The organism is Algoriphagus machipongonensis (assembly GCF_000166275.1).
In the GTDB taxonomy this organism is placed as follows: Bacteria; Bacteroidota; Bacteroidia; order Cytophagales; family Cyclobacteriaceae; genus Algoriphagus; species Algoriphagus machipongonensis.
On the sequence record NZ_CM001023.1, the window covers coordinates 4,553,186 to 4,610,856 of the forward strand.

54 protein-coding genes and 1 tRNA gene (2 of these 55 running past the window's edge) are annotated in these 57,671 nt (G+C 39.2%); 23 read left to right on the forward strand and 32 right to left on the reverse strand.

What is annotated here, in order from left to right; translation table 11 throughout:
* From ALPR1_RS19265 to bshA, 3 genes are all read right to left on the reverse strand, one after another.
* A protein-coding gene (locus tag ALPR1_RS19265) for an NAD(P)-binding domain-containing protein (RefSeq protein ID WP_008203194.1) crosses the window boundary here: on the reverse strand, window positions 1-208 show its beginning. It extends 617 nt beyond the left edge of the window; 208 of the gene's 825 nt are visible here — the first part of the coding sequence; its start codon is at window positions 206-208; the stop codon falls past the left edge of the window.
* 47 nt (window positions 209-255) lie between these two features.
* Window positions 256-879, reverse strand: coding sequence for a sterol desaturase family protein (locus ALPR1_RS19270; protein WP_008203195.1), 624 nt, complete (start codon window positions 877-879; stop codon window positions 256-258).
* Between the two features lie 120 nt (window positions 880-999).
* Window positions 1,000-2,136 (reverse strand): N-acetyl-alpha-D-glucosaminyl L-malate synthase BshA, encoded by a 1,137-nt coding sequence (gene bshA / locus ALPR1_RS19275; protein WP_008203198.1) that lies wholly within the window; start codon window positions 2,134-2,136, stop codon window positions 1,000-1,002.
* A 282-nt stretch (window positions 2,137-2,418) separates the two neighbouring features.
* Between bshA and ALPR1_RS19280 the strand changes: the two genes are divergently transcribed.
* Window positions 2,419-3,726 carry an APC family permease gene (locus ALPR1_RS19280; RefSeq protein ID WP_008203200.1) on the forward strand — a complete coding sequence of 436 codons (1,308 nt, stop codon included), beginning with the start codon at window positions 2,419-2,421 and terminating at the stop codon, window positions 3,724-3,726.
* A 2-nt stretch (window positions 3,727-3,728) separates the two neighbouring features.
* Here ALPR1_RS19280 and ALPR1_RS19285 read toward each other — a convergent pair whose 3' ends face one another.
* The gene (locus tag ALPR1_RS19285) at window positions 3,729-6,683 is read right to left on the reverse strand and encodes a glycoside hydrolase family 3 N-terminal domain-containing protein (protein ID WP_008203203.1); all 2,955 of its coding nucleotides are present in this window, start codon (window positions 6,681-6,683) and stop codon (window positions 3,729-3,731) included.
* A 277-nt stretch (window positions 6,684-6,960) separates the two neighbouring features.
* On the opposite strand from ALPR1_RS19285, the gene ALPR1_RS19290 reads away from it, so the two are divergent.
* The 4 genes from ALPR1_RS19290 to ALPR1_RS19305 are packed head-to-tail and all read left to right on the forward strand — an operon-like array spanning window position 6,961 to window position 10,936.
* A complete protein-coding gene (locus tag ALPR1_RS19290) occupies window positions 6,961-7,365 on the forward strand; it encodes a hypothetical protein (RefSeq protein ID WP_040303035.1) in 405 nt (134 codons plus the stop codon).
* Window positions 7,358-9,208, forward strand: a complete 1,851-nt coding sequence (gene mutL / locus ALPR1_RS19295) for a DNA mismatch repair endonuclease MutL (RefSeq protein WP_008203205.1) — start codon at window positions 7,358-7,360, stop codon at window positions 9,206-9,208. The genes ALPR1_RS19290 and mutL overlap by 8 nt, the downstream gene beginning before the upstream one ends.
* A 1-nt stretch (window position 9,209) precedes the next feature.
* Window positions 9,210-10,001 carry a rhomboid family intramembrane serine protease gene (locus ALPR1_RS19300; protein WP_008203206.1) on the forward strand — a complete coding sequence of 264 codons (792 nt, stop codon included), beginning with the start codon at window positions 9,210-9,212 and terminating at the stop codon, window positions 9,999-10,001.
* 2 nt (window positions 10,002-10,003) lie between these two features.
* Window positions 10,004-10,936, forward strand: a complete 933-nt coding sequence (locus ALPR1_RS19305; protein WP_008203207.1) for a rhomboid family protein — start codon at window positions 10,004-10,006, stop codon at window positions 10,934-10,936.
* Window position 10,937: 1 nt separating this feature from the next.
* On the opposite strand, the gene ALPR1_RS19310 is transcribed toward ALPR1_RS19305, so the two are convergent.
* Complete coding sequence (locus tag ALPR1_RS19310; protein WP_008203208.1) at window positions 10,938-11,408, reverse strand: outer membrane beta-barrel protein; 471 nt, start codon at window positions 11,406-11,408, stop codon at window positions 10,938-10,940.
* Window positions 11,409-11,471: 63 nt separating this feature from the next.
* Complete coding sequence (rlmN, locus tag ALPR1_RS19315) at window positions 11,472-12,530, reverse strand: 23S rRNA (adenine(2503)-C(2))-methyltransferase RlmN (RefSeq protein WP_008203210.1); 1,059 nt, start codon at window positions 12,528-12,530, stop codon at window positions 11,472-11,474.
* A 129-nt stretch (window positions 12,531-12,659) separates the two neighbouring features.
* Here rlmN and ALPR1_RS19320 point away from each other — a divergent pair, with 129 nt between their 5' ends.
* The 3 genes from ALPR1_RS19320 to ALPR1_RS19330 all read left to right on the forward strand — a co-directional run bounded on the left by ALPR1_RS19320 (window position 12,660) and on the right by ALPR1_RS19330 (window position 15,412).
* Complete coding sequence (locus ALPR1_RS19320; protein ID WP_008203212.1) at window positions 12,660-13,577, forward strand: carbon-nitrogen hydrolase family protein; 918 nt, start codon at window positions 12,660-12,662, stop codon at window positions 13,575-13,577.
* A gap of 29 nt (window positions 13,578-13,606) precedes the next feature.
* Window positions 13,607-14,053 (forward strand): SRPBCC family protein, encoded by a 447-nt coding sequence (locus ALPR1_RS19325; protein ID WP_008203213.1) that lies wholly within the window; start codon window positions 13,607-13,609, stop codon window positions 14,051-14,053.
* A gap of 135 nt (window positions 14,054-14,188) precedes the next feature.
* The gene (locus tag ALPR1_RS19330; RefSeq protein WP_008203215.1) at window positions 14,189-15,412 is read left to right on the forward strand and encodes a permease; all 1,224 of its coding nucleotides are present in this window, start codon (window positions 14,189-14,191) and stop codon (window positions 15,410-15,412) included.
* A 2-nt stretch (window positions 15,413-15,414) separates the two neighbouring features.
* Here ALPR1_RS19330 and ALPR1_RS19335 read toward each other — a convergent pair whose 3' ends face one another.
* The 6 genes from ALPR1_RS19335 to ALPR1_RS19360 all read right to left on the reverse strand — a co-directional run bounded on the left by ALPR1_RS19335 (window position 15,415) and on the right by ALPR1_RS19360 (window position 19,931).
* Window positions 15,415-16,992 carry a M1 family metallopeptidase gene (locus tag ALPR1_RS19335; protein WP_008203217.1) on the reverse strand — a complete coding sequence of 526 codons (1,578 nt, stop codon included), beginning with the start codon at window positions 16,990-16,992 and terminating at the stop codon, window positions 15,415-15,417.
* A gap of 74 nt (window positions 16,993-17,066) precedes the next feature.
* A complete protein-coding gene (locus tag ALPR1_RS19340) occupies window positions 17,067-17,663 on the reverse strand; it encodes an HdeD family acid-resistance protein (protein WP_008203219.1) in 597 nt (198 codons plus the stop codon).
* 66 nt (window positions 17,664-17,729) lie between these two features.
* Complete coding sequence (locus ALPR1_RS19345; protein ID WP_008203221.1) at window positions 17,730-18,224, reverse strand: GNAT family N-acetyltransferase; 495 nt, start codon at window positions 18,222-18,224, stop codon at window positions 17,730-17,732.
* 44 nt (window positions 18,225-18,268) lie between these two features.
* A complete protein-coding gene (locus ALPR1_RS19350) occupies window positions 18,269-18,706 on the reverse strand; it encodes a UPF0158 family protein (RefSeq protein ID WP_008203222.1) in 438 nt (145 codons plus the stop codon).
* A gap of 100 nt (window positions 18,707-18,806) precedes the next feature.
* Window positions 18,807-19,445 (reverse strand): alpha/beta hydrolase, encoded by a 639-nt coding sequence (locus ALPR1_RS19355; protein ID WP_008203223.1) that lies wholly within the window; start codon window positions 19,443-19,445, stop codon window positions 18,807-18,809.
* Between the two features lie 3 nt (window positions 19,446-19,448).
* Complete coding sequence (locus ALPR1_RS19360; protein ID WP_008203225.1) at window positions 19,449-19,931, reverse strand: cytidine deaminase; 483 nt, start codon at window positions 19,929-19,931, stop codon at window positions 19,449-19,451.
* A gap of 114 nt (window positions 19,932-20,045) precedes the next feature.
* Here ALPR1_RS19360 and ALPR1_RS19365 point away from each other — a divergent pair, with 114 nt between their 5' ends.
* Entirely contained in the window at window positions 20,046-21,383 is a 1,338-nt protein-coding gene (locus tag ALPR1_RS19365; RefSeq protein WP_008203226.1) for a saccharopine dehydrogenase C-terminal domain-containing protein, read from the forward strand.
* Here ALPR1_RS19365 and ALPR1_RS19370 read toward each other — a convergent pair.
* The 7 genes from ALPR1_RS19370 to ALPR1_RS19400 form a co-directional block, all read right to left on the reverse strand.
* On the reverse strand, window positions 21,380-22,444 hold the full coding sequence (locus ALPR1_RS19370) for a DUF4249 domain-containing protein (RefSeq protein WP_008203227.1): 1,065 nt from the start codon (window positions 22,442-22,444) through the stop codon (window positions 21,380-21,382). The genes ALPR1_RS19365 and ALPR1_RS19370 overlap by 4 nt on opposite strands.
* Before the next feature lie 264 nt (window positions 22,445-22,708).
* Window positions 22,709-23,419, reverse strand: coding sequence for a tRNA1(Val) (adenine(37)-N6)-methyltransferase (locus ALPR1_RS19375; RefSeq protein WP_008203228.1), 711 nt, complete (start codon window positions 23,417-23,419; stop codon window positions 22,709-22,711).
* Window positions 23,419-24,021 (reverse strand): DUF2179 domain-containing protein, encoded by a 603-nt coding sequence (locus tag ALPR1_RS19380; RefSeq protein ID WP_008203229.1) that lies wholly within the window; start codon window positions 24,019-24,021, stop codon window positions 23,419-23,421. The genes ALPR1_RS19375 and ALPR1_RS19380 overlap by 1 nt, the downstream gene beginning before the upstream one ends.
* Window positions 24,022-24,097: 76 nt before the next feature.
* Complete coding sequence (locus ALPR1_RS19385; protein ID WP_008203230.1) at window positions 24,098-25,264, reverse strand: CynX/NimT family MFS transporter; 1,167 nt, start codon at window positions 25,262-25,264, stop codon at window positions 24,098-24,100.
* Window positions 25,265-25,357: 93 nt separating this feature from the next.
* Window positions 25,358-26,386: a ferrochelatase gene (gene hemH, locus ALPR1_RS19390; protein ID WP_008203231.1), complete on the reverse strand. Its 1,029-nt coding sequence runs from the start codon at window positions 26,384-26,386 to the stop codon at window positions 25,358-25,360.
* Between the two features lie 99 nt (window positions 26,387-26,485).
* Window positions 26,486-27,721 carry a cation:proton antiporter gene (locus ALPR1_RS19395; RefSeq protein WP_008203232.1) on the reverse strand — a complete coding sequence of 412 codons (1,236 nt, stop codon included), beginning with the start codon at window positions 27,719-27,721 and terminating at the stop codon, window positions 26,486-26,488.
* Between the two features lie 6 nt (window positions 27,722-27,727).
* A complete protein-coding gene (locus ALPR1_RS19400) occupies window positions 27,728-28,558 on the reverse strand; it encodes a universal stress protein (RefSeq protein WP_008203235.1) in 831 nt (276 codons plus the stop codon).
* 212 nt (window positions 28,559-28,770) lie between these two features.
* On the opposite strand from ALPR1_RS19400, the gene ALPR1_RS19405 reads away from it, so the two are divergent.
* Window positions 28,771-30,363, forward strand: a complete 1,593-nt coding sequence (locus ALPR1_RS19405; protein ID WP_008203237.1) for a M14 family metallopeptidase — start codon at window positions 28,771-28,773, stop codon at window positions 30,361-30,363.
* A gap of 12 nt (window positions 30,364-30,375) precedes the next feature.
* Window positions 30,376-32,112, forward strand: a complete 1,737-nt coding sequence (locus tag ALPR1_RS19410; RefSeq protein ID WP_008203239.1) for a M14 family metallopeptidase — start codon at window positions 30,376-30,378, stop codon at window positions 32,110-32,112.
* A gap of 340 nt (window positions 32,113-32,452) precedes the next feature.
* Here the strand turns inward: ALPR1_RS19410 and ALPR1_RS19415 are convergent, their stop codons facing one another.
* The 6 genes from ALPR1_RS19415 to ALPR1_RS19440 form a co-directional block, all read right to left on the reverse strand.
* Window positions 32,453-33,016 (reverse strand): hypothetical protein, encoded by a 564-nt coding sequence (locus tag ALPR1_RS19415; RefSeq protein ID WP_008203241.1) that lies wholly within the window; start codon window positions 33,014-33,016, stop codon window positions 32,453-32,455.
* A gap of 532 nt (window positions 33,017-33,548) precedes the next feature.
* On the reverse strand, window positions 33,549-34,031 hold the full coding sequence (locus ALPR1_RS19420; RefSeq protein WP_008203242.1) for a DUF4252 domain-containing protein: 483 nt from the start codon (window positions 34,029-34,031) through the stop codon (window positions 33,549-33,551).
* A 22-nt stretch (window positions 34,032-34,053) separates the two neighbouring features.
* Window positions 34,054-34,593: a DUF4252 domain-containing protein gene (locus ALPR1_RS19425; RefSeq protein ID WP_008203243.1), complete on the reverse strand. Its 540-nt coding sequence runs from the start codon at window positions 34,591-34,593 to the stop codon at window positions 34,054-34,056.
* Window positions 34,594-34,597: 4 nt separating this feature from the next.
* A complete protein-coding gene (locus tag ALPR1_RS19430; protein ID WP_008203244.1) occupies window positions 34,598-35,023 on the reverse strand; it encodes a hypothetical protein in 426 nt (141 codons plus the stop codon).
* Window positions 35,020-35,511: an RNA polymerase sigma factor gene (locus tag ALPR1_RS19435; RefSeq protein ID WP_008203245.1), complete on the reverse strand. Its 492-nt coding sequence runs from the start codon at window positions 35,509-35,511 to the stop codon at window positions 35,020-35,022. The genes ALPR1_RS19430 and ALPR1_RS19435 overlap by 4 nt, the downstream gene beginning before the upstream one ends.
* Window positions 35,512-35,789: 278 nt before the next feature.
* Window positions 35,790-35,862 (reverse strand) — tRNA-Phe (locus ALPR1_RS19440).
* Between the two features lie 103 nt (window positions 35,863-35,965).
* Here ALPR1_RS19440 and ALPR1_RS19445 point away from each other — a divergent pair.
* The 8 genes from ALPR1_RS19445 to ALPR1_RS19480 all read left to right on the forward strand — a co-directional run bounded on the left by ALPR1_RS19445 (window position 35,966) and on the right by ALPR1_RS19480 (window position 44,746).
* Window positions 35,966-37,300 (forward strand): 4Fe-4S dicluster domain-containing protein, encoded by a 1,335-nt coding sequence (locus ALPR1_RS19445; RefSeq protein WP_008203247.1) that lies wholly within the window; start codon window positions 35,966-35,968, stop codon window positions 37,298-37,300.
* Window positions 37,301-37,371: 71 nt separating this feature from the next.
* Window positions 37,372-38,163, forward strand: a complete 792-nt coding sequence (locus ALPR1_RS19450) for a (Fe-S)-binding protein (RefSeq protein WP_008203248.1) — start codon at window positions 37,372-37,374, stop codon at window positions 38,161-38,163.
* A 78-nt stretch (window positions 38,164-38,241) separates the two neighbouring features.
* Window positions 38,242-38,727 (forward strand): hypothetical protein, encoded by a 486-nt coding sequence (locus ALPR1_RS19455; protein ID WP_008203249.1) that lies wholly within the window; start codon window positions 38,242-38,244, stop codon window positions 38,725-38,727.
* Between the two features lie 43 nt (window positions 38,728-38,770).
* A complete protein-coding gene (locus ALPR1_RS19460; RefSeq protein WP_008203251.1) occupies window positions 38,771-40,702 on the forward strand; it encodes an OmpA family protein in 1,932 nt (643 codons plus the stop codon).
* A gap of 120 nt (window positions 40,703-40,822) precedes the next feature.
* Complete coding sequence (locus ALPR1_RS19465; RefSeq protein ID WP_008203253.1) at window positions 40,823-41,986, forward strand: AIR synthase related protein; 1,164 nt, start codon at window positions 40,823-40,825, stop codon at window positions 41,984-41,986.
* A gap of 3 nt (window positions 41,987-41,989) precedes the next feature.
* Window positions 41,990-43,342 carry a neutral/alkaline non-lysosomal ceramidase N-terminal domain-containing protein gene (locus ALPR1_RS19470; protein ID WP_008203254.1) on the forward strand — a complete coding sequence of 451 codons (1,353 nt, stop codon included), beginning with the start codon at window positions 41,990-41,992 and terminating at the stop codon, window positions 43,340-43,342.
* Between the two features lie 171 nt (window positions 43,343-43,513).
* Window positions 43,514-43,819, forward strand: a complete 306-nt coding sequence (locus ALPR1_RS19475; RefSeq protein ID WP_237701601.1) for a DUF983 domain-containing protein — start codon at window positions 43,514-43,516, stop codon at window positions 43,817-43,819.
* 45 nt (window positions 43,820-43,864) lie between these two features.
* Entirely contained in the window at window positions 43,865-44,746 is an 882-nt protein-coding gene (locus tag ALPR1_RS19480) for an AraC family transcriptional regulator (RefSeq protein ID WP_008203258.1), read from the forward strand.
* Here the strand turns inward: ALPR1_RS19480 and ALPR1_RS19485 are convergent.
* Window positions 44,743-45,345 (reverse strand): methyltransferase domain-containing protein, encoded by a 603-nt coding sequence (locus ALPR1_RS19485; protein ID WP_008203259.1) that lies wholly within the window; start codon window positions 45,343-45,345, stop codon window positions 44,743-44,745. The genes ALPR1_RS19480 and ALPR1_RS19485 overlap by 4 nt on opposite strands.
* 39 nt (window positions 45,346-45,384) lie before the next feature.
* On the opposite strand from ALPR1_RS19485, the gene ALPR1_RS19490 reads away from it, so the two are divergent.
* The gene (locus tag ALPR1_RS19490) at window positions 45,385-46,743 is read left to right on the forward strand and encodes an acyl-CoA dehydrogenase family protein (protein WP_008203261.1); all 1,359 of its coding nucleotides are present in this window, start codon (window positions 45,385-45,387) and stop codon (window positions 46,741-46,743) included.
* Here the strand turns inward: ALPR1_RS19490 and ALPR1_RS19495 are convergent, their stop codons facing one another.
* Window positions 46,744-47,574, reverse strand: coding sequence for a UbiA prenyltransferase family protein (locus ALPR1_RS19495; protein ID WP_008203263.1), 831 nt, complete (start codon window positions 47,572-47,574; stop codon window positions 46,744-46,746). It lies immediately after the preceding gene.
* Window positions 47,575-47,653: 79 nt separating this feature from the next.
* On the opposite strand from ALPR1_RS19495, the gene ALPR1_RS19500 reads away from it, so the two are divergent.
* A complete protein-coding gene (locus ALPR1_RS19500; protein ID WP_008203265.1) occupies window positions 47,654-48,289 on the forward strand; it encodes a GDSL-type esterase/lipase family protein in 636 nt (211 codons plus the stop codon).
* Window positions 48,290-48,566: 277 nt separating this feature from the next.
* Window positions 48,567-49,106 carry a hypothetical protein gene (locus ALPR1_RS19505; protein WP_008203266.1) on the forward strand — a complete coding sequence of 180 codons (540 nt, stop codon included), beginning with the start codon at window positions 48,567-48,569 and terminating at the stop codon, window positions 49,104-49,106.
* A gap of 277 nt (window positions 49,107-49,383) precedes the next feature.
* On the opposite strand, the gene ALPR1_RS19510 is transcribed toward ALPR1_RS19505, so the two are convergent.
* Both ALPR1_RS19510 and ALPR1_RS19515 read right to left on the reverse strand, forming a co-directional pair.
* The gene (locus tag ALPR1_RS19510; protein ID WP_008203268.1) at window positions 49,384-49,758 is read right to left on the reverse strand and encodes a group I truncated hemoglobin; all 375 of its coding nucleotides are present in this window, start codon (window positions 49,756-49,758) and stop codon (window positions 49,384-49,386) included.
* Between the two features lie 126 nt (window positions 49,759-49,884).
* On the reverse strand, window positions 49,885-50,976 hold the full coding sequence (locus ALPR1_RS19515) for a nickel-binding protein (RefSeq protein WP_008203270.1): 1,092 nt from the start codon (window positions 50,974-50,976) through the stop codon (window positions 49,885-49,887).
* 1,778 nt (window positions 50,977-52,754) lie between these two features.
* Here ALPR1_RS19515 and ALPR1_RS20455 point away from each other — a divergent pair.
* On the forward strand, window positions 52,755-53,654 hold the full coding sequence (locus tag ALPR1_RS20455) for a DsrE family protein (RefSeq protein ID WP_008203272.1): 900 nt from the start codon (window positions 52,755-52,757) through the stop codon (window positions 53,652-53,654).
* 86 nt (window positions 53,655-53,740) lie between these two features.
* Here the strand turns inward: ALPR1_RS20455 and ALPR1_RS19530 are convergent, their stop codons facing one another.
* From ALPR1_RS19530 to atpG, 3 genes are all read right to left on the reverse strand, one after another.
* Window positions 53,741-55,303: a sulfatase family protein gene (locus ALPR1_RS19530; protein WP_008203273.1), complete on the reverse strand. Its 1,563-nt coding sequence runs from the start codon at window positions 55,301-55,303 to the stop codon at window positions 53,741-53,743.
* 58 nt (window positions 55,304-55,361) lie between these two features.
* Window positions 55,362-56,789, reverse strand: a complete 1,428-nt coding sequence (locus ALPR1_RS19535; RefSeq protein WP_008203274.1) for a glycoside hydrolase family 76 protein — start codon at window positions 56,787-56,789, stop codon at window positions 55,362-55,364.
* 333 nt (window positions 56,790-57,122) lie between these two features.
* Window positions 57,123-57,671: the 3' portion of an ATP synthase F1 subunit gamma gene (gene atpG / locus ALPR1_RS19540; RefSeq protein WP_008203275.1), read on the reverse strand. It continues 321 nt past the right edge of the window; the window shows 549 of its 870 coding nt (coding positions 322-870); the start codon falls outside the window, past its right edge; its stop codon occupies window positions 57,123-57,125.

Sequence of the window (57,671 nt, forward strand, 5' to 3'; positions counted from 1 at the left end):
TATATTCAGCTTCAAAAAGCTTTTGAAACCCTTCGCCTTTGGGAAAAGGATCCAATTGAAATTGAATAGCTGATATCCCTGCCTCTTGTAAAGAAGCACACTTCGCCTTGCTTGTGGTACTCCCACAAACTTCCCAATTTCTATCTTGTAAAAAATTAGCCAGGGGAAGTCCAATCCATCCTAGGCCTATAACTGCAACTTTCTTCATTTGTTTCGAATAAAAAAAACCTCCTTTTATGGGAGGTTTTTCAATGTTTATTTTTTTGGCATGGTCCCGAGAAGAATATCCCAAAGTGGAGTGCTTACCCCAAAGGCCACATCAGGATCTTTATAATGGTGAATAGCATGATTCACCCATAGAACCTTCATAAAGTTTTTTGGTGGAGCTAGTGCATGAACCAAATAATGGAACCCAAGGTAACTAGCATATCCAAATAAGAATCCTGGAAGAAAATACAAAGCATAATCTCCCATGATCAAGGTAAATACAAGATAAAATATAGCGGCATAGGCAGCCGATACAAAAGGAGGCATTGCTAATCTGTACTTATCTTTTGGATAATCGTGATGTACTCCATGAACCGTATACTGAAGTTTATCTTTCACAGGATTGCTTGGCTCCATATGGAAAAAATGCTTGTGCATCATATATTCCACAAAGGTGAAAGCGATATATCCGATGACAGTAATTATCAAGCCAATGCCCAAGCCAATACTTGTGGTGGTTAAGGCATAGTAAAATGAAACTCCGGCAAATACCAAGAACATGGAAATGGGAACCAAAATATTCGTTCTTGTCAACCATTCCAGAAATGGATTGGTAAACATTCTTGCAGTACCAAAATTGTCAGGTTTATCTAGTCTTCCAATCTTTTTCATGCGATGTTGTATAATATCTATTTTAAAGTACTCCAGGTAAAAATCTCCCTGTCGAGTTACAAAGTTAACCTATTTGAATTATTTGGAAGATTATTTAGTCCCCAATAATTCAAGAAATTATCAAATCTGTGCTAAAGTGCTCTCTATTGTCTTCTGATAATAAGACACATATAAAGGTAAAATTGCGGAAATATCAAATTCCTTGGCTCTTGCTAAGGCTTTTCTCTTAAATATTGGGAGATTATTATCGTCCAAAATAAACAATGCTTTTTCTTTCATATCCTGAACATCCCCGATTTGGCAAACAAATCCCGTTTCTCCGCTGATGTTTAGCTCAGGAATCCCACCGGCATCTGAGGATAAAATAGGCACCTCGCATGCCATGGCTTCTAATGCCGCAAGCCCAAAACTTTCTTTCTCAGAAGGCATCATAAACAAATCTGCTACGGAAAGCACTTCCTCCACAGCTTCTAATTTACCTAGAAACCTCACATCATCGCAGGTACCAAGTTCACGACAAAGACGCTCCATCTTATCTCTTTCAGGGCCATCACCTACAAGTAGTAATTTAACTGGAATTTCCTTCCTAACCTCATAGAAAACCCGAATAACATCTTCTACTCGCTTGACTTTCCTGAAATTAGATGTGTGAACTAACAGCTTTTCTCCCTGTGGGCAAATAGCTAGTTTAAAATGTTCCTTCTTTTGCTTTTTGAAGCGCTCTAAATCAATAAAATTGGGAATGACATGAATGTCTCTTTTGATATCGAAATGCTGAAAAGTCTCTTTTCTTAAATCCTCAGAAACTGCAGTAACACCATCCGATTGATTGATACTGAAAGTCACTACTGGCTCATAGCTAGGATCTTTCCCTACTAAGGTGATATCTGTACCATGAAGGGTAGTCACGACGGGAATTTGAATCCCTTCCTCTTTTAATATTTGTTTGGCCATATAGGCTGCAGAGGCATGTGGAATAGCATAATGCACATGCAGTAGATCTAATTCCTCATATTTCACCACTGAAACCATCTTACTAGCTAATGCCAATTCGTATGGGGCATGCTCAAATAAGGGATAACTTTTTATGTCTACCTCATGGTAAAATAGATTCTCGCTAAAGAAATCTAATCTAGTGGGTTGCCTGTACGTGATGAAATGTACCTCATGCCCAATTTTTGCGAGACCTTTTCCCAGTTCTGTCGCTACTACTCCGCTACCCCCAAATGTAGGGTAACAAACAATGCCTATTTTCATATTTCAGATGGTGTCGGTGTTTAAACCTGATTTTAAACACGTTTTGGGTTTACTTTTGTTCAAATTATGAATTTTAAATATAAAAAATGTCCTAATTAGAAAACCCCACCCGCTTTTTGGCTCTGATTTTCATATAGATACACCCTAGATCCGGGGTAAATAAAAATTAAAAAAAATCAGATTTTTATACTCTCATGATATCAAAACAGGGGATTAGTAGCAATTTTTATAATAATATGCTTAATTATAATTTTTTAGGTCATTAATCAAATCCACCTTTCATTGAATCAAAAACCGAAAATAAAACTGCTGGAAGCCATGTCCATAGGAATAGGCGGTATGGTGGGTGGAGGAATCTTTGCGGTTTTGGGCTTAGCAGTCTCTCTATCAAAAGGAGCCACCCCTATTGCTTTTTTAGTGGCAGGGATAATAGCATTGATTACCTCCTACAGCTATGTACATTTATCTCTTACTTTTCCGGATAGAGGAGGAACTGTCAAGTTTATTAATGAAGGCTTTGGGAAAACGGTCTTTAGCGGCGGAGTAAACAATCTTTTATGGGTGAGTTACATCATTATGCTTTCCTTATATGCATCAGCATTTGGCTCATATGCACCTAATTTATTTTCGATTACAGGAGATCAAAATTTAGACTCCCATATCTATTCAAGCGCAGTGATTATCCTCGCCACTATTATCAATTACTATAGCGTTAAGGTGGTGGGTGAAATTGAATCTTTTGCAGTATTTGTCAAATTACTGATACTTATTGGCTTTGTTGGAATTGGCTTTTATGGCCTTTTTGGAAACGAAAACCTATCCCAACTTTCACCTGATCAATGGGAAAACACTTTTCAAATTCTCGGTGGGGGAATGGTGATTTTCGTTGCTTATGAGGGCTTTGAATTGATAGCAAATGCCGCCCCTGACATCGATTCACCTAAAAAGAATATTCCCAGAGCTTTTTATTATTCAATTGGCTTCGTCATCCTTTTATATGTCACCATTGCAATAGTTACTGTAGGGTCATTGCCTTTTTCTGAAATTGCGAAAGCCGAAGATTACGTTTTAGCTGAGGCTGCTAAACCCATGTTAGGTAAAATAGGCTTCACCATCATAACCATTGCAGCTTTGATTTCCACTTTTTCTGCCATAAATGCCTCCCTTTACGGGGGAAGCCGAGTGAGTTATGAGATTGCAGAAGATGATGAACTTCCACATGCTTTGACTTTCCAGTTATGGAATCAACCGGTGGGATTATTAATCACCGCAATACTGACTCTCCTTATGTGTAATACGGTGGAATTGGAAAGCATTTCCATATCAGGCAGCATAGGATTCCTCATGATATTTGCTTTCGTCAATTTCTCAGGCTTTAAACTATCTGATCAAACATCCGGAAATAAAATCATCCCATTGATCGGTTTTATCCTTTGTTCCTTAGCCACGATTACATTGATTTACCAACAGCTTCAATCGAATAAAACAGGGATAATTATCGCTGGCTCCATTGTATTCACATGTTTTATAATCGAGGGAGTCTACAAAAAATCAAAGTCCTATCGAAGGAAATATCCTGAAGGAAAGTAGTCTTACTTTTTACCCATTGCTTGGTAGATAATATCGTGAATGTCTGTTCGGATTCCTTCTCTTAATAACTTGGTATTAGTGGCATCTGGGTAAACGCGATTGGAAAGAAAAACATAGATGAGATCATTTTCAGGGTCTGCCCAAACACAGGTTCCAGTAAATCCAGTATGGCCAAAAGTGCTTTTTGGAGCTAAATCTCCTGCAGAGCCACCTTTCCCCATATCGACTTCAGGCTTATCCCAACCCCAGCCACGTCTACTCACTTTAGATTGCCTTTTTGTAAATGCCTCCACTGTCTCTGGCTTGATTAAAGCTACATCCCCATAACTCCCTTTGTTGAGCATCATTTGCATCATGACCGCCAGATCATTCGCCGTTCCAAACAAACCAGCATGCCCAGCTACGCCACCAAACATGGCTGCTCCCGGGTCATGAACATAGCCTCGAACCAATCTTTTTCTAAATGCCACATCATCTTCCGTAGGAGCAATGTTATCTAAAGGCATTTTTTCATAAGGTAGGAATGTCAAGGTATTTAAGCCTAAAGGAGCATAGAAGTTTTGATCCAAAAATTCATTTAATGGCTGATTTACTATGTTTTCTACCACCGCCTGCATCAGATACATGGTAAGGTCTGAATAAACATATTTATATCGACTTCCACTTTTTCTCTGCAACTTTGATTTCACAGTCCAGTGCCAAATGCTGTCTCTTAAATCATCTCTGGCAAACATATCATTAGAAACTGGTCTAGTAAAGCCAGCCTCACCTTTAGGCTTGTAATAATCACCTCTCCACATGCCGTTTTGAACAGTCTTGACATAATGTGGAATATAAGCAACTAAGCCTGCCTCATGAGTCATTACATCTTTTAAAACCAAATTGGCTTTATTGGTACCCTTTAATTCTGGGACGTAATCACCCAGCGTTTTATTCATGTCCAATTCCCCTCGACTTTCCAAAAACATGACTGCTTGGGTAGTCGCTAGGACCTTGGTGATAGAGGCTAAATCATAAACGGTTTCTGAATTTACCTTGGGACTATTTTTATACTCTAAAGTTCCATACGAACGTTCAAAAACAACTTTACCATTTTTGACAACTAGCACATTGGCTCCAGGGGTAGCCTGCATTTGGATTGCTTTTTCTGCCACCTCATCTATTTGGTCAAGGATTTTACTGTCTAGGCCCTCACTTTCCGGACTCCCATAAGACAACCTATTCGATCCCTGCAAATAGCCTCCTACTCCTTGAGAGAATTGATCACTTACAGTTACCGGCAAAATCCCCTGAGCAGGTCTGCCTCCGAATAAAACCTGAGGAACAAGCTCTTGGGTCATATCATTATTTTCATAAGCAAAGACCAAATGATCCAGCCCTTCTAAATATTGGGCCCCATAAGCATTGCCAAATAAGGAAACGACTACATTTTGCCTCTTACTTAAATCTCTTAGCAAGTCCACATCTGCGGGAGCAATTCCGAATTTCCTCCTTGGACTATTGGAAATACCCATTAAGCCTACCACCACTACATCATAGTCTTCCAACTTTTTCATGATGTTGTAATGTGTGCTTTGGTCTGCAGCCTTCTTGATAGAAAAATGCTCAAACTCCGTGTATTTTGATAGGTACTTTTGGAATTCCTCTCCATCATCCCCAATAGTCAAGCTGGCGAATTTCTTCATGTCAAGCTGTCTGAAAGGAATTAAATCATCCTTATTGACAGCCACAGTCATAGCATCAGCATAAAGCTCTTCTATAATTTCACCCGTTTCTGGAGTATTCAATCTTTTGACAAGATCCTTGGTATTGATGGGGTGATAATCATTTAACCCAGCCCAATATTTAGCTTTCAATACCTTTTTGACTCTTCTGTCAATTTCGGATTCAGAGATGACACCGTCTTCTACTGCGCTTTTGATCATTGCCTTGGCTTTCGGCACATCTTGTGAATAGAGAAGGATATCATTTCCCGCAAGCAATGCTTTTAGATCCACCTCACCTGGGGAATTGGTATTAGCTACTCCTCGCATATTCAAAGCATCGGTAAAAATCAAGCCTTGGAAATTCATCCTATTTTGAAGTAAATCTGTCACCACTTTCTTGGAAAGACTTGTGGCCATGTCGGCACGGGAATCCAGACTGGGGATATTGAGATGCGCTACCATCACAGACATCAGGTTTTCTCTGAAAAGTTCTTGGTAAGGATAAAGATCCACATCCCAAATTCTCTGTTCAGGATTTTTAATGACCGGTAAAGAATAGTGGCTATCCACCTCAGTATCTCCATGACCAGGGAAATGCTTGGCATTGGCAATTACCCCATGGTCTTGAAGCCCTTTCATATAAGAAACAGCTCTCTGTGCCACCAATTTTTTGTTTTCTCCAAAAGCTCTGTACCCAATCACTGGATTATCTGGATTAGAATTGACATCTACCACAGGAGCGAAATTGATATGCATGCCCAGTTCTTTAAATTGCCTGGCCATTTCGGTCCCCATCTGATAGATCAAATCTGTATCCTGAACTGCCCCCAAAGTCATTGCTTTTGGAAAATCAGGTATAGAATCGAGACGCATGCTGATACCCCATTCGGCATCCATCGCTATGAAAAGAGGTGTTTTTGATTGTGCTTGATAATAATTGGTTAGACGAGCTTGTCGATCTGGCCCTCCTTGGAAAAAAATTAAGCCTCCCAGATTTTCATTCTTTACCAACTCAGAAATTTCATTGACATGCCGCTGGTCTTTATTGGAGTAGGCAGCCACCATAAAAAGTTGTCCCAGTCGCTCGTCAAATGTAAGATTTTGAAAAACAGAATCTACCCAACTAATTTGTCTATTTACATCCTCACTAAGTAATGGATCCTCAACGGCCACCATCCTATCTGACCTTCCAGAAGAAAATAAAATTGCTATAAATCCAACGGTCAAAACCCTCCAAAGCTTCATGCCCATTACCGAGTAAAATTTTTAATCCTTAACTTTTAAAATAAATTTGTGAAAACGGCCAGCTGATAATTTCGTTTTAAAGATTTCAGCACCTTTGTTCCTGGGCCGTTATCTGGTCATTATGTGGAACAAAAGGAAAATTAAAGATAGAAAAGATCAGGCAACATTGATCAGCAAATTCGTTGAAATAACGAAGAAATTTGATAGCTGGTTCTGATTCTTGAACTTAATCCTCAATTATAGCTTTACCATAACGTAAAGCCTACAGAAAACATATAAAGTCATGAAATTTCCATCCATATTCCGTACGGCCAGCCCAATGCGCTTCGATATTAAGCCCAGGTACTATGATCCAGTCAAGGAGGAAATAGACCAAAGAACTTCTCGTATTAAGCAAGAACTAAAAGCTGAAGGAGTACTTTCTGATGAGGATTCTGAAAACAAAATTTCCTACCAATCAGGAATTCGTGGAGCATTCGCTCAGCACAAGGGGATGAAAGAAAGATCAAGCAACCCCTTTACCTCCACAGGAATGATCCGATCATTTATCTTTTTCCTGCTGCTTGGTAGTTTAGGAGGGTATATTTACATAGGCCCCGTAATTTTTGAATACTTACTTTACCTTACTGCGATAGTCGCAGGGATTTATTTTTTCTTTAGGCTAAAACCAAAAAGAAAAAATGAGTGATGTCATTCAGTTACTTCCTGATGCCATTGCCAACCAGATCGCCGCAGGGGAGGTAGTACAAAGACCCGCCTCTGCTCTTAAAGAGCTTTTAGAGAACTCTATTGATTCCGGAGCTACCAAAATCCAAGTGGTGGTAAAAGATGCTGGCAAACAATTGATTCAAGTTATTGATAATGGGAAAGGTATGTCTCCAACAGATGCGAGAATGAGCTTTGAGAGACATGCCACCTCAAAAATCCGTTCGAGTAAAGATCTTTTTTCTATCCGAACTTTCGGATTTCGAGGAGAAGCTTTAGCCTCTATTGCTGCCGTAGCCCAAGTGGAGTTAAAAACAAAGCCTGCAAATGCTGACCTTGGAACATTAATTCAAATTGAAGGTTCCGAAATCAAAAATCAGGAACCCATTGCAGCTACCGAAGGAACTTCAGTATGTATGAAAAATTTATTTTTCAACGTACCTGCCAGACGTAATTTTCTAAAATCGAATCCAGTAGAAATGCGTCATTTGGTGGATGAATTCCAACGAGTGGCTCTATCCTACCCTGAAATCTCTTTTTCCTTATATCAACAGGATCTGGAGATGTTTAATTTACTTCCAGGCAAACTTAGCCAGCGGATAGTAGGGTTATTTGGCAAAAACTACCAGGGTCAGTTAGTTCCATGCGAAGAATTAACCCCCCATATCAATATCAAGGGTTACATTGGAAAGCCGGAAAATGCCAAAAAGACCCGTGGGGAACAGTTTTTTTTCGTCAACAACCGGTACATAAAAAGTAGCTATTTAAACCATGCGGTTTCGAATGCTTTTGAAGGTTTAATTCAATCCGACCAACATCCTTTTTATGTGCTATTCCTAGAGATTGACCCTTCTCACATCGATATCAATGTCCACCCGACTAAGACGGAGATAAAGTTTGATGATGAGCGCACAGTATATGCTGTCATCAGATCTGCAGTAAAACAGGCTTTGGGAGCTCATCATGTAGTCCCTTCTTTAGACTTTTCCTTTGACGTGAATTATACAGAAAACTGGGATAAAAATCCTGAGAAAAAGGAACAGGTAGACCGCGAGTATAGCTACAAAAGCTATAATACTCCCGAGTTTAAAAAGTCAAGTGCTTCGGGATGGGAAAAGCTATTTGAAGGAAATACTCCCCAAAAAACCCAAGAGCAGCCAAGAGACGAGAATGAAGAAGAGCCTGAAGTATTGACTTTCCCAAGCCGAGTAAATCCGGAAGAGAGTCAGGATTTTTTCCCGAAAATTTCGGTTGAAGAATCTACCGGCACTACTTTCCAAGTAGAGCTTTCTTACATCGTCGCCCAACTATCCACGGGAATGTTGATCCTTGACCAGCAAATAGCACATGAGCGCATACTTTATGAACGCTATACCAAGCAATTAAACTCTGCCCAAGGCCCATCTCAGCAATGTCTCTTTCCTCCAACCGTAGTATTAAGCGCCTCAGATTTTGCCTTAGTCATGGATATTTTACCAGAGCTGCATAGCCTTGGCTTTATGGTTTCTGAGTTTGGGAAAGATACTATTATCATACAAGGTGTCCCTGCTGACATTCAACCTAAAAGTGAAAAAGACCTTTTTGAAAGCCTTTTGGAACAATTTAAAAACTTCAAAAACGAGCTTTCTATAGATAAAAGAGAAAATCTTGCACGGTCTTTGGCACGCAAATCATCCTTAAAAAGAGGACAAAAATTAACTCCACAAGAGATGGAAACCCTCGTTGGGCAACTTTTTGCCTGTCAAAATCCAAATTATGGACTTTCGGGGAACAAAACTTTCGTAAAATTGGATTTATCCAGCATCCACTCCTTCTTCGGAAAATAGCATGTTTAGAAATATCACTCCTGTAGTACAAAATCTTCTATTGATCAATGTGGTCATGTATTTGGTTTCAGCCTTCTTGTTCCCTCAGCTTGGGGACTTGTTTGCTCTTTACTACATCAATAGCCCCTACTTTCAGCCATTTCAGTTTTTGACCTATATGTTTATGCATGCCGGATTTTGGCATCTATTCAGCAATATGTTTGGTCTCTTAATATTTGGCCCTTTACTGGAACAATTTCTTGGGCCTAAAAAGCTATTGATCCTATGGATGGTTTGTGGTGTAGGCTCAGGAGTATTGTATTCGGGCTATACTTCCTATAGAATGGTAAACCTTCAGGATAAAGTAGCCACGTTCCAAGCCGATCCAGACCCAGAAACTTTCAATAAGATTGTTGTCGAAAACAGAGGTTACTTTGATCGGGCTATTTTTGATTTTATTGATGATTATAGCCGAAACCCAAATGATCAAGTGAAAATTCAAAGAGCTAGTCAAACGCTGGATGCTATTTTGGAAATTCAGGGGAATGTCCCCATGGTAGGAGCTTCTGGAGCGCTATTTGGTATTTTGATTGCCTTCGCCATGCTCTTTCCCAACACACAATTATTTCTGCTTTTCCCTCCAATGCCGGTAAAAGCTAAATATCTGGTACTTTTCTATGGACTTTACACCGTTTATAACGTATTGGTAAATAACCCTACTGACAATGTCGCTCATTTTGCACACTTGGGAGGTTTGATCATCGGAGGAATATTGGTTTATTTCTGGAAAAAAGACAGAAACAGTTTCTATTAATTATGTACGGAAATTTTTGGGAAAATCTTAGGAACGCCTTTCGGCATAATAACAATAGCCTTTACAAGCTGATTGCTATCAATCTCATCGTCTTTATGGTGATTCTTGTGGCGCGTGTGATGCTCACAATCACGGGATATGGAGATCTCTATTCGGCAGGCCTTTCACACCTAATGATGCCTGCTTCTTTAGGTAAATTGGCTACCCAACCCTGGTCCATTTTCACCTATATGTTTTTGCATGAGGGTATTTTCCATATCCTCTTCAATATGCTTTTCCTATTTTGGTTTGGCCAGTTGGTACATCAGTTTTTGGGAAGTCGAAAATTAGCCAACCTATATGTATTGGGAGGTCTGGCAGGTGCTTTATTTTACCTGTTGATTTACAACTTGGCTCCCTATTTCAGAGGAGCTATTGACAGTTCCATGATGCTTGGAGCCAGTGCTGGGGTTTTCGCTATCGTCGTAGGAGCAGCAACGCTAAGTCCAAATACTACCTTCTTTTTGATACTTTTAGGCCCTGTAAAAATAAAATACATCGCCATATTTTATGTAATCTTGTCTTTTGCAAACTCTGCAGGAGCAAATGCCGGAGGAGAACTTGCACACTTGGGAGGAGCCTTATTAGGCTATTTCTATATCGTGGAATTGAGGAGGGGAATAGACCTTGGCGTGCCCGTTCAAAAAGTGGGGATTTTCTTTGAAAATCTATTTAATAAAAGGCAAAAGGTAAATGTCACTTATCGTAGAAAGCCAAAAACTTCCAGCAGCTTTAAGCCATTTTCTAAACCAAGCACATCGAAGCCAGTGACCAAGTCCTCTGATGAAGCTTCACAAGAAGAAATTGATGTGATTTTGGACAAAATAGCTGAAAAAGGCTACGAGGCTTTAACTAAAGATGAGAAACGGAAGCTTTTCGAATTCAGCAAAAAATAAGTCACAGAGGAAAGGCAAATCCAAACCGAAAACCTGGCTCTCGGGGATGTTGACTTTGTACTTTAAACTCGGTACTTAACCCTACCCAATCAGTCAAAGAAATGTAGGCTCCAACCCCTACATTAGCACCTTTGACCGTTCGTCTCGTTCCGGCCCCATCAGGATTAGTATTCTCCCAGTTTTGGCTGTATCCTGCCATAAAATAAAGCTGAGAGCTTCCTGTAGAAACATAATAGCGTAAATCGGCACTGAAATTACTTTCCTTACCAACATTCGGAAAAATCTTGGTATAGCTTGGCATGATAGCAAATTGGTCGATGAAAAAATATTCGACCCCTCCTCCAACGCCAAAGTATTTATACCTCAAGCCATAAGAGCCTAAAACATGCACCCTACTATCACCTTGGGTTTGAGCGGAAGCAAAAGTTGAAAAAGCCATACAGGCTATCAGCAAAAGGATTACTTTTTTCATGAGCTGAAATCTATTAATTCAAAAAAGATACTGGGCATTATCCATTAATCAAAATGCCAATGGTTAAAGGGCCCCAACTTCATTCTTATTCGCTAACTGGCCACAAGCCGCATCGATGTCCTGACCTCGTGATTTACGCACTTTGGCGATTACCCCTTGGCTTTCCAATACCCTAATATACATATCCACCGCTTCTTGTTTGGCCTGCCTAAACTCGCCTTCATCTATTGGGTTATACTGAATGATATTAACTTTTGAAGGAATCAACTTACAAAATTTAGCCAGTGCCCGAGCATGTCTCTCATCATCATTTACCCCATCCCAGATCACATACTCATAGGTTACTTTTCTTCCCGTCTTTTTGTACCAATATTTTAGAGATTCCCCTAATTCTTCGACTGGATTGGAATCATTGATTGGCATCAATCGAGAGCGGGTTTCATTTATCGCTGAATGTAGGGAAACAGCAAGGTTAAACTTCACTTCATCATCTGCCATTTTACGGATCATTTTGGTCACGCCTACGGTAGAAAGTGTAATCCTTCGAGCTGCCATGCCCAAGCCTTCTGGAGAAGTAATTTTATCGATCGCAGCCAAGACATTGGCATAGTTCAACAAGGGTTCGCCCATCCCCATAAATACAATATTAGTCAGAGGCCTCTCAAAATACTTTTCCGCTTCTTCCTTAATTGCAACGACTTGATCATAGATTTCATCAGGATTTAGATTCCGCATGCGCTTTAACCTTGCAGTAGCACAAAAGTTACAATCCAAACTACAACCAACCTGCGACGAAACGCAGGCAGTTATCCGTTTGGAAGTCGGAATCAAGACCGATTCTACTATTTTGTCATCATATAATTTGACTGCATTTTTAATCGTGCCATCCGAAGAGTGCTGCATTAAATCAACCAGTATATGATTTATTTTAAAGTACTTCTTAAGCAACTCTCTGGTTTCCAATGATATATTACTCATGTCATCGAAGTTTTTCAGAGATTTATTCCAAAGCCAATCGTAAACCTGCTTGGCTCGAAACTTCTTTTCCCCATGGGCTAAAAAAAACTCTTCTAGCTCCTCGAGGGAAAGTTTTCTGACGTCACTTTTCTGAATTTCTTCCATGTTGCAATTTAAGAATTAAAGGTTGGAATTTGTTGGTAACCAAATTCTCAGCTTTGAGTTCGCAAATTAACAAGAACTTAGGTTGCCTTTGTTCCTGACTTTGTAAATTGATGTCAAATACCCATAAAAATGAAGGTAAAAGTCTGCTTAGTCCAAGAGAGCCCCGTGTTTTTTGACAAAGAGAAAACACTCCAAAAGTTAGAGCGGCTCTGTGAAAAATATGCTAAAGAAGGGAATCAACTGATCGTTTTCCCTGAATCCTTTATCCCAGGATACCCTCGTGGATTTTCTTTTGGTGCCAAAATCGGGAGTAGAACCCCCGAGGGGCGGGATCTTTATGAGGAGTATTACCAAAATAGCTTCGACTTAGATTCTGAAGATCTCACCAGACTTGAAAAGCTCTGCCATCAATTGAATATCTATTTGGTCTGTGGGGTTACCGAGCGCATGAAGCAGCATGGTAGTTTGTATTGCTCCATGATCTACATAAGCCCCAAAGGCTTGCTGGGAGTTCATAGAAAAATCAAACCTACAGGAATTGAGAGGTTGGTTTGGGCAGAAGCTTCCGGGGATTCTCTGGTCACTTTTGATACAAAAATCGGAAAGCTAGGAGGCCTAATTTGCTGGGAAAACTATATGCCTTTAGCCAGAATGGCAATGTATTCTCAAGGAGTGGAAATTTACATCGCTCCTACCGCCGACGCCCGAGAATCATGGGTGGACACCATGAGGCATATTGCCATTGAAGGGAGATGTTTTGTTCTAGCATGTAATCAATATTTCACAAAATCTATGTATCCGCATAGGCTTCAAAAGGACATGGAAGAAGTAGAGGAAGATTTTTGTAAAGGTGGAACAGTTATTTTCTCTCCTTTAGGTGAGCTTATTGCTGGGCCTTTGTATGGAGAGGCAGGTGCACTCTCAATGGAGATTGATTTGAACCTCATTACTAAAAGTAAACTCGATTTTGACCCCATCGGCCACTATGCTCGAGATGATATCTTTGAATTCAAGGTCAAAGGTCAACCGCCGATAAAAAAAGAATAAATCTAATGGTCAATTTTTAATTCAATAACATGGAAACTACTGACAAACAAACTTTTGGGATCTATCATACCTTTTGGATAAGAAGCACCATTTCAAAAGTTTTCTCGGCCATCTCAAGCCCCGAACAACTCATCCTTTGGTGGCCACAAAAGTGCTCTGGTAAGCCTGAAATAGGAGAAAGCTACAACTTCTACTTCACTCCTGAGTACGATTGGTTTGGTACCGTTTCAAAGGTGGAAGAAAATAAAGCTTTCCATATCAAAATGGTAGATTCAGATAAAGATTGGGATCCTACTTCTTTTGGTTTTGAACTGGAGGAAGACGGAACAATGGTCAAAGTCTCATTTTGGCATAAGGGATGGGAAAACCAAAATGAACATTTCAAAATCTCTTCCTATTGCTGGGCGATTCTACTACAGGGACTTAAAAACTACCTCGAAAAAGGTGAAGTTCTACCTTTTGAGGAACGATCATAATAATTGTTGCCTTACTCATAGTGGGAAAAAGTTGCAACAGTTGAAGATCAGGCTAACTACTTTATCGTGCTACAAACCTTATAATCTGATAATTGCATTATTATTGAGCTCCTATTGAAAATAAAATAAAGTTCAATGAATTTATTTTTAGAAAAATGGGCTGAAGCGGCCAATACAAGTCTTGGTCTTTTCTGGATGGCTTTTTGGGCATTTTCTTTAGGCTATCTGGTCAGTAGTATGATTCAGATTTTTGTGACAGAAGAGAAAATGCAAAAACTAATGGGTGATCAAGAGGGTAAAGGGGTTTTATTGGGTACAATTTTTGGGTTTATAAGTAGTTCCTGTAGCTTTTCAGCATTAGCAAGCACTAAAACACTTTTTAAAAAAGGAGCAAGCTTTATCTCTTCCATCGCTTTTTTATTAGCTTCTACCAATTTAGTCATAGAACTTGGGATCATAATTTCTATTTTTTTAGGTTGGCAGTTTGTAGTTGGTGAGTATGTTGGAGGTATTATTTTGATTTTGGTAAGCTGGTTATTAATCAGAATCATTAAGCCAAATTCTTTAATAAAAAGTGCAAGAAAAAATCTTCCTGACAGTGAAATGGCCATGGAGCAAATGGATAACTCAAAACCTGATGTCATTAGTTCAAATAAAAGTTGGGCTAAAACAGGTCGTCAATATGGCATGGAATGGAAAATGGTATGGAAAGATGTAACAGTCGGATTTACAATTGCAGGTATAATCGCCGCTATGGTTCCAGATTCATTTTTTCAGACCCTATTTATCAATAGCGGTCAAGGAAAAATCGATTATTCATTTTTGGAGATTCTCCAACATGTGGTAATAGGACCTATCGCAGCTTTTCTGACGTTCATTGGATCAATGGGGAATATACCATTAGCTGCATTACTTTTTGGAAAAGGAGTAAGTTTTGCTGGTGTAATGGCCTTTATTTTCAGCGATTTAGTCGTTTTTCCTGTTTTAAGAATCAACTCTAAATATTATGGTTGGAAAATGGCTTTTTTTATCCTTTTTCTGCTTTTGGGAGCCTTACTAATTTCCTCTATAACCTTACATTATTCGTTTGATTGGTTAGGAATCTTGCCAGAACCAAAACAAGTCACTATTCAAGACCAAGAATTTTTCAAATTGGATTATACTTTTTATTTAAATATGGGATTTGCCTTAGTGAGTATAGTGTTGCTTTGGATTGGATACATTAAGTGGAAGGATTTGAATTATATGAAAGAAATGGCTCCTAAAAGTAAATCATTAGAGCGCATTCTAAAATATATGGCATACACCTGCTTCCTCTGGTTGGCCGGAGGAATGTTTATAAAACTTTTTCTGGTTTAATCTTATTTACGAATCATGAACCATTTATTTGGATCCACCTGAATCTCCGTATTACTTGAAATTAATACTGGTTTGGGACCCAATTCAATCTTTTTTATTCCCTCAGATGTTTGAACTTCCACTGGCATAGAAAACTTGATTCCTCTTAAGGACACCTCGTAACCATCACTCCCCTTTTTCTTGATTTTGAGCTCAGGCAAATTGGTGGTCTTCAAATAGAAATTCAGGTATTCACTCAAATCATTCCCTGTGTAGGTATGTACAAATTCAATAAAGTCACTGCTTTTTACCTGATTTTGATAAGTAAATTGATCATCAGAAATAAATGCCTTGAGCATGGGGAAAAACACTTCATCTCCTAGTATTCCTCTTAATCCATGGACGATTGAAGCACCTTTGGAGTATATTTCTCCATGATAAGCTTCCTCTTCCGTGCTATTTACCGGACTTAATACTGGCCTGGCATGAGGTAGGGTTTGGATGACTGAAGCTGCATGCTTTAAATAGGCTTCATGCCCACCATGTTCCTCATAAAAAAGCCAATCCCCATAAGCTGTAAATCCTTCGTGAATCCACATATCTGCCCAATCTCCAACAGACATTTTGTTCCCAAACCATTCATGCCCTAACTCATGATGTAATAAATTATCATACAGGACATCACCCATTGGAATAAACCGGAAGTTATTTCCATAGGCATTGATGGTTTGATGCTCCATCCCCAAATAGGGCGTTTCCACAACCGCTATTTTATCTTCAGGAAATGGGAAGGCTCCAAAAAATTTCTCTTGGGTAGCAGTGCTAACTTCCAATACTTCTAGCAAAGTTTCAGCTTGTGCACTATCCTCTTTCAGGACATAGACATGCATCGGGATTTTTTTGCCAGATACGGAAGTATAAGTGGTGCTAGCTTCCGTAAAAACTCCCAAAGTAAAATTGATCCCATAGTTATTAATCGAGTAATTGGTGGACCAATGATAGGTAGTTTTATCTCCCCTTTCTTTGGTCTCCAATAAGTTGCCATTCGAGGCGACAAAATAAGGCTTCTCTACAGTAAAATATAGATCTACCCCATTACTTGGCTCACTAGAAGGATGGTCCAAAGCAGGCATAAACACCTTTGCCCCCTCTCCTTGTGAGGATAATCCCATCCAATGATACCCCAGTTGATCTACCTCCCAAGTAAAACCTCCTGTCCAGGGCGGGTTGATAGCAATAGGAGTTACACCTCCATAATACACCGTTACTTCATTGCAGGTACAATCGATCGGAGTGATATCCAAAATATCATTTTCATGCGAAAACTCGACCTCCTCTCCATTCATGGTTACCTTAGATACCTGGTATTCATCAATTAAATTGAGTCGAAGCGTTGCTAGTTTTTCCGCTGCCTCAAATGTCACGGTGTTTTTGCCCTGAATAGATTTACTTTCTGGAAGAATTTCTAGTTCTAGTTGGTAATGCAAGACTTTGAATTTTTCCTGAAGTGGATCCATAGGACCTCCCCAGTCCCAATTTTGACCAAATGCCGATGCTGTGAAAAAGAAAAAAAGGGGTAAATACAGTAATAACTTTCGCATGATCGAAGGTAGGTCAATGGAATGAAAAACGGGTCAAAAATATCACCAGAGGCAGTAAATATGTTCTTTTGGTTTCAAGAATCACCCTTGATCTTTTCCTTCAACTTATTTGGCAGGTCATGAAGCTTCTTCAGCTTTAAGGAAAATAAAATTGCTACTACGCCTAACAAAACAAAAATCAACGCAGTCAAAGTCACTAAAGTCATCCCAATAATGGAAGGATTCCAAATTAAAATAAAGGACAAAATCATTCCTCCGATTGCCAGGTAAAGTAAGGTCTGATATTCGTCTCCGTGATCTTTTAAACTAAGTGCAAAGCTGATTCCAGCAATGGATTTAAACATTACTCCAAAGCCAACATATAGCGGTAAGGTGGCCATAGAAAGAGCAGGATTCGTTAATAATAAGGCCCCAATCAAGGTACTTATCAAGCCTGAGGCAAGAAACCAACCCCAATGGTCCAAGGTTTTTCTATTGCCAAAGGCAAAGGTGAGTTCACTCAAGCCTGAGGCTAAAAATGAAAGACTGAATAATGTAGCTAAAACTAAATAGGAAGCCATGGGAGTTTGAAAAACATACACTCCCAATAGGATAAATAAGACGCCTATTACTGTAAGTAAATACCAATGTTTTAAGGCTTTTTGGATCGTTTTGAATGGTTTTGCAGACATGGCTATTTTGGTTAGTGTAATTAAAAATAAGATTTTCTAAATGAATCTTCTGCCAACTTCAAAAAATTACGACAAATCCAAACGATAGTAAACTTCCAGCATGGGGAATCCAAAATTCTCTGTCATCTTCTCGGAAACTTTCCTAAAGCCATGTCTCTCATATAAACTAACCGCTGGATCAAGCCCTTTAGTAGTAAAAAGATAAGCAGACTGGTATTGTCTTTCCTGAAAAAAATCCATCCACTCGCCCATTAGTTTCTTCCCAAGTCCTATACCTCTAAAAGTTTTATCTAAAATAAAATAACGCAGTTGTGCCTGATTATTCGGTCTATGCATGAGCAATAAAAACCCGACCATCCTCTCATCAGATTCCACGATCCAAACACGGTCTTTTTCAGTATCGAACTGTTCAAAAAACTCGACCACACTTTGCATCACATAAACTTCAAAACCAATAGGAAAGCCATGTTCTTCCCCATAAATCTTCCCATGCAAAGCTGCAATTTGACTAAGATCTCCAGGTTTTAACTGGTGACGAATTGTATACTTGGGGATATCCATATTGGAACTGAAACAAGAAAACCGTCTTTGTGGACGGTCTTCAATTAATCTTCAGAATAGTTGAAACTATCTACCTGCTCCTTAACCCAATCATGGTATTTGGAAAGTCTATATTCTTTCCACTCGGAACTATATTTTGATTCTTCTATCAAGTATTTAAACCCTGTGGATGCTTTTGGTTTACTCAAGGCATTCACCAAATCCTCAGCAAGATTTTTCTCTTTAATTTTACGGTCTACAAAATCCTGCATCATTTGATGCTCTTGAGCAGGCTCCATTTTAGTAAACTCGGCAAAATTATCAGGATTTTCCTCTATCTCATCTAGGATATCCTCTTCTTCTTCAGTGAGGTCATAGTTAAAATAGTCTTCATCATCGGGCATATGATGGATCTTCTTTTTGTCAATTTGAAAGAAGCAAACATTGCCTTTAAGCAGTTGGGCAGAAATTAATCCTACCTCTTTTTCAGTAAGCGAAAACATGAATTGGTTACAAAATTTTTGGAAAAATAGTGAATGTCAAATTTGCATCAAATTGTTTTTGATGATGCATGTATGAAGTCTACTCATTTTTATTGACATTTTATAAAAAAACTTGCTTTAGAACCTCAGAATCAATCACATGACCGCCAGAAAAAGTTATTTTTTTAATTGGTTTCCCTAAATCTTTTATCAAAATATTCTGCTTTTCAAGACTTTCGGGTTTAATAAACTCATCTTCGTCTCCCAAGACGAGCGTAAAATCAGTTTCCGAAAACTTCTTTTTACTATCCTCAATAAGCAAATCATGAGCAAATCCTCCTGCCCACAAAACCAACTGATCAACTTTTCCAGTCCACCTACTCGCCCAGCGAGTTGCAGTGGCTCCACCTTGAGAAAATCCTAATACGTTGATTTTGGGGGTTGATTTATACCCCTCCAAAATAGAACCTATTAATTCATCTAAAAACCTGTGATTGTTCTCTATAGCCAACTCACGTTCATGGCTCGTCATCCAATTTGCTCCAACCCTCCCTTTAAAATCTTTCAAGTATCCATAATTGGTCCCTTCGGGAGCAATGAATAGTCTTTTATCTCCATCAAAAGGAATGAATTTTCGAATAAAAAATTCAGCTAATTGTCCATACCCATGGAAAAGAATCCAGATTTCAGATTCCTTTAAATTAGGTTCATGTGAAATGGAATAGGATGCTTCGTACTTAAATTGGAATCGTTTTTTCAAATCTTAACTATTCAAATCATCAAACTTAAAGGGTAGCAATGCTTGGATCCCTTGCACTTTCAAAATCTTATGATCAGCCTTTAAAATCAGAATTTCCATCAGCTTATTAAACCTCAACTCAGTTTCATTTATTGCTTGTCTACACATTCCGCAGGGTGAAACTGATGCCCAGGAATCTTCTCCCTTTCTTTTGGCAACAATAGCAATTTTCATCACTGGATCAAGAGGGTAATTGGCCCCTGCATACCCCAGTACCAATCGTTCTGCACAAACCCCAACCGGAAAACTTACATTCTCCTGATTGCTCGATTGAAGGATCAGCCCTGACTTAAGCCGAACAGCAGCGCCAACTTGGAAGTCAGAATACGGTGCATAAGCATTCTTGCTGATCTCTTGTGCCTGAACCATCAATTCTTGATCCTCTTGTAGCAACTCTTCCCAATCTAATTCCTCCACTTCTGAAGAAATGATATATTTCTTACTCATATTTTATTCGAGTTTACTTAAATACCAAAGTACGGATTTGTTCCAATTTAAACGGATGGTTTCTTTTAGCTGAATAATTTATTGGCCATTTTAGATTCAGAATTCATATACCTTATGCAGACAATTTTGATCCTAGGGGGCGGAAAATCTTCTAGTTATTTGATAGAGTACCTAGCAGCTTCCTGTGCAGATAAAACAAGAAACTTAATCCTTGCTGATCTAGATTTAAACCAAGCCAAAGCAAAGCTTAAGGGCCTTCCCGGCACCAGTGCAAGGTCGCTTGATATCCAGAACGAACAAGAAAGAAAAACCCTGATTCAGGAAGCAGATTTAGTTGTATCCATGTTGCCTGCATTTATGCATCCTATCGTAGCTAAGGATTGTCTAGAACTTGGGAAACACTTTTTTTCGGCTTCCTATGAGTCTGCTGAAATGAAGAAAATGAAAGCTGAGATAGAATCTAAAGGTCTTTTCTTTTTAAATGAGTGTGGGCTTGATCCTGGGATAGACCATATGTCCGCCATGAAAATTATAGATGAAGCACGCTCGAAAGGAGAAGAAATTCTTTCTTTTAAATCTTACTGCGGTGGTTTACTAGCTCCCATGAGTGAAGACAACCCTTGGAAATATAAATTTACTTGGAACCCCAGAAATGTGGTTTTGGCTGGACAGGGCACTGCTGTGTATCAGGAAAAAGGAGACTTAAAAATCGTCCCATATCACCAAGTTTTCAAACGGATTGAACCCGTTTCTTTTGATGGTATTGGGGATTTTGAAGGATACCCCAACAGGGATTCTTTAAGCTATAAAAAGGTATATGGGCTTGATTCTATTTCTACTCTTTTAAGGGGGACACTTCGTCGTGCCGGCTTCTCAAAAGCATGGGATGTTTTTGTTCAGCTCGGAATGACAGATGACACAATTAACATGGAGTTACCCGAAAACTCAAGCCTCAGACAATTCCTAAATTCATTTCTTCCCTACCATGAAAGCCTATCTATTGAAGAGAAATTGGCAGATTTTATTCCCGATTTAGACTTTCCCACCTTTGAAAAAATTCAGTGGTTGGGATTTTTTGGAACCCGTAAACTCCCTAAATCAAGCGGGACAGCAGCATCTATTCTTCAAAGCATTTTAGAAGAAGATTGGGCATTGGATTCAAACGACAAGGATATGATTGTAATGAAACACTTTTTTGAAATCAAAGGAGTCAATCATACCAAAAGTATTTCCTCTAGCTTGGTGTGTTTTGGAGAAGACTCTTTGCATACTGCCATGGCAAAAACAGTAGGACTACCGTTAGCTATAGCGGTTGATTTATTTTTGAAAAAAGAAATAGAATTAAAAGGTTTGCATATTCCGGTGATCCCTGAAATTTATGTTCCAATTTTGACAAAATTAGAAGAACAGGGAATCCACTTTAAAGAAACGGAAAAGCTCTCAGCAAATTAAGGATTCCAATCGGCTGGCGGATCAATATTGGCCCCTTCTACTTCCCTGCAGTCATCTGGAATTATGGTAACGGGTTGTCGGAAATCTAGCTCCTCCCCATCGATGTAGATCCTCTTGCTTGTTTCTCCTGCAGCAATAAAAAACCCCAGTACAACTTCTTCTGGATCATCAAGACTCAACATATTTCCTCTGATGTTTGCTGGCGGCGGGTCAAAAACAGAGCCTGATACCTCAACTTGCTGTTTTACCAATCGCAAATAGCGATAGGCATCCTGACTTATACTTAGCTGCTTTACATCTGTCCTATAAGTATCAACAAATCTCAAACCATCATCTTCAATAAAGGCAACAGGCACTTGGGTATTTAGGCCATTGAAATTGTCATCATTTTCAATATAAATCCCTCCTACTCCCAATAATTCTGTCCTGAAGCAAACGATACAGCAATCCTTTGGCTGTGGTTCTCTACTGGTATTGGTATCAGAAGGTCGAGGGGTATATAAGTCTGGGCGAGTTTTTAATACATAAGTAGATTCAGAATTTTTCCAGAAATAGAAATTATTCTGGTCTGAAGGATCATCAACTTCTGCAATCAATTGAACTCCTGACCTGACATTCTCTTCCCCTTCAACAGCGATTTTCAAAACCTTGGTTATAAGGTTCTTTAATTCTGGCGCAGATTCAACACGCTCAGGTAAGGAAGAATATACTTTCCCATCTTGAAGCTGTATTTGTAAAGAATAACTCCTACCTATTTTGGCCGAAAAATCCTCGGAAGAATAATAAACACCTCGATCTTCAGGATCTTCGGAAAAGAAGGTGACTACACCTTGATCATCTCTAACAATCACAGTGGCACTGGCTACCGGTCTTACCAAACCTTCGAAAACACTTCCATAGGTATCACTCCGAGTCAATCGGATGGCATGAGGGCCCGGACCATTTGTAATCATTCCATCAACTGTCAATAGTTGCGCTCCTTCCTCAACCTCTACAGAATAAGGATCGATACAGGCAGTTAATGAAAAAAGAAAAATGATGTAAAAATATTTTTTTATCATTTGGTGATATCTCTCAGAACCTTGTATTCACTACATTTTTTTTGGGAAGGTTATTTTTATTAACAGGGCTCCTCTAATGAGGAAATGGGTTCAAGTTGTTCAAAAATATAGAAAAGGAAGTCTAAAACAACATCAACAAAGAATCAAAAAGTTTAAATCTTGACTTTAACGGTCAAAAACCCAACTTATCTGTGAGGGCCAATCCAATTGAATGATTAAGAAAAAATCATTTGCTCTGAAACAATTACTTTGAAATCATCCCTTTTAATTGAATTCCAATAAAAAGCCTGCAACCGCCTTTTGGTAGGACATATGAGGGGAGCCATCTTCATTTTTAATGAAGACTTGTTTTTCCAGAAGGTCTCTTAATATCTTTGAAAAACAGACAATCTCACGTAACACCTTTTTACCAGGTTTATCCTGAACCGTTAATTTTTCAATGATATGAAAGCCTACTTCTTCCGTGATTTGAATAAAATCCTGCATCTGCCGAGGGGGCAAAATCACCCAAAAATTTCCATCTTCAGTGATTAATGAAGAGGCTTTTGAAACAAGGTCCTTAAAAGATAAAGCGTCTGTATGAAGCGCCTGATTTCGTTGAGAATCTTTGGCTTTTAAATGGTCTGGAAAATAGGGAGGATTGCTCACAATCATATCAAACTTTTCATCGCTTTGATAACTTTGAAACTCCCCTTTCCAAAGTTTCATACGATTAGAAAAGGGACTTTCCTTAAAGTTTGATTTTGCCTGTTCAGCCGCTTTTTCGTCCAACTCCACTGCAGTCAAAAAAGACTCCCTATATCGCTGAGCCAACATTAAAGCAATCACTCCTGTGCCAGTTCCAACATCCAATATCCTGTGCGGATTTTCTCCATGAACCAATCCTCCCATTAATACCGCATCGGTACTAATTTTCATCGCACATTGATCTTGGTGCACTTTAAATTGTTGAAACTGAAACCAAGTTTGCCCCATCAAGTTCTGGCTTTACTGAAAAATCGCACATTAAAGCGTGGTTTATCATCCATCACATTTAGATCATCTTCGGATACGCGCTTAACGCTTTCAATCGTATAAAATGCTTTCTCATCCAAACTTTTTACCTTTTCGATAAACTTAGTCAGAGATTCTCTTTTCATTACTGTGAAAGTCAATTGAACCTTGCCAAACCTTCCTTCAGCACCTACATTGGTAAATCTGAAATCCTGTTCTTTCATGTATTCCATGAGTTCAGGATTTGGTTTGGGAGTAATAATTCTAACTAACACCCTACCTAATGCCAATTTTTCCTCAAAATACATCCCTACGTAAGTTCCCATCCCAAAACCACCGGCATAGGCAATGTAAGACATTGGGTTATTGATATTCTGAAAGATCTGCCCGATGGCCAGCAGCCATATCAATGCTTCGAAAAAGCCGAGAATAGGAGCAACTTTTCTTTTCCCATTCATCATAAACATGATGCGCAGGGTATTGATTGAAACATCACCAACTCTGGCAATGAAAATCATTAACGGCATGATCAGGTAATTAAATAAATTCTCTGATATACCTAGAGACAGCATGTATTCTTGCATCAAAATGTCGTTTAAAACGGGGCGCAAAAGTACAGGTATTCATCTGATATTTAATAACATATTTTGAAAAATATAGCTAGATTTTCCGGTCTCTTCCTGCAGCCATTCCAAAGCCAATAAATAACAGGGAAAAGAAAATAAGAAACCATATCAGAATATCCCAGTCCCCAAATATGTCTAAGGAAAACCCAAATAAAAATGGCCCTAAAGCGGCCAAATAATAACCCGAAGATTGGACCATACCTGATAGTTTTGCTGTGGTTTTGTCTTCTGCAGTCCTTAAGGAAATCAGGGTATACGCAATACTCAAACTTGCCCCCATTCCTAAACCAATGATGGTTAAAGAGAAATAAACGATCCACTCAGAATCAAAGAATAAACCCGCAAAGCCCACAATATAGCCTAACCCTACCGCCAAAATCACTCCAGACTGCTGCTTTAAACGAATCAGAATGGTAGGTGCAAAATAAGACCCTATCAAAGAAATAAGCTGCATGACGGATGACATTGCCCCGGCTTCAACTGGAGACCAACCTCTTGAGACTAACATATCCGGAAGCCAAGCCGTCAAAGTAAAGTACATTACCGATTGGCAACCCATGAAAATGGTAACCTGCCAAGCGAGTTTTGATTTCCATACATTTTTTGCTGGACTTGAATTGGTATGCATTTCTGCTTTTGGCCTGCTTAATTGGGGAATCCAAAACAACAAAGCCACCATCATAAATACTGCCCAAGAGGCTAAAGATCCACGCCAGCCCCAATTTAAATCGACTGCCAAAGGAACCGAGACTCCAGCCGCTACCGCAGCAAAAAGCGACATCATGGTCGCCAACAGGGCTGTCATCAAACCTAATTTCTGAGGCAACCGGACCTTAATTAATGGTATCAAAAGCACGTTGGCTATCACTATACCGATTCCTGTCAGAGCTGTTCCAAAAAGCAGCAACTCAATCCCTCCAAGCACTCTCAAAATGACTCCAACAGTGAGGATTGCTATTCCTAAAAAAACTGCTCGCCCCATACCCAGTTTATTCCCTATGCTTGGAGCAAAAAGTGAAAAAGTCGCAAAAGTCAGTAAGGGCAGAGTGGTTAAAAACCCAGCCAAACCATTGCTAAGCCCCAAATCCTCACGAATAAAAGGAATCAATGGTCCCACAGAAGCAATGGATGTCCTGAGATTTAAGGATATCAATATGATACCCGTGACTAATAAAGCTTGCGGAGATGGGGATTTAGTCAAAACTCAGTTTATGTTTAAGGTCTCCAAGTTCAATATTCTGACAGAAAATCCCACTCGAAACATAGATTTCCTACTACCAATCAATCGCTAATTTTAGGATTTTGAATGCACCATGTCCACCAAACAATCAACCCAAGTATCCTTGGAATTAAGACTTGGCACTAAATCCCAATGCTCACCACCTTGTTCTTCAAACTGCTCTTTGTACTCCTGCCCTACTTCCACGGTGGTTTCCAAGCAATCCGCAACGAAGGCCGGAGAAAATACCAGTACTTTTTTGATCCCGTCTGAAGAAAGTTTTTTGATCATATCCTCTGTATAAGGCTGCACCCAAGGATCTTTTCCTAAGCGAGATTGAAAACAGGTGGTCACTTTTTCTTTTGGCAGGCCAAGCTGCTCAGATATCAAGCGTGTGGTCTGAAAACATTGGGCCCGATAGCAAAACTGATTGGAAGGGCCGTATTTATTACAACAAGCCCCAAGTTTGCAGTAGTTATCTACTGACCCCTTTTTAATTTGACGCTCAGGCAAGCCATGGTAAGAAAATAAATAGTGATCATATTCCTTATCCTTCATCATGTCTTCTCCTAATTCCTTCCACGCTTTGAGAAACAAGGGATGATCAATGAAATTATTTACAAAAGTAATTTCCGGGATTATTTGCCAACCTCTTGCAATCTCCATCACTTTATCTATCACTGAGCCATTGGTAGCAGAAGCGTATTGTGGAAAAAGTGGCACCACAATAATCTTTTTCACTTTAGCCTTCATCAACTCTTCAAGAGCGGATTCTATTGAAGGGCTTTGGTACCGCATTCCCATGCTCACCACATATTCTGATGAATCAAGTTTAGATTTCAATTTCTCGGTCACATCCACCGTATGAAAAAGCAGTGGAGATCCTCGACCTTCCCAGAGTTTTCTATACTCTGCTGCTGATTTAGGTGCTCTAAATGGTGCAATAATCAGGTTTACCAACATCCACCTAGAAACAGCAGGGATGTCTATCACCCTACCATCCATTAAAAATTCACGCAAATATTTCCTGACATCTCCAGTTGCAGTGCTATCTGGAGTTCCCAAATTCACTAGCAAAACGCCAGTTTTTCCGGTTTTGACCATTTTATATTGATTATGGGTGATTCAAACGACAACCCAAAATTACTTCGGAATGTTTACTTAAGCCAATTGAACTTAAACATGTGCTATTGATAGAACCTCTTAGATCTTCAGCTTCTGTGCCCAATTGATCAAAGGACCAGATCCAATACTGGAAATTAGTGCCAAAATTACGAGTCCTATAAATAAGGATTCGGAGACCAATCCAGTTTCTAAGGCTATCAATCCCAGGATAATATCCATACTTCCTCTCGTACTCAATCCAAAACCCACTATTATGGACTCCTTTCGATTGATTCCTGCATACCTTCCTCCCAAATAAGCTCCAAAATATTTTGCCAATAAACCCACAATCACAACTACTCCTGTTACTCCTGGGTCAAAAGCCTCCACAAAATTCACTTTCAAACCTATTGAGACAAAGAAAATCGGAGCAAAAATATTGTTAATAAACTGATGCAATATCTCTTTTGCTTTTTCTGTTAAGTACTCAGAATCTCCAAGGGCTACACCAATAATAAATGCTCCAAAAATAGCATGAATTCCAATGAACTCAGTAAATGAAGCAGCAATAAAACATATAGCAAGTGACAGGGATAATAAGCCCCCGGGCCAAGCTAGATTTTTATTGATCCAAGGTAAAACACGATTGATCATCCCTTTCCCCAAGGTTAGCATAAAGAAAGTAAAGAAGAGCGTAAGCCCAATCGTTGGCCAAACTCCGAGTCCATCACTTCCAGATTCTGAAAGAGACAAAATCACCGAAAACACGATCCATCCAAGGATATCAACTATCATGGCTGCAGCAATTATCAATAGCCCTGTCTGGGTCTTGAAAATGCCCAAATCCATCAAAATCCTCGCGACCACGGCCAAAGCCGTTATGGAAATAGCTAATCCAAAAAAGGTGGATGCAACTATCCGGTCATTAATGTTCACTCCAAGAAATTCAGGGAAGGCATAGGCAAGGACAAAGCCTGCTATAATCGGTAATACCATGGAGGCCACAGCGATTTTTAAGGCGTTTTTACCTTGATTCCATACCACTTGCAGCTCTACCTCTAAACCTGCTATAAATAATAAGAGTACTACTGAAATCTGCACAAAGCCATCCAAAGCAATATTGGACATTTCATGAGAAGAAAATAAATACTCATGTGCTACGGGCATTAGGGTTCCCAAAATGGTAGGTCCCAAAATAATTCCGGCTAAAATCTCCCCTACCACTGCTGGGAGTTTGAATTTTCTGGCTAACTCAGCAAATACTCTTGCTAAGATCAGCATGGCTGCTAGTTGGAGGAGTAAATTAATAACCTCCTTATGGTTTAACGTTTCCATGGGAGCTTATTTTTTTACAATAAGAAGATTACAAGGTAAAGTACTCAAAAGGTCCTCTAAATCATGAGGAAAAATCCTATCAAAGAAATTCAACTTATGTTCATCCCCAACAACCAATAAATCAGCTCCTATTTTTTCACTGAATCGCGCCAGTTCTATGGCCCATCTGCCCCCTGTAACTTTTATGTTTATTTTCAAATCTCCTTGATCAAGTTTTCCCAAAATCCCTTCTACATATTTGATTTCATCCTGAACCAATTGACGTCTTGTATGGGCTACCTCCTGCTCAGAGTCTTCTGCAGCAGTCCCCATTTGCAATCCGTACATTTTGATTTCGTTTAAAATGAAAATCTGGTCCGCATCTACCTTTTTTGCAAAATCGATCCCTTGTTTAATTAGGAAAGGGGTGATTTGTGCCTGTGTACCATTAAAAACTATTTGAGAAAAACCTGTTGTCTCCAATTTAGGTTCAATTAAAGTCAAAACTGAACAGGGTGCTTTTCTAATTATTTTTCTCCCTACAGAGCCTAAGTAGTAAGTGAAAATGCTTTCATTTTTTAATGCACCTGCTACCAACAAGTCAATTTCCTCCTCATGACAGGCTTCGATGATCATTTTCACCGGTTTGCCTTCTTTCCAGATAACTTTCGTTTTCTCGGCACTTAGATTTGCTTTTTCAATGAGCCCCTGAAGCTTTGCTTCTCTTTCATCGGATCTTTTACCCACGTGTATGAGCACTAATTGGGAATCAAATAGGTTCACCAACCTGTTTGTTTCAGATAACAAAGCCTCTATTCTAGGGGAAAAGGCTATGGCAAGGGCTATTTTATGATACATAATTAAAAAGCTATTTGCCTGAAATAAGCGAATTTTCCCTTTCCGTCCAACATCCACAATAATCTTCCCCGTTTATCCTGAGCTATTCCCACTTAAGCTGATATTATACTTTCATAAAAAGTACTCTCTGGCATTTGAAAAAAATTTGATCATTTTTATAAGCAACATGGGTATTTTGCCTTTGAAAACAGAATTTATTAACCCTAATATTTATGAGAAAATCATTACTAACCAGCCTTCTGGTGGGAAGTTTAGGCTTGTCGATGAGCGCCTTTGCGCAATCAGACTATCCTTCACTTTCGCAAATTGACCAGAGACTTAAACAAATCAGCTCAAATAGCGCCGCTACATTAACCTCACTTACCAAAACAGAAGGAGGCAAGGATATCTGGGCTCTGAAGATCGGTACTGGAGAAATGGATGAAAAACCTGCCATTGCAGTGGTCGGCGGTGTAGAAGGATATCAGTTGATCAGTGTGGAATTGGCACTTCAATTTGCTGAGAAATTAACAGCAGAGCATGGAGATGCATTGGAAAAAACCACATTTTATGTTTTCCCAAACATGTCTCCTGATGCCTATGAGCAATATTTTTCTTCCGTAAAATACGAGCGCAGAGGAAATGCTGCTACCGTAGATCATGATCGGGATGGAGTAGCATCAGAAAATGGATATACCGATCTTGATGGAAACGGCATGATCACATGGATGAGAGTAGAAGATCCTATGGGAGACTACGTTATCTCAAAAGAAGATGATCGGGTTTTAGAAAAAGCCAACAAGTCTAAAGGTGAATCAGGACAGTATTCCTTGTACAAAGAATCCAAAGACGATGACCAAGACGGTGAGTTTGCAGAAGATTTAGAAGAAGGAATTGCCTTCAACAAATCCCTGACTTACAAATTCCCGGTTTTTGAACCCTTGGCTGGTGACATGCCAGTAACTCAAGTAGAAACCCGTGCGCTGCTAGACTATTTATACAATCAATGGAATATTTTTGCGATTGTTACATTTTCTCCTGCCAACAACCTTTCTTCTCCGCTTAAATACAATGCAGGAGGCGCAAATAAAAGAGTTGTCACTTCGATTCTAGAAAAAGATCAGGCGATAAATGCAATGGTTTCGGACCTTTATAATGAGACGATTTCACAAAAAGCATTTAAGCAAAATAACCAGGGTACAGATGGGGATTTCTTCCAATGGGCTTACTTCCATTTTGGTAGACTTAGCTTCAGTACCCCGGGCTATTGGACTCCAGAATTCAAGGAAAAGACGAATGCTGAAGCTAACTTATTAGCCTGGGCAGACTCGCTGGGATGGGAAAACACTTTCACTCCATGGAAAGAAATCTCACACCCAGACTTCCCAAACCAAAAAGTTGAAGTTGGGGGTGTCAATCCATTTATGATGGACAACCCTCCTTATGAGAAAGCAGCTGAAATAGCAGAAGAACATACAGACTTCTTATTACAGCTTGCTTCCAAGCAACCAAATCTTGAGCTGCATAACCTAAAAACAGAAGATTTGGGTAAAGGACTAACCAGAGTAACGGTAGATTTATTTAATAACTCTCCAATCCCAACCCACTCACAAATGGGAGAAAGATCCAGATGGTTAAGGAAAATCAGAGTGGATATTGAAACTCCTGCTGAGGATTTAATTTCAGGAGATAAAATCAAATTGATCGATTCCATTGGCGCTTATGAAAAAGTAGAGCTTAGCTGGATCGTGAAAGGAAATGGAAACTTATCCATCAAAGCGGGTGCAGCCCATACAGGCATTGCAACAAAAAACATTAAACTCTAATCTCTAAAAATCATGAAAACAACAAAAATAATCGTTGGGCTGGCTTTTAGTGCTATGAGTCTGACAAGTATCGAAACGAATGCTCAAGAAAATTTCTTCCAGGCAGTAGGAACTCCTTACAACCCAAAAGTAGAAATCGCATTCAACCGCTATTATTCTTATGAAGGGTTAGTAGACAAAATGGAAAAAATTGCTGCTGCCCATCCAGATATTGCAAAAATTGAATCCATAGGTAAATCATATGAAGGTCAAGATATGATGACCTTGACTATTACTGATTTTTCCACTGGGAAGGATACTGACAAACCTGCCATGTGGATCGATGGAAACATTCACTCCAATGAAGTTCAGGGGGGAGAATTTTCTTTGTATGCAGCCTGGTATTTGACAGAGATGCATGCTGACAACGAATTCATAAAGCAACTCCTGAGAGATAAAACATTTTACATCACTCCATCTATTAACCCAGATGCGAGAAACAACTTTTTCCGTGAACCAAATACTGCTAACTCACCAAGATCAGGTATGATGGTGTTGGATAATGATGGAGATGGTCAAAATGGTGAAGATGGAATGGATGATCTAGATGGCGACGGACATATTACGATGATGATCCGGAAATCTCCAACGGGAAGATATATCAAAGATCCTCAAGACCCTCGCAAACTGATCATGGTTGGCGCTGACAAAGTGGGTGAGTATGAGATTCTAGGTCAAGAAGGTACTGACGGTGATGGTGATGGACGTGTCAATGACGACGGCGTAGGTTATTATGACCCAAATAGAGACTGGGGTTGGAACTGGCAGCCAGATTATATCCAGCGAGGCGCTTTAAGATATCCATTTAGCCTTCCAGAAAACCGAAATGTCATGGAGTTTGTGATGGAGCACCCAAATATTGCAGGGGCGCAAAGTTTCCACAACTCTGGAGGTATGATCTTAAGAGGCCCTGGTGCGGAAGAAGATTTGGGAACCTACAATCGGGATGACATCAGGATTTATGATGCCATTGCTTCAAAAGGAGAAGAAATGATTCCAGGCTATAGATACCTAACAGTCTATAAAGATTTGTATTCAGTCTTTGGAGGTGAATTAGATTGGTTTTATGGAACCAGAGGCGTTTTCACATACTCCAATGAGTTAATGACCTCCTATCTTTATTTCCATAAAAATGGCCAAGGCGGAAGAAATCAAGATGAGATGTATGAAGTTGATGAGCTTCTAACCATGGGCGATGCATTTGTTATGTGGCATGAATTTGAGCATCCGCAATTTGGAGAGGTAGAAATCGGTGGTTTCAAAAAGACCTTTGGAAGAGCACATCCAGGCTTTTTATTAGAGCAAGATGCGCATAGAAATGCTGCATTCACTATCTATCACGCATATCATACTCCAAAACTTTCTGTATTAGATGTTAAGGAGGAAGACCTAGGAGGCGGATTAAAAGCAATCACTGCTACAATATTTAATGAGCGCTTGATGCCAACTCACGCTAGCCAAGATCTTAAATACAAGATCGAGAGACCTGACTATGTCACGATTGAGGGAGTTAACGTAGTAGCAGGCTTTATTGTAGAGGATGAAGATTTCAACAAGTTTACTGAGCAAAAGAACAATCCAACCAGAATAGAGGTTGCCAATATCCCTGGAATGACCGGAGTAAAAGTGAAGTGGATCGTTTCTTCTGGTTCCAATTATTCCATCAATGTGGACTCTGCTAAAGGCGGAAAAGCAAGTTGGAAGAAATAAAAGTATAACCGCGTGGATCCTTATTCAGCGATCATACGGTTCAATTAAAAAAATACGGAGCATAACTGCTCCGTATTTTTTTTTACCTATTGGTGTTACTTTTAATTAGCTTTTGACTAATAGTATTCTGGAGCTAAGCTATTCTTTGAATCTAAGGTCAAATCCATTCTGAAGCATATTTCCAGCTAGAACTAAATAATGTCTAAGCTCTCTTCTACAAGTTGATCAAGTAGCTGAGCATTGAATTGGGCATAAAAGCTATATGTTTATAAAAGCCCTAAAAAAGAAAAACCCTGCATCCTTTACAGGAGCAGGGTTTGTCAAATAATAGCTGGTTGAATTATAAGCTTGTAACGTAAGATTCAAAACCACCCGCTGTAGAAACTTTGAAAGAAATGTTTCCATCAGGCTTAGCGATTGAATAAATCTTGTGAAGACCTTGTGGGTTTTCGATAACTTCAGAGTGGATTAAGTGCTCTCCATCATAGATAGAAACCATTACTTCCTTAGCCTCCAAGTTACTTACCAAAAGTCTGTACTTGTCAGATCCCATTTTAGATACTCTTGAGAATACTGCTGGAGCTTCAGCGACAAACGTGTCGAAAGTTGCTGTTCTACGAGTACCAGACTCATCTAGTACCTCTACAGAATATACTCCTTCTGGAAGTGCGTTAAGGTCATATCTTTTCGCAAATGCAGCTTCCTTGTTGATTCGATCTCTCATCACTAATCTGTCATTACCGTCAGTGATCTTTACGATTACAGTACCTTGAGGAACAGCAGTATATGTAACTGCTACCTTTTTAGCTTCGGTTTGTCTAATGTTGACAACCTTGTCTTCATCTGTTGCGAACGCTCCTGTTGCAAGTCCTGCAGCAAAAAGCAAAGTGAATAATTTTTTCATTTTAATAATTGGTTTAATAGGTTGTTTCAATTTTTGATGTAACCGCTAAATGGCTATTCCACTTAGGGGGCTATTTGGGGTTACAGGGTCTCCGAGTTCTTGTCCGGACATTGTTTACTCTACAAAGGTAACTAACGGAAATGGTTTTGCAAATGTTTCAACAAAAAATACTTTTTATTAATGATTCCTTAACAATTCAGTGTAATTATTAACGATAATACATTTTTTTTCCGATAACGATTGCGAAAACCCTTTCATTTCGACTTTGAGGTCAACTGGAAAATAAAATTCTGTTTTTTTGATATTTACAAAATCAGATAAACGGAATGATTCAAAAAATCGGCGAAAAATAAATTGATATTTGGCAAAAATTTTTTCAAAAAAAATTTCATTTCAAGCTAAAATCATCAAAATCCGCAAAAAAACACCTCAATTACCAAGAGATTTTAAACCACAATTCACAAAAAATGCCGACTATCTCTAGTCGGCACCAAAAATTAGAACCGGTATTGTCCAATTTTACATTTTGTTATCAGTGAATTCCTTTGCTTGTAGCTTTTGCCAAAGTTTCGGAGTCAAATTCACCTTTTAGCTCTACCACCATTAAGTCCCCATCATCTCCACCTACGAGCACAACCAAATCTGAAATAGTTCTATTTCCTTTGGAATACACCAAAACTCCCCCACTTCCTTCAGATGCTTCCATTAATAAGTCATATCGCTCTTTCTCCAGTCCCTTCTGCAAAGATTTAAATTCAATTCTGCTCGCATCTATTCTATCTGGTAGAGTAAAGAAATTTAGCTTCTCAATAGACCTTGCTACAGTAGCCATATCATCTTCGTCAAGATCAATTTTAAATCCCTCAGCAAAATTCATAAAATTGCCTCCTAGCTCCATGTGGAAAAAATCATCCTCTCCTTTATATTTTTCATAGAGAGCTTTTACGCTTTTACTTTGCGCTTGAACTGCCATCACTGAGACAATCAGCGTCAATGTTAAAATCAACTTTTTCATCGTGTATATTGGTTTAGTGTGTTTAATTTTTTGATTTGCTCCCCTTGGAATATGAATCCATTCCCGGTATATCCGTTTTCTCTGCTAGCATATTGAGATCTTCATAGGTAAACGCCCCCAACATGGAGAGCAAAGTAAACTCTCCATCCTTATCCCCTGAAAGCATCAAAAGCTCTCGAACCAGACCTCCTTCTTCTCTTACCATAAACTTCAGGCTGGAACCTTTATCCTGTACATCCATCAGTTCCTCATATTTATTCTTAGTAAGTGTGGACATTGCCTCCTTATATAAGGAGGTACCATCGACCTCTTCTGAACTCAAGATTCGTATGCCTTTTACTTTTTGAATAAGAGTCCCTAAATCTTCAGCATCCTGATCTGAATCAGAATTACTTTTTAAAAAGCCTCCTGCCATTTGCATCATCTTCGGTGAGATATAGACTCTCGAAAATCGATCGTCTTCCATATACTTAGAGAAAAACTTCTGTATGGCATCATCTTGGGCCTGAACTTTCATTACAAAAGCCATCAAAATGAAGGGTAGTATGATTAACTTTTTCATATGCTTACTTTTTATCTGCACCAAACAAATGGTTGGTTGTGTTTAAATATTTCATATCATTCATTATTTCCATCTGATCCTGGCCTTTGGCCAAATTATTTTGGATCATGGCAAACGCCTCCATCACATCTTCATAGGCTTGCCGCTCCTGCTCCTGCTGATAAATCCTCCAGCCGAAGAATGAACTGACAACAATGGCAATTGAAGCCGCCCAATTCAACCATGCTGATGGCATCTTTCTAACCTTGGTAGCAGGGATTTGCAAATTCTTGGGCTCCTCTTCTTTATAATCTTCCAGCAAGCCAAACAAACTGCGCTCTTCCACGAAATCCTCTTGAGTTTTCAGCAATCGCTTTAACTCTCTCTCCTCCTCAAGACTTGATTCGCCTTCCCAATACTTTTCAAGCAATTCTTCTATTCTATCTTTCATCCTCTTTCGTTTAATGCTATCATCCTTTTTCGAATTTTTGTTCTGGCACGATGCAAATTGACTTTCACCTGCTCCATGCTCACATCTAGATACCCGGAAATCTCTTCATAACTCATTCCTTCAACTTCCCTCAACTGAAAGATCTCCTGCTGTTTTAGCGGTAGCTCCTTCAGTAAAATCATCACTTTTCGTACTGATTCTGATACTTCTTCCTGAACAGGCTCATTTGCCTGAAGCTCCTCCACTCCATCCAGAGAATCTAACTTCTTCACGGATCTAAAGTGCATCAATGCTTCATTCTTAAGACTTTTCACTAACCAGCCTCCTAAATTGGGATGCTGAGCCAATTCCTTTTCCTTTTGAAAAGATTTTTCAAAGACATTTTGAACAAGGTCTTCAGCCAGCGACTTATCCCTAACCCAGAGAAACACCAAGCGGTATAGCTTGGAGCGGCTTGGCCAAATATGTGTTTCAAAAAATGACTTCATTTTGTTAGGTGATGCATGAAAAAGGCAAATGTTACAGTTTGATTGAAAAAAAATTAAATTAATCAGAAATTCAGGAAATTATGGCGACAAGAAAGACATACTCTTGCCCTCTTAAGCCGTAGCAAGTATTTATATCAATAGAGCCAGAAATTAATTTCGTAAAATAATTTAGTATGCATGCAGAGTATTTATTACTTTGCAGGAAGCATTAAAGAAAAAATGAGCAGCAACTATTCAAAAAATCCCATAAAAAAAGCCCCGTCATTTGACAGGGCTTGTGGTGATGAGTGGATTCGAACCACCGACTCACGGATTTTCAGTCCGATGCTCTACCAACTGAGCTACATCACCTTCTTGTAAAGTGATGCAAAGGTAAATATTTGAGTTTTTGATGCAAATCATTTGAAGAAAAAAAAATAGGTTAATCTCTAAGAAAAAAGCTAATCTCATCAATATGAGCTTCTTACCACAAATAGTATTTTTGATAATTTTTGGCCTTGCTGCCTGGATCCTGGCAAAAAGGGTGAAATTCTTAAATAGAAACATACACCTGGGCAAAGGAACTACCAGAAACGATCAAACGGATGCCCGATGGAAAACCATGATGCTTGTTGCTTTTGGTCAGCAAAAGATGTTTAAAAGAATTATCCCTGCTGTGCTGCACCTGTTCGTCTACGTTGGATTCATTATTATCAACTTGGAAGTGCTGGAGTTTGTATTGGATGGGATATTGGGAACTCACAGATTATTCGCTCCTTTCTTAGGAGGTGTTTATGTAGCGGCCATGAATTTCTTCGAATTTCTAGCTATCGCGGTTCTGCTTTCTTGTGTTATATTTTTGATCAGAAGGAATATTGTCAAGGTGCCAAGATTTACCAAACCTGAAATGAAAGGTTGGCCTTCAATGGATGGTAATTTGATTCTGATTATTGAAATCGTTTTGATGCTAGCTATCCTTACGATGAATGCAACGGATCAGATATTGGCTGAAAGAGGCGTTGAACATTACCTAGCTTTAGGTGGATTAGCTTTTAGCGGTTTGATACAACCCTTATTCGAAGGGCTTTCCGACATGCAGCTAATTATCGTTGAAAGAGCTGCTTGGTGGTTCCATATTGTAGGCATTTTAGGATTTGCTATATACGTAACCTATTCCAAGCATTTACATATCTTCTTGGCCTTCCCAAACACTTGGTATTCCAACTTGAAGCCCAAAGGCGAAATGGAAAATATGCCTGAGGTAACCAATGAAGTCAACATGATGCTGGGCATTCCTACAGATAATCCCAATGAGCCACCGGCAGAAATCGCCCGCTTTGGAGCAAAAGATGTCAACGACTTGACTTGGGTTAATGTCCTAAACGCATATTCTTGCACAGAGTGCGGCCGATGTACTTCGGAGTGCCCTGCCAACATCACTGGAAAAACTCTTTCCCCAAGAAAAATAATGATGGACGTGCGAGACCGAGCAGAGGAAGTCGGAAAAAGTATGGACGCTGGAGGAAAAGGCCTGGAGGATGGCAAATCACTTTTAGGAGATTACATCACTAAAGAGGAAATCAATGCCTGTACTAGTTGTAATGCCTGTGTGGAAGCTTGCCCCGTCAATATTGATCCTCTTTCCATCATTTTGCAAATGCGCAGATATGTAGCGATGGAAGAATCGGGAAGTCCTGCCCAGTGGAACTCCATGTTCCAAAATATGGAAACAAGCTTTTCTCCCTGGAAATTTAGTCCAGCAGACCGATTCAATTGGGCAGAAAAAGTAAAAGAAGAAGAAATAAAATGATTTCAGATTTCAATTAAGGAAACTTGATTCGATTCTTCAGATTTCATTTTTAGAAAGAAAAATTAATACATATGTCTAATTATAAAGTACCTACCATGGCCGAAATGGCCGCCAAAGGAGAAAGTCCAGAAGTTCTATTTTGGGTAGGATGTGCCGGGTCATTTGATGAACGATACAAAGCGGTAACCCAAGCGTTTGTGAAGATATTAAACAAAGTGGGCGTGAGTTTCGCTGTATTGGGACCAGAAGAAACCTGTACCGGAGACCCTGCCAGAAGAGCAGGAAATGAGTTCTTATTCCAAATGCAGGCGGTAGCCAATATTCAAGTATTAAATGGCTACAATGTAAAAAAAGTAGTCACGGCTTGCCCCCACTGCTTCAATACCATCAAAAATGAATACCCCGAACTAGGCGGGAATTATGAAGTGATTCACCATTCCCAATTCCTACAGCAATTGATTAATGAAGGTAAAGTGGCGCTTCAAGGTGGTGGAGAGTTTAAAGGTAGAAAAATCACTTTCCATGATTCCTGTTATCTAGGTCGCGCAAATAATGTGTACGAAGCTCCAAGAGAAGTCATCAAAGCTTTGGATGTGGAATTAGTGGAGATGAAGCGATGCAAGACAAAAGGCCTTTGCTGTGGAGCTGGAGGAGCTCAAATGTTTAAGGAACCCGAAAATGGAAAGAAAGACATCAACGTGGAAAGAACTGAGGAAGCGCTAGCTACCGGAGCTAACACGATTGCCGTAGGCTGCCCATTTTGCCTTACCATGATGAGTGATGGCGTGAAGAATAAAAACAAAGAATCTGAAGTGAAAGTCTATGATCTAGCAGAAATGATCGCCAAAGACATGGGAATTTGACAAAATTAAAATGAATCAATTTGACCCTTTTTGCCGTTAGGTAGAAAGGGTTTTTCTTTGCTTAATTAAATTTCAGACATGTACGTAGATTTTAAAGACTTACCTGCCAGTTCCAGAGTTTGGGTTTACCAAGCCGAGAGAGCTTTGACAGATCAAGAAACTATTCTCTTCAAAAATAAAATGAGGTCCTTTTGCGAGGGGTGGAATACACATGGCAATATGATGCCCACCTCTTTTGAATTGGTGGACAACCAAATCATCATTCTTGCAGTAGATGAAAGCCGCCTATCTACGAGCGGATGCTCTATTGATAGCTCGGTCAGAACACTTCGTGAACTGGAGGGAGAACTTGGTCTGGATTTAACCAATCAGGGAAAAGTAAGTTATAAAAAAGAAGATAAAATCAAGGTTTCACCGGCTTTAGGAATAAAAACAAAAGTCCTTACGGGAGAAATTTCCGTAGATACTAAAGTGATAAACCCTATGATTAAGGAAAAATCGGAACTAGACCAGCTATGGATTCCTGCGAAGTCTACCTGGGTTAATAAGTTTTTTCCAAATTAATTAGTAATATTCAGTATAGTTTGATCATCAACATCCCTTTCAGATGAAATACCAATTTTTTTGGATCACCGTTCTTCTCATCTTTTCGCTGTCTGCTTGTAAAAGCATTCAGGAAAAGGCTAATGATCAGTTCCTATCAGGGCAGTATCAGTATGCCATCAATTCCTATTCTCAAATCCTAGAGAATGAGCCAGATAACCTTGAAGCAAATCAAGCTGTTGCTGAAAGCTATAGGCTTTCCAATAGAGTAGAGCAGGCTGGTCCATATTACGAAAAGCTTGTGGAAGAGGAACCCACTTTTGAGAATGTCTACCGTCTGGGGTTGAGTTTAAAAGCGCAGCAAAAACCAGCCGAAGCGAAAGCAGCATTTGAAAAAGCAAAAGGTTATACCCAAAACGAAACCTACCTCGCTGAAACTCAAAGACAGATAGAGGCAATTAATTTATCGGAAGGAATTGAAGATTATTTTCCCAACTACGAATTAGTAAACTACACAGAACTCAATACGGCAGGAGCAGACTATGCACCTGTGATAAGTGAAAACTTCATGTATTTCACTAGTGGCAGAAGGGCATCAGGCATCTACCCAGCTGATGGTTCCCCATATACAAAATTGTTTAGAACCAGAGCCGAAGGATTAAGAGTGGATGTAGGAAATATTCAGACTTTACCTGAATTTCAAAATGAAGAAGGTCTGAATCAGGCAGCTATTGCCATTAGCCCTGATGGAAATACGATCATTTATGCGCGTGGTAATTCCACCTCGCCTAAGGACCTACCGGAAACTGCGCTTTTCGCTTCCTATTTTAGAGGAGCTGGTTTTACGCAACCTATTTGGTTACCTGTAAACGAAGACGAAACCTGGTGGAACTCCACTCCTGCTTTCAGCCCTGATGGAGAGGAGCTATACTTCGCTTCCAATAGACCTGGCGGTTTTGGGGGAATAGACTTGTATAAAGCCACTAAGCTTGCCAATGGTGATTTCGGAAACGCTGTTAATTTAGGCCCCAATGTAAATACTCCGGGAAATGAGCTTTTCCCAAGAATGACAGCTGATGGAAAGTTCTTCTTTTCATCTGATGGCCACCCAGGCTATGGAAAGCTCGATCTTTTTGTGGCAGAAAAAGGGGCTGACGGAAATCAAGTCATTAAAAACTTAGGAGAAAACTTTAATTCCCCTAGCGATGATTTTGGTATTTTCTTCTCCAATTACCCAAAAGAAGGATTCATTTCTTCCAACCGTGAAGGTGGAGCTGGAGACGATGATATTTATTTCTTCGAGGATAAAACTCCAAAACCGAAAATTGTTAACGTCCTTTTAAATGTATTTACCAAGCAACGAGTGGCGGGTGAACCCGATGCCGTTTTAGAGCAGGCAAGAGTGGTTCTCTATGATAGCTCAAACGATCAGGAAGGAGGAGATTTCTCCAATTCAAATGGTCGGGTAAGATTCACACTGGAGCCCAATGCAGATTTCACCATTATTGCATCAAAAGGAGGATATTTCTCTAAATCTATCCCTTACACGACGCGAGGAAAAACCCCTAACCCAGAAGATTTAATCCAAGAAGTTACCAATATCACATTGGACACTACGATTGTCCTTGATCAATTGATTTTAGATAAATCAATCGTTTTGGAAAACATCTATTATGATTTGGATAAAGCGGATATCAGACCAGATGCTGCCGTGGAATTGGATAAATTGGTTCAGATACTGAAAGATAATCCTTCGATTAAAATCGAGTTGAGCTCGCATACAGATGATAGATCTTCCGATGAGTATAATCAGGATCTCTCCCAGCGTAGAGCACAATCTGCCGTTGATTATATTGTTTCTCAAGGCATAAGTGCCGATCGATTAGTCGCTAAAGGCTATGGTGAAAGTCAACTGATCATAGAAAATGCGACAACTGAAGAGGAGCACCAAACGAATAGAAGAACCGAATTCAAGGTGATCGAGATCCAAGAATAAACCAGAAATTTAAAATTATGAATGAGGCCTGCTTAGAACTTTCTTTTCAGGCCTTTTTTATGCGTTTATCTTTTTCCAAACATTCTCCTGTTTTAGAAGGGAATACTTAACTTTGCATCCATGAACGAGCGATACATGAAGCGCGGTGTTTCCGCCTCCAAAGAAGATGTACATCAGGCCATTTCTAATTTAGATAAAGGTCTTTACCCAAAAGCGTTTTGCAAAATTGTGGAAGACACTCTTGGAAACGATCCTGAGTTTTGCAATATCATGCATGCTGATGGAGCGGGAACGAAATCCTCCCTAGCCTATTCATATTGGAAAGAAACTGGTGACCTGAGTGTTTGGAAAGGTATCGCCCAGGATGCAATCATCATGAATACGGATGATTTACTTTGTGTAGGAGCAATCAATAATATCCTGGTTTCCTCCACGATTGGTAGAAACAAAAATCTCATTCCCGGAGAAGTCATTTCTGCCATCATAGAAGGGACAGAAGAGGTACTTCAAATGCTTCGTGACAATGGGGTAAATGCCATCCTCACTGGAGGAGAAACTGCGGATGTAGGAGATTTGGTTAGAACCATCATCGTAGATAGTACTGTCACTTGTCGTATGAGAAGAGACGAGGTCATTTCCAACGATAATATTCAAGGTGGAGACGTGATCGTAGGACTGGCTTCTTTTGGTAAAGCAAACTATGAGACCGAGTATAATGGTGGAATGGGAAGTAATGGACTTACCTCTGCTCGCCATGATGTGTTCAATAAAGTCTTAAAAACAAAATACCCTGAAAGCTTCGATGCAGCCGTACCAGAAGACTTGGTCTATTCAGGAAAATATAACTTAACGGACCCTGCTCCAGGAGCTCCAGTTAATGTAGGAAAGTTGGTTCTATCTCCTACGCGTACTTATGCACCAATCATGGTGGATGCCCTTAATTATATGAGGTCAAGAATTCACGGCTTGGTACATTGTAGCGGTGGCGCCCAGACCAAGGTTCTTCACTTTGTGGACAATGTACATGTCATCAAAGACAACCTTTTTGAAACACCTCCACTTTTCAACATTATTCAGGAAGAAAGTGGAACGGATTGGAAAGAAATGTATAAAGTATTCAATATGGGACATCGAATGGAAGTTTACCTAGATGAACGATATGCTGAAGAAATCATTGATATCGCAGAATCCTATGGAGTTGAAGCACAAATCATTGGTAGAGTCGAGCCACATGAAGGCAAAAAAGTTACTATCAACAGTCCATATGGCACTTTTGAATATTAAAAAATGACTGCTAAAAAGCTGTTAAAAATTTCCGGGAAAATCCTTTTGGGGGTTTTCCTTTTTATTTTTCTACTGGGCATCATTCTATTCACCTGGGTAGATAGATCTCCTATTCAAGAGCAAGAGTTTTACAAAAACACCTTTGCTGATCTTGAGCGGATGGAGTTCCAAAGCAGCACTAACAATTTTTGGCTTTCTGGATGGGGAAAAGCCAATATGACCCCTGAAACACCAGCAGAACTCGTAGGATATGCTCCTAGAGGGAAGTATGAGTTTGTTCAGGATAGTAGTTTTGTCAAGGCATTAACCATTAGTAATGGAAAGTCTAGCGTTGCCTGGCTTAGCTATGAATTATTAATTGTTCATCCACATTTAGCTGCAGCGATAGATTCGGCTATTCAACAACAAAACCTACCCTTGGATCAGGTTATTTTTACTGCCACTCATACGCATGCAGGATTGGGAGGATACATGCCTGGCCCAGTGGGAGATTTGGCTTTCGGCGGATACGATGATCAAATTGTCCAACTGATCGTTGACAAATCCATCTCAGCCTTGAATCAGGCAATTTCCTCTCAAGACACGGCTTCGATTCAATACAAGAAAATCAATGCTGAAGAATATGTTGCCAATCGCTTTATCAAAGAAGACCCCATCGAACCTTCTATTCGCCAATTGATTTTCACCAAAAAGAATGGAGAAACAGCGACTTTTTTCACTTATTCAGCCCATGCTACCATTTTGAGTTCCAAGTTTATGGGCCTATCTGGTGACTATCCTTTTTATCTGACAGAAGATTTGGAAGAGAATTCTTATGATTTTGCCATGTTTGCCGCAGGAACTGTAGGAAGCCACCGCCCTGTGACCGGTGGAAAATCGATCGAGGAAGTTCAGCGATATGCCCAGAAGTTGGATTCGGTCATGCGAATCAAAATGACATATTACTCTACCGTCAAAAAACATCAAATCAAAACTGGATTTCTCCCAATCGCTCTTAGGGACCCTCATCTTCGGATATCGGATGATTTAAGGCTTCGACCTTGGCTATTTAATTATTTACTCGGAGATACCAACGTCCATTTTGATGTAACACAAATTGGAAATATCCTGATGATTGCTTCCAGCGGAGAAATCTCTGGAGTTTTCATGGCAAAATGGGAAGCCCATGCCAAAACTTTGGGGCTAAACCTGATCATCACCACCTTTAACGGGGGATACATGGGATACATTACCCCAGATGAATATTATGACAAGCATTTTCATGAGGTTCGGGAAATGAATTGGTACGGGCCTGGAAATGGTAAATACTACGATGAATTAATTACAAAAATCATCGATCGAGCGGGTAAGCGCTAATTGGATTATTTGTCCTGCAAAAGGTAAATATTGTCCTATCAGAATTTTTCTAATAGAACTAGCTTTGTCCCAAAATAACAGCCTATGAAGCTCTGGAGTAAAGATTCTTATTTCAAAAGCATTAGTACCTGCACCTGTCCTAAATGCCACCAAGGAAGAATATTTCAAAAAATGGACTTAAAAAAGCCCGCAACACTATTTGAAATGAATCCTAAATGTGACTATTGCCAGCAATCCTTCGAACCAGAACCTGGATATTATTTTGGCGCCATGTTTATCAGTTATGCTTTGAATACTGCTTTGTTCATTTCGGTTTGGCTTGGATTAGAGATTTTTTACCCAGAATACTCACTCGGCCTTTTGTTAACCTTAATCGTGATTTCTGCCATCATCCTGCTACCCTTTTTCTTCCGGGTCAGTAGATCAGCTTGGATAGCCATTTTCGTCCCATACGAAGCAAGCAAAGAACTTGGGTAAGTTACCTTTGTCAGGTTTTCCAAGGGAAATTTATGAAATTCACCTATGGCTGAGGAAACCTTACCGATTTATCAGATTCCGGATTTTGAAACAGAAAAAATAAATCCATCTGATTTTTATTATTCTGAACTGGAAGTTCATCTGAAAACCCATCTATTCATTCAGAAACCTCATAAACACGATTTTTACATCGTCTTAATAATCACTGAAGGCACAGGAATTCACACCATCGATTTCAGAAATTACCCGGTAAAACCTAGGACAGCATTTTTCTTATCACCCGGACAAGTACATTCTTGGGAGCTTTCTCCTGATACAAAAGGCCATATCCTCTTTTTTAGTAGCTCATTTTATAGCGCTTTCTTCACTCAAAAGAAATTAATGAGCTTTACTTTTTTTCGTTCCAACATTTCCATGCATTCCTTGGAATTAGCAATGAATGAAAGAGATGAATTACTCTTTTATTTTGAGCGGATCAATAAAGAAATTCAAAACCCGGGCTGGTCCAGCCATACCCAACTGGCGTCTTATACGGATTTGTTGCTCACCAATGCACATCGGTATTTTCTGGCCAAAAATCAGAACTCTATAACCCCTGCAAAACAGCATGATCTTTTCCAGAAACTTGAAATTTTGATTGAATCAGAGTTTATGGATCATCGTGAAGTAGGATACTATGCCCAAGAAATGAACATCAGCTTGAAACAATTAAATGCCATCACAAAAAACGCTGTTGGCAGGACTGTTTCCAATATGATTTTGGAGCGTGTCATTTTAGAATCAAAAAGACTTTTGACCAATTCAAGCTTGACTGTGGCAGAAATTGCCGTGAAATTTAAGTTTGACGACCCTTCCTATTTTAGTAGGTTATTCAAAAGAAAAACTTCATTCACTCCAGAGCAATTTCGAAAGGAAATCCATTCCTAAAGGACAGGCTTCCAGATTTGGGAACGGATCCATCCTTTCATAAAGCTTTTCCCATCTGATTTTTTCCAGGAGTTTTGAAGGAAAATTTTCTCATAATCAGGAATGTTTTTCCTTTTGTGTCCTGCAAAAACTCTAAAAAATTGAATCATTAGCAGGTGCATCCCCTTCTGATAAATACTGATTGGTTTAAAAAAATCAGCGAAATAGATGCTTCCACTTTTCTGTATCACTTTACTCAACCCATTAATGAGACTCGAAATTTCCTGATCATCCATGGTATCGAGCACAAAATGAAGCCAAATTTCATCGAACAGAACCTTCTCATTTGAGGTGAATTCCCCTAAATGGAAGCTCAATTCACTTTCTGAAAGATTTTCCTTTGCCAAATCCAGCATCCTCTGAGATTTATCCCAATACTGCCCCGATAGATTTTTGGAAACTTCCTTATAGTCAAACCCGTCTCCTCCTCCGATAATTAATATTTTCTTATCTTCTACTTCCGATACAAAGCAGTTTTTTGCTTCCCAAAGCTTCTTTCCAAAAAGCATTTTGGCCAACCGATTGTAATAAGGAGCAATAAAACCGTAATCGTCTTTCATCAGTTTAATCCAAAGAAATAATAACCCAAAGTACTTTTTATGAAAAATATACTAAAATCACTTTCAGGTCTTCGTCAAATTTTGTCAAATGTGGATCTGGATCAGATATCCAAGCTATCCCAAAAAGTTGATTTACCCAAAATGGTCAACCTTGTCTCCAAAATGAGTGAGGAAGATTTATCGAAAATGATGGGTATGCTAAAAGGAGGCAGCAAACCCAAAGTCATACCTCCTGTCAATGGCGATTTTTACGAATTAGGAAAAAGCCTTCCCCCTCATGAAAGAGAAATTCAGCTTCGAGTGAGAGAATTTATGGAGCGAGAGATAAAACCAATTGCGAATCATTATTGGAATAAAGCTGAGTTCCCTATGCAGATTATTCCAAAAATGGCAGAATTGGATATCGCTGGTTTAACCTACCAAGGTTATGGATGCCCTGGCCATTCAGCATTATTGGAAGGGTTTATTGCCATGGAAATGGCAAGAATTGACACTTCGATTTCTACATTTTTCGGAGTGCAAAGTGGCCTTGCCATGGGCTCCATTTATATCTGCGGGTCTGAAGAGCAGAAAAAAGAATGGCTACCTGCTATGCAAAAACTAGAGAAGATAGGAGCTTTTGGCTTGACAGAACCAGAAGTAGGTTCGGGCGTAGCCGGAGGCTTAACTACGACTTGCAAAAGAGAAGGCGATACCTGGATATTGAATGGTCAGAAGAAATGGATAGGTAATGCCACTTTCTCGGATCTCACTATCATTTGGGCAAGAGATTTAGATGATCAACAAGTAAAGGGCTTTATTGTCAGAAAAGATAATCCTGGGTTCAAGGCAGAAAAGCTTGAGGATAAAATGGCTTTGCGAACTGTTCAAAATGCCTTAATCACTTTGACAAAATGTGAAGTTCCTGAAAGCGATCGTCTACAAGAAGCAAACTCATTCCGGGATACTGCAAAAGTTTTGAGAATGACTCGTGCTGGGGTCGCTTGGCAAGCAGTAGGATGTGCCAGAGGAGCATACGAATTGGCTTTGGCTTATACCAATGAGCGGAAGCAATTTGGAAGACCTATCGCTTCTTTCCAGTTAGTTCAGGATATTTTGGTCACCATGCTTGGCGATTTGACAGCCATGCAAACCATGGTTTTTCGACTTTCTGAGATGCAGGATGGAGATATATTAAAAGACGAGCATGCTTCCCTGGCGAAAGTTTTTTGCACCCTAAGAATGCGATCAATTGTAGACCATGCCAGAGAATTGTTTGGTGGTAATGGAATCTTACTGAAGCATGATATAGCGAGGTTTGTTGCAGATGCAGAGGCTGTTTACAGCTATGAGGGTACAAAAGAAATCAATTCATTGATCGTAGGAAGAGCCATTACAGGTCATAGTGCATTCGTTTAATCAAAAGAAAAGAAGTAGCCAAGGAATCAAAAATGATGCGTCGAGTCTTCTCCTAATTTGATTGGAATTAAGTTTCTGATTGAAAAAGGAAAGATAATGCACTAAAGCAATCAATAGGATCAGGCTGGCAAATACCCTAAAATGTGATGCTGCAAAAAAGAGGGTAATCAAAAATATCCCTACAATCCCATAAGAAAGCCACCTGATTACTAAAATCACGCGGTCTAATGGTAAAACGCTGATTAGGGAGCCAAAGCCGGCTGCTTTGTCTTTCCCTGCATCTAGCCATGAAAGCATGATTAAGTTTAGATAAGCCAATCCTGTATAACCAAAAATCAATAGGCCTACTTCCCAGGTCCACTCAACAAATGAAAAACGCAGGAAAGGAAGTAAAGCAATCCCTATCACATAAAATATAGCGGTATTGAACTCCTTTAACCAGTGAAGTTTGTTTGGCAATACTCTGATAATCAACATGAGAATCAAAATAGTCAATCCTAAAATAGCTCCCGCATACAACTCCTGACCTATTCCAAAAATTTGGTAAGCCCAAACCAATCCAGAAAGTACCACTAGAGCTAGACTCGGGATCAGGATCTTGGTGTATTTCCTATGAAATCCGTGTCGATCCATCTCTTCCCTAATTTCATATTTTTGAGAATCCAGTAAGTGATCAAAAGTATAGATTGCCCAAACCGCCATCCCTAACAATAGGTAAATGTCCCAATCAATGGGAACTCTCAGCATTTTAGAAAAAAATAGCATCCCTCCCATCGCCCCAAGGACCACATCAAAAGAGAGCCAAGTAAATCGTTGGTATAAAAATTTCACATAATTCACACTTAAAGATACCCAGGCATTCGGATTTGGAAGATATTGCCTATTTTAAAATTGACAAAAAACTCAAACAATGAAAAAAACCTTTTTACTACTCCTTTTTGCTTTTGTTAGCAGCTACTCTTTTTCACAAACTCCTATCAAGATTGCTTGTGTAGGAAACAGCATCACACAAGGTCCAGGAAGAGATAATCCTGACAGTTGGCCGCTGCAGATGCAGGCAATCCTTGGCGATGCTTACGAAGTGGGCAACTTTGGTGTCAGTGGAAGAACGCTTTTAAGAAAAGGAGATTATCCCTATTGGAACGAACCACAGTTTCAGCAAGTGAAGGATTTCGGTGCAGATATTCTGGTGATCATGCTAGGTACAAATGATTCCAAACCACAAAACTGGCAGTATGCTTCTGAATTCAGACAGGATTACCTGGATATGATCGCCGAGTTTAAGAAAACCATGCCTGCCGATGGCAAAGTCTATGTGGTGATGCCGGTGCCTGTGACAAGAGTAAATTTCGACATTACTCCTGTGGTGATGAACAATGAGCAACGCATGATGATCATCGATATTGCATTAGACTCTGGCTCCGAACTAATCGACCTATACACTCCATTGATGGGTCACGAAGACTTACTTCCAGACGGCGTACATCCCAATACCGAAGGCTTAGGAATTATGGCCAAGGTGATTGCTAGGGCGATTAGGTTGTAAATTTCCGTCATTGCTTCTCCCGATTCTCGGGAGAAGCAATCTCGAAAAGTAGACAACGAATAGTTTTACGTCATTTCGAGCAGCGCGATGCTTGCCTGCAGGAAGGCAGGAAATCTTATGAAATGGAATACAAATACACTCCTATCAATTCGCCCTTCCGCCGTGGCGGTAGCATAGCCTACCTAAAGATCAACAAAGGTGTATATATCCACTCGAATCGGAGGAATATGTTTAATAAAGGTGTATAAATAAACAAGTTAGGTGCAAGCCAAAACAGATGATATTCACCGACAAACATATTGACCAAAGAAAAATTGACAGACTACTTGGTAAACCTATTTCGGTGGACTTTAAAAGACCTGTTGCCATTGGTAGTCCTGGACTTTTTCTTAAGTCGTTTATAGATAAGACTGGTAAGACTGACTCAATAGCGGCCAACTCAAAATGTAACTTTGAAAAAAGAGAAAATGGACTGTTGTTGCATTCAAATATTAATAATCAACGAACACTAATTCCAATTCATAAGGCTGAAATTGTGAAAGTTGAATTGATTCGAGGAACTGAAAACATTGAGCCAATTCCTCTTTTCCCAATGTGGATTTTACTCAAAATGGGAGTTTCCGTTCTTTATGCGAGATATTTTCGAATTTATGTGAGTGAATATTCAATTGACGAAATGAAACTGAAGATTAAAACCACTGACCATGACATGGACTTTATAGCCAATGGATATTTATTCGAGAAACAGTTGGACTTTTTTAAAGAATGTAATCTTGGAAATAAATTAAAAATAAAGCCTGCACCTAACAAAACCTAAGCTTCAGGCGGGCTGACGGCTTGTATCAAGGTTTTTTGCTTATCTGCTATCTTTGGTCACGGCCGACCAGTAAGCGTTTGTAAAATCCGCCCGAAAGCTTAGCCAGCACGTTGACATGCATTCCACACATAAAGAAACTCTACTAATTTCTTGTGAACTAACGAATTGTTTTTGGATAAAAAAAAGATAAAAAACAACCGTAAGACAAAATATCATAAAAAAGGAAAAGGCTTGAAAGTGATTAGCTTTATAATTTTAATTATTTGCATGTAAAGATTTACTTACCTATTATCATGCCTTTTAATGACCATAGAATTTCAAGCACATCTTTTTTTGTTTCGGCATTTTTTCCATGTTTATCAAGTACCTTGAAAATATCATCCATCGTTTCCATATATTCTGCAGCACTTATGTTCATCCCTTTGTGGGTTGTTTCCATATCTCTGCCAGCATAAACCTGCGGCCCACCGCTTCCTGTTGTAAAGAAATTGACTGTATGCGTTTTAATCTTAGCTAAATTTTCTGGCTGCTCTAAATAGGGAGTAAACCGAGCGGAAATTACCGGATTATTCATGTGTGCTTCTACCACATCGTCAACAATTTTCACAATACCTTTTTCTGCACCTAATCGTTCATATAATGACTCTGACATAATTTTTGATTTATTTAATAATTCATACTATAATCAAAAGTATATTTTACCTCAAAGACTTACTAGTACAATTAATTCAAAAGAATGTAAATTTTGACCAATACAGCTTTTTGCTAGAACTAGTTTTTAGGAGTGAAAGTCCGTCATGTACTCTTTTGGAGATATTCCATACATTTTGCGAAAACACTTTGAAAAATATGAGGCGCTGGAAAAGCCGCATAAAAAAGCCGTTTCAGATACAGTGTTTATTCCACTATTTAATTTATCTAATGACTTTTCCAACCTGTACTTGTTGAAGTAAGCGTTTGGCGAAAGACTTAATAAACCCACACTGTTTCTATAAGCTTGAGACCTGCTATATCCGAGGCTGGAAGCAAATGTATCAATTCTCAATTCAGAATTTGAAAAATTCGTCTCAAGAAAACCGAAGAGTTTATTAAAGAAAAGCATCTCAACCGCACTAATCTTGATGATTTGCATTGAAGTGAGATCGTTATCCGATAGTTCATTCTGATACATTTCCAACACCATTGGTGACACTGAAAATCCTCTTCCCATTTCACACAATCTTCTTGAAGTTTGTATAGTATCTTCAAATATAGATTTGTTCCCCTCCACAGGTAGTCCAGCATCCAAACCTAGGCTCATACTAAATTGTGGATATATGTTTCCGAATTTCTCTTGAAGTGCTACCCCACATTGAACAGCCTGTTGTACAGTCGTTAATGAAATGAGCAAATTACAATTATCTTGCCGTACAACTGTTCCTTGGATAGCCTTGACCTCTTCAATGATCTTATGTCTATAATCACTTATGGACGATGCTAAACCTTTGTCCAGTTTATTGTTTAAACGCCCAATTTGTATTCGAACCGATAGTAAAAAACGAAATGCAGATTCGCCAATGACGTTCAATTCTGCACCAGACTCAACATCAGGATCTTCCATTCTTCCAAGAAACGATTCAACAAGATTTGGGTCTACCTCAATAATTGAATGAGACAGCTCACCGTGTGCATGCTTGTGCATTTTGTTAACAGATTCAGCATCAGGAGCTTCAACCAAACAAAATGCGGTTTTTCGTTTATCATCAAACCAATATGTTAATCCACAGCAATTGTATTTATGCTGAACTTTTTGGTCTTCTAAATGTAATCGTGCAACACTTTCAGCAGTTACTTCTTTAGATACATCATGGCGATCCATGAATATTGGCATAGATATTTATTTGAATCAACAATATAAGTATATTAAGTTTGTTATTTGATTCTTCTGAAAAACAGAATAAATTGAAAGAACTACATGCCAACACCGTGTATAACTAATTGCTTGGTCTGTGTTTACTCGGAAAATTATAACTTGGAATTGCAATGGAGCATTAAGAAATAAGTTTGAAACCTTATTGGATTTCAAAGCCGATATTCATGTAATCCAAGAATGTGAAAATCCAGTTGAAACAAAACATGCAAAGTATAAAGAATGGGCCACTAACCATCTTTGAATTGGTGATACTAAAAATAAAGGAATTGGCATTTTTGCAAATATCGATGTAAAAATTGAAAAACTTGATTGGTCAGATCTTTATGAAGACAAAAAAGTAAAGCACTTTTTACCATGTATTGTAAATCATGATTTTGAACTAATAGCGGTCTGGACCCACCGAAATAATTCCCCGACCACTGGGTACATAGGTCAATTGTGGAAATATCTTCAAATCCACAAATCGAAACTCCAAAAAAGTCTAATTATAGGAGATTTCAATAGCAATGTTTTTTGGGACAAAAAGCACCGATGGTGGAATCATTCTGACGTTGTTAGGGAGCTTAGAGAAATCGGGATCGAAAGCCTATATCATAAATATTGGCTCGAAGAACAGGGCAAAGAAACTCGGCCCACACTTTTTCTTCAAAAAAACTTAAAAAAGCCGTATCACATTGATTACGTCTTTGGAAGTAGTGGTTTTCAAAACGGACTTATAAAAATGGAGATTGGAAATATGAATCAATGGCTCGGGATTAGTGACCATTTGCCTATCATTTGTGAATTTGATGAAGAGAAAATAACGCGTGCCAATCGAGTAGCAAACCCATACTAAGCGTAGATTGTATCTACTCTTTTTTTATTTCATGGATTTATAGAAGGGATACTAAAACCTTTGCGGTTAAGAAAGGAATTAATAACTGATCGTGCCTTTGGCACTTTAGCCTATATAATGACCTTTTTACCCAGCATTACGCTTCGCTGATACTGGGTTGATACTAGTCGCACCTTTGGTGCTGAAGCACATTTGCGCCCCTCTCCGAGCGAAGACTAAGTGATTGACTAGGTGTAGACCTCGATAGCAATCGGGTGCAACTACACCTTTTTATATTTTAAATATTTTAAAATTCCAGTGGGTTATAGTCCTGGATTTGTAATGAGTTCAACCCCTTTGGGGTTACGTTTCTGATATTCGTATCGCATATCCACGGGTTTCACCCGTAGTGATTAAGAGGTTTGACCACTGCGTGGTCTTATAGTTGGATTAACACTAATGAAAGGAGATTACTAGTCGCACCTGTTGTGCTGAAGCACATTTGCGCCATTGTGGGCTTTGTGCACTTTGCTGTTAAAAAACACACCTAGGATTTTCATATCTGAATTGCTTCTCCCGATTCTCGGGATCGCAATGACGGTTAAAAACTTTAAAAGTTAGCGCCCGTTATGTCGTCGCAACTTTGCGGGAGGCTTCAACGCTATCTTTTTGAGAAGTAATAAACCTTCGAGGTTCATAAAACCTCAAAGGTTAGTATCATTTCGACTTGGAGTTTCCTATAAATACTCCTCCTTCTACATGCTAATTCAAACTCCTTTGAAAATCTGAGTCCAGTTTGAATAATCCAATACATCTTATATTATTCTAGGTTCAAAATATCATTTTTATTAATTCAATATTAATATTCCAAGAAATTGACTAACTTAATATGGATTACATTTTTACACTTAAATTCTTTATTATGAAAAAATTACTGTTTTCCATTCCATTTTTCCTCTTACTTATTTCTACACCAGCAAAATGCCAATACTTTACTTTTGGGACAGGTTTTAAATGCAGCGTAGATTCCACTTTAGAGGATTCCTATACTAATGCCAAAAAGCAAATTGCTGCGACCTTAGCAGACTTACAAGCAAACGGAGAATTGTATAGCTATGATGTAGATTATCATAAAGACAAATTTGATGATGCGCCTGACTCCACACATTTTATGGTGATGATGTATGCTTTAGAAGAAACTGAATTTAAAACTACCACCAATGCCTGGGAAAAGGAAAATCCTGAAGTGCTGAAGTTTCTCACAGGTGTTTGTCCTTCAAGGTCAGATGAAAAATTTGGAGAAAGAACCAGTTTCCTTCCGATTATCAGACACCCTTATGCCGCAGTTGACAATATTGAACACATAGATGTTATGCCAGACCCAAGCTTGGAATACAATATTGTAATTGATTACACCAGCTTCGTCAAGCCTGAAGGAGTGGAAGGTCACACCCATGAAATTGATCCCAAATCCCTTAATTTTGGATTGGCTGAAATAGGCAGGTTAATGAATCTTCATGCAGGTGCCGGAATCCCAAAAGAGAATATCAATATCGTGGTGGCAGTTCATGGAATGGCTTCTGAATCATTTTTGAATAATGAAGCTTACTTGGAAGAGCATAAAACAGATAACCCCAACATTGCGCTGCTAGAAGAATTAAATGATGCTGGAGTGAAATTTTTGATGTGTGGACAATCTTTAGGATCCACCAAAAAATCAGAGCTTCTTCCATTCGCCAATATCACATTTACAGCACAGACCACGCTAAGTGAATATCAGTCTAAGGGCTATGCACTTAAAGTCATCAAGAATAACGATTAAAATACTATTGCTTTTCGATTGGAGAGTAACTCAATAACTATTGAATTTTAAAAGCTCCAGGTTTCATAAACCTGGAGCTTTCTTATTTATTCAACAAAACCAATTTGCTTCCACTCACCCTCAATTGGGTCATTTTGCTGTGGAGCTCCGGGAGTACTTCTGCCCTCTTTGATGTATTTGCTTAAAAGGGATTTTAGCGAAGCTACTTTCTCAGGGTTTTCGGCTTGGAGGTTGGTAGTCTCGCCAGGATCGGAAGCTAAGTTATATAACTGTACTTCGGGAAGGTCGGCCTCTGCAGGGTCACCTGGTTTAGGAAAACTCCAGCCTCCGGAACCTTTGGCCATGATGAGTTTCCAGTCACCCTGTCTGATTGCAAAGCTACCATTGATAGAATGGGCGACTGTAGCTTCTCGGAATTGATTCACTTGCTTATCCGCATCAAACAACTCCACTAGACTGTAGCTATCTTCTCCTTCATTATCCTTCAATTTGTAATTTGTAATCTCGGCACCAGTTGCCATTACGTCTGTGAGACAAATCGTTTGATCTCTAGATGTGCCAGCTTTTATCTTTGCAGGCCACTTAGCAATAAAAGGAACCCGATGACCTCCTTCGAAAGCGTCAGCCTTATGTCCTCTGTAAATGTAACTAGAGAAATGACCTGCTGCCTGCATCACATCCAAACCAGCAGCCGGAGAGCCACCATTGTCGGAGGTAAAAATAACCAAGGTGTTCTCTTCTATGCCGGCATTTTTGATGGCTGTATTCACCTGACCAATATAATCATCGATCATCATCATAAAGTCACCAAATGGAGCCACACCACTTTTACCTTGCCATTCTTCTGGAGGTAAAATAGGTGTGTGAGGAGAAGGTAAAGCTAGGTATAGGAAAAATGGTTTTTCTTCTTTTGCCTGGTCTGTGATATACTGAATAGATCTTTCGAAAAAATTCGGAGTGACTTCCTCATGCACAAAATCCGGGGAAGTTGGCCCCTCTCTCCACCAAGAATATTTCCCAGAGTTGACTGTAACTGTATCTGGAATGGCTGTAACCTTTCCATTTTCTACATAGACATAAGGCGCCATATCTAGCGAACCTGAATGTCCATAGGCATAATCAAATCCCAGATCATTTGGCGTATGGGTGACAGATTTAGTGAAGTCCAATTGGTCAAAATCCTTTGGATCCCAACCCTCTCCTTTTATCGTGTCTTCCCCTTTCAAAGCCCAATCCCAACCTAAATGCCATTTACCAATGAATGCTGTTTGATAACCGGAATTTTTCATCACATCAGCGATGGTCGTCCGATCATCTTCTATCAAAGCTTTAGATTTTCCAGTCAATACCCCAGACTTCAATTTACTTCTCCAGTTATACCTTCCTGTCAAAAATCCATATCTGGTGGGAGTACAAACTGCCGAAGGGGTATGTGCATCGGTAAACTTCATTCCTTCTGCAGCTAGCTGATCAATATGCGGCGTCGGGATTTTACCATCTGGATTGAAAGCCCTGATATCCCCATATCCCAGATCATCTGCAAGAATCACAATGACATTTGGGAGTTTTTCTTCCGCTGGTTCTTGGTTAGAACAGGAGGAAAAAAAGGAAATTAGCGTCAGACAAATAAATGAATAAAGATTGCGCATGCTAAAAAACAATTTTATTGAAAGCACAATTTAGGGCATTCGCCTAAATTTCCTAGATTTAATTTTCCATTTCATACCGGGATAGTATGGCATATTCAGCTGCAAAGGTAAAATTAAACATCCCTTCGGTAGTATTCTTCGACTTATCCTCATTCCAGCCTTTTAGTAGATCAGTTGGTAAAAATCCATTATACAGGAAATTATCATATCCATAATCCAAATTTTGCTGAAATGAATCGATGTATTTCGCGGCTGGCTTATATGCAGGATAAACATCCACAAAGGCCCGCATTAAAACCCCATTGAACCAATTTCTAAACCCATCTACTTCATAGGAATAGTATCCAGGAACTGATTGATCCAATTTTGTAAAAAACTTAAAACTGGCATCAGCCAATTTCTTCGCATCTTTCAAAAAACGCTTTTCACCGGTAGCTCTGAATAAATCGGCAGCTCCGGAAAGCATAGTACCACTGTTATAGGTAAATTCCGTTCCCACCGCATCCGTACAACTAATACCTACACGGTATATCACTCCATCGATCATTTCAGTTTTAGGTTTATCTGGAGTGCATCCTCCCATCATATCCACATAGACTCCATCTTTCCCTAACAATTCATTTTTTTGCCAATCATATACCTTTTTCGCAAACTCTAAATAGTAATCACTTTTAGGAACCTGAGTGGTCAACCGCGTCTGTTGATCCTCTGGATCAATATAGCGCTTGGTAATCTCATCATCTTTTCCTTGGTAAATTTCATGTAGCCACACTAGCGGACTAACCATAGGGCCATTACTACAGGAATGTTTGGTGACATAGCCCGGTCCCCAGGTGATACCACCTCGTTCCTTTCCATTTTCATCCAAAGTGGTATCCCATCCATCTAAAACATAGGCAGTCAAATACTCTGCTTTTTCTAAGTAGGAAGGATTGTTTGTTATTTTATATGATTCAAGTAACTCCCGAACCAACCACATCTGATCATCATACACATTTTCAATCCCTTCCACTTTGGCTGTTCCTTTGGTATTTCCGCGGTTAACTCCATAAACTGACCATTCCTTTGTTTGGGTATAGGATGTTAAAGTAAATGTGCCAAGATAATAATCAATGTTATCATAAAGCTCTGCCAACAATTCGGAGTATTTAGAATAATTAGCATCATAAAGCTCTTCATTACCATGTTCCTTTTGGACCTGTAAACCATGGAGAATCGCATTTACAGACTCAATAGCAGAGGAATACATCCATACACTTCCAGTCTCCTCAGAACTATTCTTTGTATAAGGGTTATAGAATCTAGCCATCGCCATTTCTTCACCTTTAAAATGGGATGAAACTGCCTCATCAATTAATTCCATGGCTCGTTGGAGATTTTTTTCAGAAAGACTGGGGTCCTTTTTATCGAATTGTAAGCTTGATGCCATTGCTGTATTGACAAGCATCAGTAAAAAAAGACAAGAGCTGGTAACAATAAATTTCATTTTGGGATATCTCTTTTTGAAAAGAATAAACTGAGTTTTTTTAATGGTAAATCACCTTTGTGAGTTTTAAATCACGTAAATAAGCCTGAATTAAGAAATTTATATTTGACCTGTGGTAGGCATTTATGAAGTAGAATTAGAATCCAATTCTAAAATGAGCCCCGCTTTATTTCCTAGCAGACTTTTAGAAAAACTATATTTCAATGCTTGAATTGCTGTCATCCCTAGCTAAAATTGGCTTGCAGGGAGATGTTAGTAAAAGTAGAGACAAAAAAAACCACAACTCTTTCGAGTCGTGGTTCTATAAATAGGTCTATTGTAAAAACGTGTTATTTACCCAAGCGCATTGGCCCCAGCAACAATCTCAAGGATTTCGTTGGTAATGGCCGCTTGACGGGATCTATTGTACATTAATCGAAGTTCTTTAAGCAAATCACCAGCATTATCTGTCGCTTTATCCATTGCTGTCATTCTAGCTCCATGCTCAGATGCATTACTTTCTAAAACAGCTTTGTAAAGTTGGATTTTCAAGGATGTTGGCACCAATTCCTCAATGATATAAGCTCTTGAAGGTTCTAAGATATAGTCAACATCAGCTGCTTTCTCCTCTGCAGTATTTTCTTCCTTAGCCATTGGTAAAAACTGCTCTGTTCTGACGATCTGAGTAGCAACATTTTTGAATTCGTTGTAGACTACATAAACCTGATCGTATTCACCTTCTACAAATGATTTCATCGCAAACTCTGCTGCTTTACGAACATTTTCGAAAGTTAAATCTTGGAATATGGTGAAATAGTCAGAGATGACATTGTGACCAGCTTTCAAGAAATACTCATTAGATTTCTTACCTAATGGTAAAATGGTTATATCCTTACCAACAAA

Coding starts and splice junctions, on each gene's coding strand:
- ALPR1_RS19270 (WP_008203195.1), bottom strand. CDS start 879: ATGAAAAAGATTGGAAGACTAGATAAACCTGACAATTTTGGTACTGCA.
- bshA (WP_008203198.1), bottom strand. CDS start 2,136: ATGAAAATAGGCATTGTTTGTTACCCTACATTTGGGGGTAGCGGAGTA.
- ALPR1_RS19285 (WP_008203203.1), bottom strand. CDS start 6,683: ATGGGCATGAAGCTTTGGAGGGTTTTGACCGTTGGATTTATAGCAATT.
- ALPR1_RS19290 (WP_040303035.1), top strand. CDS start 6,961: ATGAAATTTCCATCCATATTCCGTACGGCCAGCCCAATGCGCTTCGAT.
- mutL (WP_008203205.1), top strand. CDS start 7,358: ATGAGTGATGTCATTCAGTTACTTCCTGATGCCATTGCCAACCAGATC.
- ALPR1_RS19300 (WP_008203206.1), top strand. CDS start 9,210: ATGTTTAGAAATATCACTCCTGTAGTACAAAATCTTCTATTGATCAAT.
- ALPR1_RS19305 (WP_008203207.1), top strand. CDS start 10,004: ATGTACGGAAATTTTTGGGAAAATCTTAGGAACGCCTTTCGGCATAAT.
- ALPR1_RS19310 (WP_008203208.1), bottom strand. CDS start 11,408: ATGAAAAAAGTAATCCTTTTGCTGATAGCCTGTATGGCTTTTTCAACT.
- rlmN (WP_008203210.1), bottom strand. CDS start 12,530: ATGGAAGAAATTCAGAAAAGTGACGTCAGAAAACTTTCCCTCGAGGAG.
- ALPR1_RS19320 (WP_008203212.1), top strand. CDS start 12,660: ATGAAGGTAAAAGTCTGCTTAGTCCAAGAGAGCCCCGTGTTTTTTGAC.
- ALPR1_RS19325 (WP_008203213.1), top strand. CDS start 13,607: ATGGAAACTACTGACAAACAAACTTTTGGGATCTATCATACCTTTTGG.
- ALPR1_RS19330 (WP_008203215.1), top strand. CDS start 14,189: ATGAATTTATTTTTAGAAAAATGGGCTGAAGCGGCCAATACAAGTCTT.
- ALPR1_RS19335 (WP_008203217.1), bottom strand. CDS start 16,992: ATGCGAAAGTTATTACTGTATTTACCCCTTTTTTTCTTTTTCACAGCA.
- ALPR1_RS19340 (WP_008203219.1), bottom strand. CDS start 17,663: ATGTCTGCAAAACCATTCAAAACGATCCAAAAAGCCTTAAAACATTGG.
- ALPR1_RS19345 (WP_008203221.1), bottom strand. CDS start 18,224: ATGGATATCCCCAAGTATACAATTCGTCACCAGTTAAAACCTGGAGAT.
- ALPR1_RS19350 (WP_008203222.1), bottom strand. CDS start 18,706: ATGTTTTCGCTTACTGAAAAAGAGGTAGGATTAATTTCTGCCCAACTG.
- ALPR1_RS19360 (WP_008203225.1), bottom strand. CDS start 19,931: ATGAGTAAGAAATATATCATTTCTTCAGAAGTGGAGGAATTAGATTGG.
- ALPR1_RS19365 (WP_008203226.1), top strand. CDS start 20,046: ATGCAGACAATTTTGATCCTAGGGGGCGGAAAATCTTCTAGTTATTTG.
- ALPR1_RS19370 (WP_008203227.1), bottom strand. CDS start 22,444: ATGATAAAAAAATATTTTTACATCATTTTTCTTTTTTCATTAACTGCC.
- ALPR1_RS19375 (WP_008203228.1), bottom strand. CDS start 23,419: ATGGGGCAAACTTGGTTTCAGTTTCAACAATTTAAAGTGCACCAAGAT.
- ALPR1_RS19380 (WP_008203229.1), bottom strand. CDS start 24,021: ATGCAAGAATACATGCTGTCTCTAGGTATATCAGAGAATTTATTTAAT.
- hemH (WP_008203231.1), bottom strand. CDS start 26,386: ATGGTCAAAACCGGAAAAACTGGCGTTTTGCTAGTGAATTTGGGAACT.
- ALPR1_RS19395 (WP_008203232.1), bottom strand. CDS start 27,721: ATGGAAACGTTAAACCATAAGGAGGTTATTAATTTACTCCTCCAACTA.
- ALPR1_RS19400 (WP_008203235.1), bottom strand. CDS start 28,558: ATGTATCATAAAATAGCCCTTGCCATAGCCTTTTCCCCTAGAATAGAG.
- ALPR1_RS19405 (WP_008203237.1), top strand. CDS start 28,771: ATGAGAAAATCATTACTAACCAGCCTTCTGGTGGGAAGTTTAGGCTTG.
- ALPR1_RS19410 (WP_008203239.1), top strand. CDS start 30,376: ATGAAAACAACAAAAATAATCGTTGGGCTGGCTTTTAGTGCTATGAGT.
- ALPR1_RS19415 (WP_008203241.1), bottom strand. CDS start 33,016: ATGAAAAAATTATTCACTTTGCTTTTTGCTGCAGGACTTGCAACAGGA.
- ALPR1_RS19420 (WP_008203242.1), bottom strand. CDS start 34,031: ATGAAAAAGTTGATTTTAACATTGACGCTGATTGTCTCAGTGATGGCA.
- ALPR1_RS19425 (WP_008203243.1), bottom strand. CDS start 34,593: ATGAAAAAGTTAATCATACTACCCTTCATTTTGATGGCTTTTGTAATG.
- ALPR1_RS19430 (WP_008203244.1), bottom strand. CDS start 35,023: ATGAAAGATAGAATAGAAGAATTGCTTGAAAAGTATTGGGAAGGCGAA.
- ALPR1_RS19435 (WP_008203245.1), bottom strand. CDS start 35,511: ATGAAGTCATTTTTTGAAACACATATTTGGCCAAGCCGCTCCAAGCTA.
- ALPR1_RS19445 (WP_008203247.1), top strand. CDS start 35,966: ATGAGCTTCTTACCACAAATAGTATTTTTGATAATTTTTGGCCTTGCT.
- ALPR1_RS19450 (WP_008203248.1), top strand. CDS start 37,372: ATGTCTAATTATAAAGTACCTACCATGGCCGAAATGGCCGCCAAAGGA.
- ALPR1_RS19455 (WP_008203249.1), top strand. CDS start 38,242: ATGTACGTAGATTTTAAAGACTTACCTGCCAGTTCCAGAGTTTGGGTT.
- ALPR1_RS19460 (WP_008203251.1), top strand. CDS start 38,771: ATGAAATACCAATTTTTTTGGATCACCGTTCTTCTCATCTTTTCGCTG.
- ALPR1_RS19465 (WP_008203253.1), top strand. CDS start 40,823: ATGAACGAGCGATACATGAAGCGCGGTGTTTCCGCCTCCAAAGAAGAT.
- ALPR1_RS19470 (WP_008203254.1), top strand. CDS start 41,990: ATGACTGCTAAAAAGCTGTTAAAAATTTCCGGGAAAATCCTTTTGGGG.
- ALPR1_RS19475 (WP_237701601.1), top strand. CDS start 43,514: ATGGACTTAAAAAAGCCCGCAACACTATTTGAAATGAATCCTAAATGT.
- ALPR1_RS19480 (WP_008203258.1), top strand. CDS start 43,865: ATGGCTGAGGAAACCTTACCGATTTATCAGATTCCGGATTTTGAAACA.
- ALPR1_RS19485 (WP_008203259.1), bottom strand. CDS start 45,345: ATGAAAGACGATTACGGTTTTATTGCTCCTTATTACAATCGGTTGGCC.
- ALPR1_RS19490 (WP_008203261.1), top strand. CDS start 45,385: ATGAAAAATATACTAAAATCACTTTCAGGTCTTCGTCAAATTTTGTCA.
- ALPR1_RS19500 (WP_008203265.1), top strand. CDS start 47,654: ATGAAAAAAACCTTTTTACTACTCCTTTTTGCTTTTGTTAGCAGCTAC.
- ALPR1_RS19505 (WP_008203266.1), top strand. CDS start 48,567: ATGATATTCACCGACAAACATATTGACCAAAGAAAAATTGACAGACTA.
- ALPR1_RS19510 (WP_008203268.1), bottom strand. CDS start 49,758: ATGTCAGAGTCATTATATGAACGATTAGGTGCAGAAAAAGGTATTGTG.
- ALPR1_RS19515 (WP_008203270.1), bottom strand. CDS start 50,976: ATGCCAATATTCATGGATCGCCATGATGTATCTAAAGAAGTAACTGCT.
- ALPR1_RS20455 (WP_008203272.1), top strand. CDS start 52,755: ATGAAAAAATTACTGTTTTCCATTCCATTTTTCCTCTTACTTATTTCT.
- ALPR1_RS19530 (WP_008203273.1), bottom strand. CDS start 55,303: ATGCGCAATCTTTATTCATTTATTTGTCTGACGCTAATTTCCTTTTTT.
- ALPR1_RS19535 (WP_008203274.1), bottom strand. CDS start 56,789: ATGAAATTTATTGTTACCAGCTCTTGTCTTTTTTTACTGATGCTTGTC.